Origin of the sequence: Helicobacter marmotae (genome assembly GCF_003364255.1) — a bacterium.
GTDB classification, from domain to species: Bacteria; Campylobacterota; Campylobacteria; order Campylobacterales; family Helicobacteraceae; genus Helicobacter_C; species Helicobacter_C marmotae.
Genome location: NZ_NXLR01000005.1, coordinates 57,672 through 104,469 on the forward strand (window position 1 = coordinate 57,672; position 46,798 = coordinate 104,469).

Consider the following 46,798-nt stretch of genomic DNA (forward strand, 5'->3'; position numbering starts at 1 on the left):
CCATCAAGGGCTTCTCCTAGTGTGTTAATCACTCGTCCTACAACCGCATCGCCAACAGGTACTTTCATCAATTTTTTAAGTCGTTTGACAGAAGTTCCCTCTTTAATGGTGCGTCCAGCTCCAAGCACCACGACACCCACGCTACTTTCTTCGAGGTTAAAGGCAATACCTGTATCACCTGTATCAAACTCTACCATTTCATAATACATGACATTATTAAGACCATATACTTTTGCCACGCCATCGGCATAAGAAATGACTTTACCTGTTTCGCTAATATCAATATTAATATCAAAGCTTTCAATTCGTTCTTTGATGATTGCGCTAATCTCTTCTGACTTGATTTTTGTTGTCACTTTTTCTCTCCTTGTATTAAAATTAAAGTGCTTTAAGAATGTGATGTTTTAAATCACTGCTAAAACGTTCTTTGGAAAAAGATATTTCAATACCCAAATCCTCAACGCTTAGCTTGATACCCTCTATTCCGCTTAGATTTTGTTTGATACTGAGATTTACACCAAGCTTTTTGGCGAGAGCAGATTGAATCTTCTCTAATGTTTTGCTATCAAGCTCTTCTTTTGTAACAAGTGTAGCGGCATATTCCCTTTTTTGTGCGAGTAAGCGTTTTTCAAGTTCGTTACTGATGTATGGTATTAGCAAGATTCTATCAGCCTCTGCTAAAAGGCGGAAGAAATTTTCAAGCTTTGTATCAACTTTTCCTATGCTAGTTAGGAGGAGTTGCTCTTTTTGGGCTTTAGTGATAAAGGGTGAAGCAAGAATATCAGCATTTTTCTTTTCCTTTAACGTAATGGAAAAGCCTTTGAGAATTTCAAGTGCTTTGTGCAAATCACTTCCAGAATCTATAAGGGCTTGTGTATATTTTTTCGCAATGATAGAGAGCATTAGGAAATCCTTTTTGTGATAATATTGACATATTCTTCTTTGTTGAGACGAATATCATCAGCCTTGATGAGTTCATTAAGAAATTTATCTACACTTTCTTGTATAGCTTTTCTCCGCTCAAATTCAATATTTGTCTCCAAAGCGTATTTTAAAACTTCTATATCCTTTTTAATCTGCTCACTATATCTTTGCTCGACTAAATACGCCTCTTGTTTAGCGGCATTAATAATTTCTTTGGCTCGCTCTTTGCTTTCTTCTAAACGTTTTTGGGCATTTTCTTTCTCTTGCTTGGCTTTATGGAGATTGTCTTGGGCTTCCTTAAGTCGGGCAGCAATTGCATTTTTTCTATTGGTGAAAATACCTTTAATGGCATCAAAAGCGAAATACCATAAAATTGCCACAAAAATCACAAAGTTAATTGCACGTTGTATGAAATCACTTTCTTCAATGCTTGCAGAGGCAAGAAGAAGTGAGGGAAGTGCTGTTAAAAGTGCTAGAGATAGAATCTTTTTCATCAAATACCCCTTAGATTTGCTTAAGTTTAGTATTTAAGGCTGTTTTAAATACCGGGAGTTGCCCAACTAGCTCTGTGTAAAGCTGTGATTTTTGTTCTTCAAGCTCATTTTTACATTGGGCAAGTTTATTTTCATTTTCAGCTTTTTTTGCATTAATTTTATCTTCATACATTGTTTTTGCTTCTTTTGTAGCTTGCTCTAAGATTTGAGCACCTTCCTTGCGTGCTAAAGAGAGGGTTTGCTCGATTTCTTGTTCGATTTTTTCAATTTCACCTTTGTAGTTTTGCGTATTTGTCATCTCGCGTTCAATGAAGCTTTCTCTATTGCTCATAAAGGCAAGTACAGGCTTAAAAAGCCATTGATTAAGCAAATAGATTAGAACCATAAAGGTGATAAAAACAAGTAGCATAAGATAGGGATTGAGGGTAATGCTCATCTATTCTCCTTTGTGAAAAATACAAAATTAGCCGAAAAACCTTAAAAGATTGTAACAAGTTAAAATATATTAAACCTTAAAATGACATATTATTTGGACACTTTTTTTATCAAGGTGGTAATTTCCGCATCATTTTGAAAGGTAAGAGTGATTTTTGTAGCATTAATATAAGCTTGTATCCCCATAGCTCGGAGTTCTTTTTGAAGCGCATAGAGGAGCTCATTATCAATCTTTTCTGCATTATTTTTGAGGGATTTTTTACTTTTATGCTCATCATTTTCGGTTCTATTTTTCATTTGCTTGATGAGCGATTCAGTATCGCGCACATTGAGCTTTTGCCCGATGATAGAATCTGCTACTAATTTTTGCTCTCTCTCTTGGAGTGTAACGAGCATTTTGGCGTGCCCTTGGGAGATTTTATCATCGATTAACATTTGTTTTATTTCATCGCTGAGTTGTAAAAGGCGCAGGGTGTTGGTGATTTGTGTGCGTGATTTGCTAATACGTTTAGAGAGCTCCTCATGGGTGATATTATGTTCTTGGAGCAACTCTTGATATGATAGAGCCAATTCTATGGCATTAAGTTCTTCACGTTGGATATTTTCAATAAGGGCAAGCTCTCGCATATGCTTAAAGTCAATTTCAGCCACAATGGCTTTAATATTGCTTAAGCCCGCAAGTTTTGAAGCCCGCAATCTCCGTTCTCCAGCGATCAAAATATAATCCCCATCGCCATTGTCATAAACTACAATAGGTTGCAATAAACCATGCTCTAGGATAGATTCAGAGAGTTCTTCTAATTTTTGAGAATCAAAGGTCTTTCTTGGTTGGTAAGGGTTTGGTTTGATAACATCAACATCAAGCTCCAAAACGAGCGATGAGTTATCGCTCATACTTTGCTCATAAGCTTCTGCTGTTTCCGCAAGTATTGCTCCTAGTCCCCTACCCATTGCCAACTTTTTTTTACCCATTTATGCTCCTTGCAAAATCGCTTGCGCAAGATTCCTGTATGCGATACTTCCATTTGAGCGGCTATCATAGAGCATTATAGGCTTCCCAAAGCTTGGAGATTCTGCGAGTTTGACACTGCGCGGGACTATGATAAATTCATCTTCGTATTTGAAAAGCTCCCCGCTAAAATGCTCTTTAAGCTCATCAAATACTTGTCTTGAGAGGTTATGCTGCCCAGAATACATAGTGGGCAAAAATCCTTTGATATTCAATCGCGGGTTAATAGTATCCTTAAGAAGTCTAATCGTATTAAGGAGTTGGGCTAGCCCCTCAAGCGCAAAGAATTCACATTGTATAGGCACGATTACAAAGTCCGCTGCTGCGAGTGCATTGACCGTGAGCGCGCCAAGGGCAGGGGGAGAATCAATAACGATAAAATCATATTGCTGCTTTACTTCCTCAATTTTCTTGCTTAAAAGCAATTCCCGCCCTCTAATGTTGTTTTTGGCATAAAATTCTTTTTCAATACCAGCTAAGCCAATGTTTGATGGCGCAATATCAAGGTTGGGAATATCGGTTTTAAGGATAATTTGAGAAAGCTTTTTTGAGCCTGTGAGAACATGATAAATATCAGATTCTATAGTATTGCGGCGGATACCAAAATTTGTAGTGGCATTTGCCTGTGGGTCATAGTCAATCACAAGCACTTGCTTATTGGCAGACGCTAATGAGGCTGCAAGATTCACAGCAGTTGTTGTCTTCCCCACTCCTCCTTTTTGATTTGCTATAGTTATGACTTCACACATAATATCTCCTTATCGTAAGCTGTAAATTTTGTGTCCATTAATATTGAGAGACCCGTCTTCATTCAAGGTAGTATTTTCTAAAGCAATTTGCTTTCCATCGAGGTGGAAAAAAAATGTGTTATTTTTGTTAAATTCTAACTTATAAATACTAAAAATCTGCTTCCATGAAACAAAATTGTTAAAGCTTTCAAAAAAATCTTCTAAAAACGCTCTAGCCTCTATTTTATGGCTTATGGGCTCTTCTAGCGTGGGGTATTTAGAGTGTTGTGGCGAGTGGAGATTAATACCTATGCCGCATATAAGGGTGTTATGTATTTTTTGAGTGAGAATACCCCCGATTTTACCCTCTCCTATATAAAGGTCATTTGGGTATTTGAGCCAAGTTTGAGAGCCAAGTGAGCGTAAAAACTCGCACATAATAACGCCAAAAAAGATTGAAGCTGATTGGATTTTGAGATCTTTAGGGAGTGAAGCAAGCGTTAGGGCAAAGGAAAAGGTCATAGCATTTGGTACTTCTTCCCAGCGGTTGCCTCTACTGCCTATGGCGTCGCTTTGGTGCCTCGCCCAAATGCAAAATGGAGGCATAAGGGTGTTTGATTTTATCATCTCTAGGGCATAAAGCTGTGTAGAGGGCAGCGAGCTAAACTCATATATATGGCTTTGAAGCAAGGATATATGTTCAAGCCATGTATGTTGTGCTAGCATAATATATCTCCCATTTTGAGATGTTTGCCGCGCAAATATGTGGCTGCTTCAAGCTTGTTTTTACCCTCTTGTTGGAGTGCGCCAATACGCAAGCTGCCTTGAGTGCAACCTACAATGATATATGGAGATTCTATTTGGAGTATTTCCCCCGCCTTATGCGATGAGCTGGATTCTATAAGGCTTACATCAAAGAGTTTGAGTGTGTAGCCATGAGTGCTTTTAATAAAAATATGAGGCCAAGTGCAATATGCCAAATATGCGCTATATATTTTAGAAGCGCAATCAAACTCTATGTAGCCATCAGATTTTTTAATCTTTGTGCAATAGCTCGCATCTGCGTCAATTTGCTTTATAGGCTCTATGGATTGAAAATGTGCTATAACATATAGGGCAAGTTTAGCCCCCAGAGAAGCTAGCTCTAGTGAGAGTTTGTTTATATCTTGCTGTGTATTTTCTATGTATGAAAGCCCTAGAATCTCCCCACTATCGAGCCTTTCATTCATAAGCATAGCACTTATGCCAAAGTAGGGTTCTTTGCTCATTATCATTTGTTGTAATGGGCTAGCCCCGCGCCATTTAGGCAAAATGGAGGCGTGAATATTAATGCAAGGAGCGATTTTAAGAAATGCCGTAGGGAGGATTTGACCATAGGCAACTACAATAATCATATCAGGCTTTAATGCCCGAATATGTGCGATAAAAGGCTCATCAATGTGTGATGGTTGCAAAATAGGTATACCGATATGTCCTAAAGATTCTTTAGTATGAGGGGGCTTTAACTCGCCTTTGCGCCCAAATGGCTTATCTGGTTGGCATATAAGGGCAAGTATCTCATGCTCCTTGCTTAAATGACTAAAAATATGCGTAGCAAATGCAGGTGTCCCAGCACAAATAAGTCTCATATAGATATTCCTAAAGTTTCAGCTAGCCCTTGAGATTGCTTAGGGCAAAAAAGTGTGCCAGAAGTATGTTTGCGATGTAAGAGTAAATCTCGCAGTACATTAAGCTTGCGCCCATGGCTTAAAAACATCATACATTGACGTTGAAGTAAGAAGTCTGCGGCTAAAAGTTTAGTAACAATCCCCCCTGTAGCAAAGCCATCATTAGGTGAATGCCCCTCTTCTAGGGCGTCTTGGGGTATGCTATGTACTATGGGGAGGATTTTTGCGTCAGTGTATTGATGTGGATTTTTATCAAAATATCCATCAATATCACTGAGTATCACAAGCAGTTTCGCCCCAAAGTAATATGCCACATACGCCCCTAGCCTGTCATTATCGCCAAAGACTAGCTCATCTGTGGCAATCGTGTCATTTTCATTAATGATAGGAAGTACATTATGTTTCAAGAGTGTATCTATGGTGTTTTGAGCATAGCTTGTGTGCTTGCGGGAGTCAAAATCGCGCCATATAAAGAGAAGCTGGGCTATGCAGATATTATATTCCTTAAAGGCTTGGCGATAAGATTCCATAAGTAAGGGTTGTCCTATGCTTGCTAGGGCTTGCTTATTTTGCAAAATATTTTTATCAAGCTGCAATGCCGTATAACCACTTGCTACCGCGCCAGAGCTTACTAAAATCACATCATAGTTTTGCTTGATTTCAGCAATAAGCTGTGCTAGGGCTTGTATTTGTATGGTATCAATGACTTTGCCATTGCATAAGTTAGAAGTTCCAACCTTTAAGACAACTCGCGGTTTGTGCATATACTCCCTTTCATTTAAGACATTTTTGTCTCTATGTAATGCTTATAAACAAATTCTATACCTTTTTTGAGTGAGATTTTTGGTTTCCAGCCTAAAGCGTTGATTTTACGTGAATCCATGAGCTTTTGATATGTCCCATCTGGCTTAGAAGTATCAAAGATAAGCTCCCCACTAAAGCCTACAATATCCTTTATAAGCAAGGCAAGTTCAGCGATACTTATATCACTTCCATAGCCGACATTAAGGTGCGTATTACGAATGGGGGTAAGATTTGAAGCAAGCTGTGCAAAAGAGATATTTTGCATAGCAAATACACAAGCCTCCGCCATATCATCTACATGCAAAAATTCTCTACGAGGTTTCCCACTCCCCCAAATGCCCACGCTCTCTGCACTTATGCCATAGCTTTGAAGATAAGATTGTAATGCCTCTCCTTTTAAGCCTATATCGCGCTCTATATGCTCTATTTGCCCAAGTGATAAAAGCTTTGCTAAGTGAATCTTGCGTAATAATGCCGGGAGTACATGGGAAGTTTGCAGGTCGAAATTATCATTATTGCCATATAAATTCGTAGGCATAATGGAGATAAAATCTTTGCCATATTGTAAAGCAAAGCTTTCACACATCTTCAGTCCAGCGATTTTAGCAATAGCATATGGTTCATTTGTGTATTCTAGCTCACTGCCAAGAAGTGCGCTCTCTTGTATGGGTTGGGGTGCGTTTTTTGGATAGATACAAGAGCTCCCAAGGAAAAGGAGCTTTTTTACCCCATATTTATAGGCATTAAAGATAATGTGATTTTGAATACTGAGATTCTCATAAATAAAATCTGCCCTATAGGTATTATTTGCCCCAATGCCCCCCACTTTCGCCGCAGCGAGAAAGACATATTCCGGGCGATAAGACCTAAAAAATGCCTCTACATCATCACTTTTGAGTAAATCAAGCTCTTTGCGTGTTTTGGTGATAAGCCCTGTGTAGCCTTGAGATTGTAATAATGCGAGTATGCTTGAGCCTACAAGCCCATTATGCCCTGCAATGTAGATTTTAGAATCTTTGTGCATTTTTGCTCCTTTAAGCGTACAAAAGCCCTGATTCAAGGCTTTGTATGTGCTATCTATGAAGTTGTGATTCGCTTACAATATCCATTTTTTATAAATATTCTAAGGATGGAAAATCTGCTATGAATCGCTGATGGACATAAAAATATTATTTATTAAAAATTTTGATGTTTTAAATATCATAGAATTAATATTTATATGAAAATATTGTGTTATCATTGAATGGTAATATTAAAATTTCATTTGGTGGAGAGTAAAATGCCCATAGTGCTAGTGCTGTGTTTATTATGTGGCGTGGTATATGCGAAACATACGCTTATTATGGCTGTATCAGAAAATATTGGGGTTATGAATCCTCAAGGCTATCAAGGGAATGCGATGTTTGCCCAAAATAGCATTTATGAGGGGCTAGTAAGCGTAGATAAGCAGGGCAAGATTATCCCCTGCCTTGCCTTATCTTGGGAGATAAGTAAAGATGGCTTGGAGTATATCTTTACTTTGCGTGAGGGTGTGAAGTTTGCTAATGGAGAGGATTTTAATGCCGATGCGGTGGTGCTTAATTTCCAATCTGTGCTAAAAAACAAGGCAAGGCATTCTTGGAGTGGGTTAGTTATGGCTCTCTCATCGATTGAAAAAATCAATCCCTACAAGGTTTCACTCAAGCTTAAAAAACCTTATAGCCCGACTTTAAATGAGCTCTCAACTCCTCGCCCTTTTAGATTCTTAGCCCCAAGTGCTATGCCAGAAGATTTAGATTTAATCAAGCATAATCCTAAGCCCATTGGCACAGGTGCGTATATGCTTACTCAAAGCGTGCAAGGCGTGAGTGATACATTAGTTAAGAATCCGCTTTATTGGAATAAGGATACATATAAGGGCATATATTATGATGAAGTGATTTTAAAGGTTATTTTTGACCCAAGTAGCAAACTTGCTGCCTTGCGAAGTGGGCAAATTGATTTAATTTATGGATACGACCAGATTCCTTTAGAGATTTTTAAAAGTATGCAAAAAAGCACACAATTTAATACCTATCTTAGCCCGCCAATACGCACTCTAAACCTTGTGATTAATTCTTCTTCTCCGCTTTTTAGGCTTGAAGATGCAAAATCAAGCCAGACTTTACGCAAGGCTTTGGGATATGCTATTAATAAAGATAAGCTTAATCAAGCCGTTTATGGGGAGATTCAGGGGGCTGCAGATTGTATTTTTGGGCACACTCAAAGTTGTAAAAGCCTAGATTCGAGCCAAAAGCAAGAAGCTCTCACATTTTTATCTTCTTTATCTGCAAGTAATCATTCTCCCTTAAGTGGAAAAAGTATCGAGATTCTCTTTCGTGGGGATAATCCAGCGTATAAAATGATGGCTGAAATTATTCAAAGTGATTTAAAAAAGCAGGGTATAAAAGCGCATTTAAGCGCAAGCGAGCCTACGATATATGCTAATCGCCTGCTTAATGGGCATTTTGATATGGCTTTCCATGAGACTTGGGGTGCGCCATATGAGCCTTTAAGCGTGCTTTATTCTATGCTTATTCCTAGCCATATTGACTTTGCCGCTCAATCTGGCTTAGAGACAAAGCCCCTTATTGATGAGAATATTAGAAAACTTATTGCCCTCTCTCCATCTTCGCAAGCTTTTGAGGCATTGCTTACTCACATCATCTCTACTTTAGAGCAAAGCGGTGTATATGTGCCCCTTAGCTATCAGAGAAACAAAGCCATAGCCCATAAAAAGCTTAAGGGCATTACTATGGGTGTGCTTGGCTATGAAGTGCCTTTTTGGGAATTTTATGAGGAATGAATGAGGGCAAGGAATTATGAAGCGCTTTATTTTGTATAGAATCTTGTCTATTATCCCCATTATCTTGCTTACATCATTTGGGGTGTTTTGTTTATTACGTTTGGGCGGGAGCGATCCGGTTATGGCATATATCATACACTCCCAGCTTCCAGCTACTCCAGAGCTTATAGCTGAGATAAGAGCAAGCTTTGGGCTAGATAAGCCTATTTTGAGTCAATACTTCTTGTGGCTTTATAATGCTTTGAGTCTTGATTTTGGTGTATCGTATATGAGTGGGAGGAGTGTAAGTGAAGATTTTGCACAATTTTTGCCAAACACACTTTTACTTGTGCTATGTGGGTTTGTGCTCACACTTTTATGCGCTTTGCCTCTAGGGGTTTTAAGCATGCATTATCATAATAGATTCCCTGATTTTATCATTCGCCTTTTTTGCTTTGTGGGCGTGAGTATGCCTAATTTTTGGTTTGCATTTTTGCTTATGCTGCTTTTTAGTATTTATCTTGGGTGGCTTCCTGCCGTGGGGATTGATGGCGTGCGAAGCTTTATTTTGCCAAGTCTTAGCATAGCCCTTATGTCTATTTGTATCTTAGCGCGGCTTATTGCTACCAATATGCTTCAAGTCCAAAGCCAAAGGCATGTCATTTATGCCAAAATGCGCGGTGTAAGCGGTGCTAGGCTGTATTTCTACCATATTTTTTATAATGCCTTTTTGCCTATTCTTACGGCAATGGGTATGCACATAGGCGAGCTTATCGGCGGGGCTTTGATTATTGAGAGTGTATTTAGTATGCCCGGCATCGGGCTTTATAGCATTCAAGGCATTGCTAATCACGACTACCCCGTGATTGAATGCTTTATCCTTAGCCTAAGCGTTGGCTTTGTGCTTTGTAATGTCATCGTAGATATACTTTATGCACTCTTTGACCCACGTATGCGTAAATCTATGGATACGCGTAGTAAGGATTATGTATGAGGCAAATGAGTTGGTGGGGTAAATGTGCCCTTGTTGGTATGGCTTGTATTGCCATTTTGGCACTTTTTGCCCCCTTGATTGCTCCTTTTGAGCCAGATATGCAGGATTTGGATCATATTTTAGCCCCTATGAGTGCTACACATTGGTGTGGGAGTGATTATTTAGGGCGAGATATATTCTCAAGACTGCTTTATGGGGCAAGGCTTTCACTTGGCTGTGCGGTAGTAATCTTAGCGTGTATTGTGGCTTTAGGCATAGGTATAGGGGGGTTATGTGGATTTATTGGCGGGCGGCTTGATGCGCTGTGTATGCGCCTTTGTGATATATTTATGAGTGTGCCTACAATTGCCTTGTCTTTATTTTTAGTGGGCGTTTTGGGCGCAGGGCTAGAAAATGTGATGATTGCCATTATATGCACGCATTGGGCGTGGTATGCAAGAATTGTGCGCAGTATTGTTTTTAGTTTAAAAAACAAAGAATATGTTTTGCTCTCTTTTACTTTTGGTTTGAGTGCGACTCAGAGGTTTAAAAGGCATCTTCTTAAGCCTATTTTAGCCCAATGTGCGGTGCTTACAAGTATGGATATGGGGCATATTATGCTTCATATTGCAGGATTATCATTCTTAGGGCTTGGTGTGCAGCCTCCTACACCGGAGTGGGGCATTATGTTAAGCGAGGCAAAGGAATATATCTGGGATTATCCTATGCTGATTATTTACCCCGGGTTGGCTTTGTTTGTGAGTGTGGCATTATGCAATATCATAGGAGAAAGTCTAAGAGATAGCTTTGATGTCCGCTATAGCTTTAATGATATGGCTATAAATCTTAAAAGCCCCTCTATGGCTTATAAAACTCATAGTGCCCAAAAGCTAGAAATGAAGCATTTGCGCATTCACTCTCCACAAAAGCAGCAAAAGCATAGAGTAGAGATTGAATCTTTAGCCATACAAAGAGGGGAGTGCAGTGCATTATTGGGTAAAAGTGGCAGTGGCAAGTCTCTCACCGCACTTGCCTTGCAAGGCTTTGTCCCATCTAATCTCAAGCAAAGCAGCATAGAGCTTACACTTGATGATATGCCCTTTAACCCCATTAAGGCTAGAGGGGTGGTTTTTGCTTGTATTATGCAATCCCCGCGCACTTGCTTTAACCCGCTTCTTAGCATAGCATTTCATTTTAAAGAAACGCTTTATGCACTACATCTCCCATATGATAAAGCCTTTATCAAGCAATGTTTGCAAAAAGCAGGCTTAGGGGAGGAAGTGCTAGATATGTATTGCTTTGAGCTTAGCGGAGGTATGTTGCAAAGGGTAATGATAGCCCTAGCTTTACTTACGCAAGCTCCTTTTATTATTGCTGATGAGCCAACAAGTGATTTAGATAAACCCATTGCACGTGAGATTCTCCAAACGCTTCAAACACTAAGAGAGGAAAATCAATTAGGCATTTTGCTAATTAGCCATGATTTAAGCCTTGTAGCCAAGTATGCGAGGCGTATTTTCATTATGGAGGAGGGTAAGATTATAGAATCTGCCCTTTTATCTCATGGAGTAGTGCAAGTTAGCTCAAATCAAGCCCAAAGTGCTACCTTGAAGCATTTAGAGCAAATTTATACCCATTTATACAAAGAGAAATGATGTTAGAGCTTAGAGATGTTTCATATACTTATACTTCCTATCGTGTGTTCGCTCGCCATACAAGGCATATCTTAAGGGATATTTCTCTTAAACTTGACTTTAATGATACTCTAGCGATTATGGGGCGGAGTGGCTGTGGTAAAAGCACTTTAGCAAAGATTGCCTGCGGGCTTTTAACTCCAAATGTGAGAAAAGATAGCACTCAAGTGCTCTTTTGCTCTAAGCCACTTTTGCTGCGCTCTTTGGCTCAAAGGAGGGCATTTTATGCGCAAGTGCAGATTCTCTTCCAAGATTGTATAGGCTCGCTTAATCCTACTTTGAGTTGTGTTGAAAATTGCCTTGAGCCTCTTATGTATCTTAAAGGCATACATAAAGAGCAGGGCATAGAGCAGCTTAGGGTATTGGCTAAAGATTTAGGTTTAAGTGATGATATACTCTTTAGGCAAGTGGGGGGCATTTCTGGAGGGGAAGCACAGAGAATCTGCCTTTTACGTGCTTTAAGCATTGAGCCAAAGCTTTTGATACTTGATGAGAGTACTTCTGGGCTTGATTATGAATTAGCAATGATGATTATTGCATACCTCAAGCAATGGCGTCTTGCAACGGGGGCTAGTATTTTGCTCATTACTCATGATGATGAGGTGGCATATAGGCTTTGTGATCGCGTGCGTATCATCAATAGTCAAGGTATGCTTGAGCCATAATTAAGGCACTTCAAAAATATAATCTCTAAGGGGCAATTTTAAGGGGTTTGCATTCCCTCGCGTGGCGTCTTGTAGCGTTTGAGATTTGGCAAAGCATATTTTTAGCAGCGGTTTAAGTGCAATATAGGGCAAACTTAGCTCTTTACTTATATATATAAGCTTGTAGCGCTCGCTTAATGCTTTATACGCTTCTCTTGGTTCTATAGCCGTGCTATTATGCAAGATAATTATATCTTTACTTTGAGGTTGGGTGATTTTATCACTATTAAATATGCTTAAGCGAGCATTAGCATTATACCCCCATAATCGCTCCTTTTCCCACAGAGTAGGGGAGTTGGGGGATTGTGTGCGGACATCAAAATTATGCACATTATAGAGCTGCTCTAAATATCTTGCAAAATATATGTAATACCAAGCATTATATATCTCCCCCCTGCCATTCCCATAAAAATACAGCACGAGCTTTTCTTCTTTACGTGCAAGATTAGCGATGAAGTTTAGGGCGTTGTGGAATTTCACTCCCTCCACCTTTAGCCATACAAATTGATAGATTCCACTAGGTAAGCTATTAAGGCAAATAAGCACGCCACAGAGCATACAGAGGGATTTAAAGATACATTTTTGTATGTATTGCAACGTGCATAAAAAGTAGAGCATAGCCCCTAAGCTTACAAAATACACAGGGATAAGATAATAACTCTCAAAGAGATTAAGCTTAATAAATGCACATACATATAAAAACCCTCCTAAAAGCAAGCTATCCCAAAAGATATGTTCCACTTCTTTGCAGAAGAGGATTCTGTAAGCTCTATAAACAAGCAAGATAGGGAGCAAAAGGAGCAAGGGACTATCATTTAAGATGAAATTAAAAATACCTTTAAGTGTATAGAGCAGGGATTCATAAGGGCTAAGAAAAATCTCACGTGCATAAGTGCGCTCTACATTTGGCATAATAAGCCATATATAAAGCCCTAAAAAGAGCACCGCACTTAAAGCACAAGCCACATAATACCATATAACTTTATAGCCCCTTTTGTATTGAAAAATAGCCATAATAAGCCCAAAAGTGCCTATGATTAAAAATGTAGGCTCTTTGTAATAAAGTGCGATATTTGCGCTCACAAGCCCAAGGATAGCACTTAGGAGGCTTGTATGTTTATAAAAATAAAGGCTTGATAGCATAAAAATAAGCAAAAAAAGCACTTGTAGCCGTTCAGGGTAGCAAATCCCTAGCATAATCGTTACAAATCCGGGGTGAAGCATAAGGCAGAATATAATGCCTATACGCCAAGGGCGTTTAAGGGGAATAATAACACTAAAGCATATCCATAGCAAAATCGCTATACTAAAGCAAATAAGGGCATTAAAGGTGAAAAATATATATGGACTTTGGCTAAAGTGAGCAATGATATTTAAATCCATTGAAGCAAGAGGGAAAAACCTCCCACTACTAGGGTTGTAACCATTGAAAATAGGGTGTTGGTGATAAATCTCAAGCCACATCCAAATATCATCAAGATTGAAAGTATAGCGCGAGAAGCAAATCACGCTCGCACAATAAGCAAGTAATAATACAAGAAAGAGACCAAAGCCTCTTTTATCTATCCCCCCCCCCCGTTAGCTTATAGTCTTTATACATAAGAGCCTCCTTGATATTTGAAAGTAGCCGGGATTGTAGCGTTTTGTGCCTTTATGGGTGCTTATGGGGGTTATCCCGGGAGCTCCGCTTATTTTATACATTTGCAACGCTCCTAAAAGCTATTAATATGGCAATGTGGCTTACGCAAAAAAGGAGTGAGTTTGTTATATCCTAACTAAGCACACGCAAAGCTAAAGAATTTAATCTAGACTTGCTAAGATTCTTTAAATTACTTTACTTAGCGCTTCCCTTAAGCATTAAACTCACAATCTCTATAAGTTATCGTGCGAAGCTTACAGCCCGCATCTCGCGTATTACACTCACTTTAATTTCACCCGGATATTGCAAGCGAGATTCTATTTCTTTGGCAATATCATGGGATAAAACTATACTTTGCTCATCGCTTACTAACTCTGCACGCACAAGCACGCGCACCTCACGCCCAGCATTAATAGCATAAGCTTGCTTCACGCCAAATTTATCCATAGCGATACGTTCAATATCTTGTACTCTTTTTAAGAAATTCTCCAATGCCTCTCGCCTAGCTCCCGGACGAGCAGCAGAGAGTGCATCTGCAGCACATACCGCAGCACATTCAATGCTCTGTATCTCTTCATAGCCATGATGAGCCTTAATGGCATTAATCACCACGGGGTGTTCTTTATGACGTGTGCAAATTTCCACGCCTAAATCCACATGGCTACCACCTAGCTCTTGAGTTAAGGCTTTGCCAATATCATGCAAAATCCCCGCCCTTCGTGCGAGCTTCTCATCTCCACCAAGCTCCCCTGCAATGGTCGCTGCGAGCTTTGCTACTTCTATAGAATGCCCGAGCGCATTCTGCCCAAATGACGCACGATAGCGCATTTTACCAAGGAGATATGTAAGCTCTGGGTGCATATAGCCAAGCTCCAAATCAAGGGCGATATTTTCACCATCTTGGCGCATTTGCTCATCCATTTCATTCTGTACACGTTCATACATCTCTTCAATACGTGCAGGCTGAATGCGCCCATCTTCTACAAGATTCTCAATCGTTTTGGTGGCAATCGCACGGCGATAGAGATTAAAGCTACTTAGAATAATGCTACCGGGTGTGTCATCAATAATCACATCAACCCCACTTATAGACTCTAATGTCTTAATATTGCGCCCTTCCTTGCCTATAATCCTCCCCTTTAGCTCATCACTAGGCAAATGCACGACATTGACTAAGCGCTCTGTGGCAAACTCTCCTGCATAGCGCGTAGTGGCTTGTGCAAGAATGTAGTTTGCTCTCCTTTTTGCTTCAAGCTGAGCTTCTCTCTCATAACGTCGGATAAGCAAAGCCTTCTTTTCGCCAAGTTCTTCTTCAAGGTGAGAGAGGAGGATATTGCTCGCTTCCTCTTTACTCATCTGCATATATTTTGAGAGGACATTGAGCATTTCTTTTTTGGTTTTGAGATTCTCATTTTTAAGCTTATCAAGCTCTGATTGGGAACGTAAAACCCTCCCTTTAAGCTCTGCTACCTCTTGCCTTTCTTTATCAATCTGTGCTTTTTGGTGATTTATCTGCTGGAGCTTTGCATGCTCATCTTTTTCAAGTTTGGTTACTTTGGCTTCAAATGCTTTTGCTAGCTTAAGTTGCTCTTCTTCATAAGATTGCTTGAGGGCAAGCTCATCTTCTTTGAGTTTAAGCTGCTGCTCTTTTAAAAACTTTTTTGCCTCATACTCAATGGCTTTAGCCTTGGCTTTTGCTTGCTCGATAATCACATGAGAGTGAGAGTAGAATATTCTCTTACTGATAAGATATACACTCACCCCGACCAATAACCCAAAGATTATACTTCCTATCACATACCATATTTCCATTGTGCTTCCTTATACATAAAGCCGATGGAGTAAAAAATACATCCCCTCTCACATCATAATCTTGCGTGATTCCTACTGGTGTAAAATTTGGACTTTGTGCCACAAAAATAATGTGGGCTTTATGCTTAAGAGTAGGCATAAACCTATCATACATACCCCTCCCAAAACCTATACGCCTAAAATGCTTATCAATGCCCAAAACGGGGACAATTACCACATCAACTTTTATTAATTTAAATTGAGAATTATTTGCTTCATAAATGCCATATGTATTTTTACACAATGGCAGACGTAATGGTATCATTTTAAAGCTACTCTCTTGTATAAAAGGTATAAAAATATTGCACTTTTTTTTACGAAGTGTAGCAATGAGTGGTCGAATATCCACCTCATTGCCAAAGGGCATATACATAAGCACATTTTTATACTTCTTCTCTAGGAGATATTTTAATAAAGCCTGATTTAGCACCTTTGCTCCATAGCGCCTGTATTTAAAGCAATATTCTAAACGTCCCTTAGCATGGGCTCTAAAATGTTGTTTGGTAATTGTTTATCCTTTTTTTAGATATAATCTTAGCATAAAGCACATATTGCATAGAGGAGAGATGGCATGGCGGGGTTTCAAAAAATATGGCAGGGAATCTGTGGGGGAGTTATTATATGTGTAGCATGTATGGTTTTGTTTGCATGCAGTGATGAGACTGATAGGGATAAAGATGTCTTTGACTTTAAAGGAGGCAGCACAGATAAGATTCTCAACATTGAGGTGATAAATACGCAAAATGAATCGCTTAGCTTTAAAACAAACCAAGCCCAAAGTATTTTCCAAAATGACGCACAACGTCCTACCTTGCTCTTTTTTATCTCTCAAAATTGCCAAGAATGCCAAGATGAGCTCTTGCATATCCTTGATTTGTATAATAAATACCAAGAGTTTATCTCCATTATTGCCATTAGCCCTAAAGAGGAGCTTGCTGCTTTACAGGGAGAAATTGATGTTATTAATCCCAGATTCAAACTCTATGCCCCAACCGATGGGAAAAGTCTTTTGAACTTTCTTAATAAAGATGATAAGCAAAGCTATATCGCCCTTTATGACAAGCAAGGAGAGAAGGTTATCGACTATGTAGGGCTTGTGCCTGAAGAAATGGTCGAGCTTGATATTCGCTATCAAATCCAAGACCAGCTTGATGCAAAAGCACAATATGAGCTCCAAACGCTCTCCCCAGAAGAGCAAGAGCTCCTTGAAAATCCACCTTCACAAGAGGCACAATGATTTCTAGCATTAAAAAAAGCTTACAAAAAACTACCCAAAATCTCGCCTCACTTATCGGCTCTAAAAAAGACAAATGCACAAAAGATGAGTTAGAGGAGATTCTCATAGAATGCGATGTGAGCTATGATTTTATAGAATTGCTCCTTGAAGAACTCCCTCCTTATATTTCCTATCAGATTCTGCACAAAAAGCTTTTAGAAAAGCTTGATTTGCATTCACTTAAATATGTAGATTTTACTCATATTAAGCCCCTTGTAACGCTCATTGTAGGCGTTAATGGCGCGGGGAAAACAACAACCATTGCCAAATTAGCCAAAAGGGCACAACAAGAGGGTAAAAAGGTTATGCTCGGAGCGGGCGATACCTTTCGTGCAGCGGCGATTGAGCAGCTTAAACTCTGGGGGGAGAAGCTCCAAATCCCTGTTATTAGCACACAACATGGGCATGACCCAAGTGCGGTAGCCTTTGATAGCATTAATGCGGCTAAAGCAAGAGGGATAGATGAGCTCTATATAGATACAGCAGGCAGACTTCATAATCACACAAACCTTAACAACGAGCTTTTAAAAATTGTGCGAGTAAGCCAAAAGGCGTTAGGGGACTTGCCTTTGCGCACTTACCTTGTGCTTGATGGCACTCAAGGTAGCCAAGCGCTCAATCAAGCACGTACTTTTTGTCAGCATATAGACTTTAGCGGGATTATCATTACCAAACTTGATGGCACCAGCAAAGGTGGGGCGATATTTAGCATTATTAATGAGCTTAAAATCCCCATTTGCTTTATAGGCTCAGGAGAGGGCGCAGATGATCTCAATGTATTTGATATACAATCTTACATACAAACCATCCTTGATTGTATCTTTACAACACACTCATAACCGAAAGGACTCCCTTGGCAAAAAAGCACACTCTCTTTGAATGTCAAGCTTGCGGTACTCAAAGCACAAAATGGCTTGGGAAATGCCCAAATTGCGGTGGTTGGGATACTCTCATAGAATTAAAAGAAGACCAAATCAAACACTTAAAGCAAGAATCAACTCAAAATGTCTCCCCTATTGCTATCACAGAAGTAGTATTTGAAGATTTAGAGCATTTTAGCTCCCTTGAAGAAGAGTTTGATATTGTCTTAGGGGGAGGCATTGTGCCCGGAGGGCTTTATCTAATAGGCGGAAGCCCCGGAGTAGGGAAATCTACACTTTTATTAAAAATCGCAGGCAATCTTGCAAGGCTTAGCAAAAGGCAGATTCTCTATGTCAGCGGAGAAGAGAGTGCGGGGCAGATTAAAATGCGTGCCTCTAGGCTAAATGCCATTAGCGAACATCTCTTTTTATTAAATGAAATTGATTTAGACATCATTACTAGTGCGCTTAAAAGCTCTCCCTATAGTTTATGTGTGATAGATTCTATACAAACCATTTACTCCCCTAGCCTTAGCTCTGCTCCCGGCTCTGTCTCACAAGTGCGTGAAGTAACCTTTGCACTTATGCGCTTAGCAAAGGAATATCACATTTCTATTTTTATCATCGGGCATATCACTAAAGATGGTGCGATTGCTGGACCGAGAGTTTTGGAACATATGGTAGATTGCGTGCTGTATTTTGAGGGCGATGCGAGTAAAGAGCTAAGAATGCTAAGAGGATTCAAAAACCGCTTTGGCAGTACAAGTGAAATTGGTATTTTTGAGATGAAAGGTGATGGACTAGTGAGTGCAAAAAACGCTTCAAGGCTCTTTTTTACACAAAAGGAAGCCCAAGCGGGCAGTGCTATTTCTGTAATCCTTGAGGGCTCTCGCGCTTTAGTGATAGAAATCCAAGCTTTAGTGAGTGAGAGTAGCTACCCTAAACGTTCTTCTACAGGCTTTGAAGCAAATCGCCTAAATATGCTCCTAGCGCTTTTAGAGCGGAAATTAGAGCTACCCTTAGGGAGATATGATGTGTTTATTAATGTTACAGGCGGGATTAAGATTAATGAAACAAGCGCAGATTTAGCTGTGATTGCTGCGATTATCTCAAGCTTCCGTAACCGCGCCCTTAATGCCAAAACTGCTTTTATCGGTGAAGTTTCACTTGTAGGTGATATACGCGAGGTGAGTAATATTGAAGTACGCTTAAAAGAGCTTGAGAGTTATGGATTTAAAAATGTCATTCTCTCCAAAAAGCCAGCAAAATGCCCGATTAAGTGCTTTGAAGCAAGCGAGGTAAGCAAAATTTTAGAATGGATGTAGGGCGTTATGATGTAGGGTATGTGAAGCAATGCGCTTTGAGTGATGAAGGGTAGATTTAGCCTTTTGCTTTACATTTATAGCTTGTGATATAAATAAGCCTTGTAAGCAAAGCCCCTTATAAGGGCTATTTCTCACCGCATTCAAAGATTGCAGCATGAACCTTATATGAACGAATCACAAACTTTGCTACCCACAAGGGAAAAACCAAAACCCAGCATTGATAGATAAGCCAAAGGCGCAAGCTTTACTCAAACCACCCAAAAGGGCAAAAAAGTGAGTATAGAGCGCCCCCCGCTAGGCGCTTTAGGCGGTATGCAAAATTTATTTTTGCATACCAAGACATCAAATCAAAAATAGTGCCCCCCTCCCGCAAGGCGCTTTGGCATTTCATAATCAAGCCCTTAAAAAACGACTTGATAAACGCACAAAGTGCGCTTACTAGTCAAGCTTTGAGGGTGTGTGCAAGAATTTACTTTATGTGAAGCAAGACATACCTTAGAAAAAGACTTGATAGATAAGCGTAGCTTAGCTATAAGTCAAGCTTTAGGCGGTTTGTGTGAATTGATTTCACACATACCAAGATATTAAATTAATAGAATCACCACTGAAGCCAAAAGTGATTATTCTTGTATTCAGTGCTAGAGGCTATAATCTCTGCATATACACTTAAAAGAGGAGGTGCAATGTTTGACTTTATCACCACATCAAGCTTTGAACATATCGCGCTTTATTGGTATCTCATTCTTTTTGTCGCTTCAATCTTTGGCGGGGTTGTGGGCTCACTCTCTGGTGGTGCAGGAATGATTACCATGCCACTTTTGCTTTTAAGTGGCTTAAATCCTCTAGCCGCACTTGCTACCAACAAGCTCCAAGCGTGCGTGGGCTCATTTACAGGTGCGGCGCATTATTATGCACAAGGTATGGTGGATATGCGCTCAAATGCCTTGTGTATTACTATCGCAGTGGTGTTTGCAAGCATGGGGGCTTTAAGCGTGCAGGTGGTGGAGAGTGCGATACTCTCTAAAATCCTGCCTTTTGTGATGATTGCTATTGGGGCATACTTTTTATTCTCAAGCAAGATTAGTGATGATGATAGGGCAAAGTCCCCGCACAAACTTCTGCTTTATGGCACTTGTGCGCTAGCGAGCTTCTATGGGGGATTTTTGGGTGTGGGGATAGGCACACTTGTGCTTGCAATGCTTGTGGGCATTGGAGGTTATGGGCTAAGTAAGGCTCTTGCTTCATCACGTTGGATTGTTTTTAGTATCAATATTGCTTCTACATTATTTTTTGTCTTAAGTGGGCATGTTTTATGGCTTTTGGGAATCCTTATGTGCATTGGGCAAGCCATTGGCGCTAGAAGCGGGGCAAAGCTTGCTATCAAACATGGTGCAAAGATTATTAAACCCGTTGTAATTTGTATGTGTTTTGCTATTTCACTACAACTCATCATTAGGGAATTTTTCTAAAAGTCTTGTAAGGATTTTTGTAAGCGCTCTTAGCCTCCCCTCTACACAAGAGAGGCTAATTGAGGTACTTTATCTAGGAGGCTGCTATGAGCAAATATTATGAAGAACACATATTTATTCACAGCTTTACTATGAAGTTGCTTTCGCAACGAGGGCATTGTATAAATGAAATGTAAATACTTTTTTAACTTCAGGTTTGAGTAGTGATTCCATTAGAGAGTCTCTAGTAGATGAAAGCAATTCTTCGGTCGCTCTCACGCCCGCCCGCAAGACATGACAAACTAATTTTCCCCTCATACAAGCCACATTATCGTCTTGAGAGAATTTCCCTTGCAGGTAGCTAAGTCTATTCCCTATAAGGATACAAAGTTTGTCATCACGAACCCCTGATAAGGGGTGAAGAATCTCTGTGGGCTTTCTGTGAATCATTGCTTTTTGGAATGCTAGTAAATGTTGTTACTTTGTCATGTCTAAAGCTTGAGAATCAAGCGAAGAATCTCTCTTGGTGACTAGTGATTCATTTAGAGATTCTTCGCTTCGCTCAGAATGACAAACTAACCGCCTTTCTGGTGATTCTGTTGAGGAGTCTTTAGCGGATAAGAGAGATTCTTCGCCCCTTATTGGGGGCTCTAGACATGACAAACGAACTACCTTTTGTAGGAGAAACCCAAACCACCCAAAAGGGTAAAAAAGTAAAAGTTAGTGCCCCCCTCCCACTAGACGCTTTTAGGTGACAATTTAAAGCCCTTAGAAAAAGACTTGATAGATAAGCGTAGCTTAGCTATAAGTCAAACTTTAGGCGGTACGCAAAAATTTATTTTTTGCGTACCAAGATATTAAATTAATAGAATCACCCATTAATCCTACAAACTTTTCTCCCATTCGTAGGCACTTTTGACAATAAGCCTTAAATCATTAAATCGTGGTTTCCACTGCGTAAGGGAGAGAATCTTCTCATTTTTCGCACTCAAGGCTATCGGGTCGCCTTCTCTACGAGCAGATTCTATGATTTTAAAATCCACGCCACTTATTTCTTTCACAACATTAATCACTTCTCTCACACTATATCCTTGAGAATAGCCGACATTAAAGATATTTGATACCCTTTTAGTCTTAAGATACTCTAAAGCCTCAACATGCGCGCTAGCTAGGTCATCAATATGAATATAATCGCGAATGCAAGTGCCATCTTGTGTGGGGTAATCCACTCCAAAAATACTCATACCCTCCCGCTTGCCACAAGCACATTCACAAGCAACTTTAATGAGATGTGTGGCGTTTTTGCTCCTTTGCCCTAAGCCTTTATGGGCTTTGAGGAGTTCTTGTGTATTATCCATACTCGCCCCAGCCACATTAAAATAACGCAATGCCACATAAGAAAAACCCTCATAGGCTAAAGCACTATCTGCAAGCACACGCTCGCTCATCATTTTTGACGCCCCATAAGGGTTAATAGGCAGTAGCGGGGCGTTCTCATCAATGGGTATAAGTGATATATCAGGCTCCCCATACACTGCCGCTGTGGAGCTAAAGATAAAATGGGGCACGCCTGCTTCTTTGACTAGGGCGATAAGTTGGGTGGTATTGAGTGTGTTGTTTATATAATACTCAAGTGGCTTAAGGACAGATTCCCCCACGATAAGCGAAGCAGCAAAATGGATTATGGCTTCAAAGCTATAAGAGCTTAGAAGAGTGCGCATTGTGGCTATGTCATTAATATTGCTTTGCACAAAGCTCACTCTCTCCCCAAAGCAAGATTGCAAATATGTGATATTCTCCATAAAGCCCGTGCTTAAGTCATCTACAATCACTATATGATAATTTGTGTTTTTTAAAAAGCAGTATGCGGTATGCGAGCCGATATATCCCCCCGCACCTGTCAGTAAAAGATAAGCCATACATATCCCCTAAAAGTGTAAAGTATCAGTGATTTTATAAGGTTTGTTTAAATATTTTGTTTAAGTGCTTGCTTTTATGGCTTTATGGGGTTTATTGCTTAGTTATGCTAAAGTCAAACTTTAAGGAGTGCAAGAATAAGGGGTGTAAAATGAAGCTTTTTCACATTGTGCTTGTTGAGCCACAAATCCCACAAAATACGGGCAATATAGGGAGATTATGCGTAGCGAGTGATAGTATCTTGCATTTAATCCACCCTTTGGGCTTTAAAATAGGGCAAAAGGAGCTAAAACGTGCGGGGCTTGATTATTGGCAGCATTTAGAAGTGTATCAATGGCAGCATTTGCAGGCATTTTGGAAAGCATTTCCTTTAGATAAGCAGCATTTTTTCTTTAGCACAAAAGCAAGGGCTTTGCATTATGATGCACCATTAGAGCAAGGAGGGTTTTTGTATTTTGGCAGAGAAGATGCGGGATTGGATAAAGCACTCCTAGAGGAGTTTCCTACGCAAGTATATAAACTCCCCATGAAAGCAGGCGTAAGGAGCATTAATCTTGCCACAAGTGTTGGCGGGGTACTTTATGAGGGTGTGCGACAATCCCAACTCTATAAACAATGGTAGTAGATAAAAAGCATCGTGTTATTTTTGTTTCTTTTGCTTCCCACGTCTTTTTTGCTTACTCTGTGAGTAAAGATTCACACGCTATGTAAGCTGTATTGCTATGTCTTTGAGATGGCGTGAGCGGAGGCGAAGAATCCCTACCCGAGCTACTAGCGATTTAAGCAGAGATGTTTCGCATTTTGCAAAGCTTCAATATGACAAACTTAGCGACCCGCTCAAGATGGCTAATTATCATCACAAAGACGTAGATTCTAAAGAGTCCCTAATGCCCCCTTAAGCTCTGTTTGCAAAAGATTCTATATCCCAAATGTTGAAAAATTCTTCCGTGAGTTTTTGTGTTCTCTTTTTTATGCTGTCTTCATTCCATATTTCTTCGTCAAATAATTCTTTAGTAATAAGTAAATCCCCACATTTTTTAATACAATGTACCCTAGTGTCATCGCCCTTAAGCTTAATCTCCCAAGCAGCATTTTTAATTGCCTTATTCAAAGAGCCATTGAGAAGGGTCATATTGCCTATTTGGTAGATTAAGCTCTCTGCATGCTCTTCATCTTTTGCTATTTCTCCCCAATGTTGTTTATAAGATTGTGGCATAAGGTGCTCTAGCGTCCATTTGTAGGCTAAATCTTTAGAGTCTTGCTTATTGTTATCCCGTCTATAAAGCTCTATCCAAAATAAAATCAACCCCGCCTTTTTATTGCTAAGTTGGGTATCTTGTGAGCGTAAAGCGTTTTGAATGTCATCTTTTGTGGGAAAGTGGTTTTTTAATTCATCTCTTAAACTCTGCAAAGGTTGAGCCTTATCAAAGTTTCGCGTAATATGCGCAAAGAGTTTATTATAACTTTTAGCGTTTTTATCACACAGCCAAGCAGTTAAAATAAAAATTTCTAATAGCTTTAGGCAACTTTTAAGCATAACTTCATCTTTGATTTTTAATTTCAAAGCTAAGATTAAAGGCATTATGGTGCTTGTATCTGTGATATGTAAAATATGAAATAGCCTTTGTTCATTATTTGCAAAACATAGCGAAGTGTCTTTGTCATAAAAGTGTGGGAAGCTTTGATAGATTTCAGCAGTTTCTTTGATTTTTGACAACAATGATTCTAACTCTTCTTTGTTGTTTTCATTATATTGTTCAATTTGTTTTTTATAAAGATAACTGAGTTGTTCTAAAGTGTCTTTGTCGCTATCAAAAAAGCCATAAATAATTGCAAAAGCGTGTAAGAAAATTTCACTTTGCACTCTCTTTATCCTCCCTGTAGCGACTTCTTCTTGCCAAAATTCTCTTTTTTCTAATTCAAAAATACATTCCCAACACTTGTGATAAAGCATTTCATAATCAAGCTTTAATTCCATAGCTTTATCAAAAATAGCATTTTTAATAATATCTGTTGCTGTAAGTCTCGCACCTGAAGTGTTAATGGAGTCAAAGATTTTTTGCTCATCTTCATTTGAGCCTAAATCAATGCTTACCCATAATTTACAATTAATAATATGATTTAAAAACGGCTCATAGCCTTTCTCATCATCTTTTATTTCTTCTATCGCTTTTGTAAAATATTCATAGCAAGCAATTAATCTATCTTTTATTTTTCCTTTATGTTTGCCTTTTGTGTATCTTTCACTCTCTTTGAGGGCATCAAAATTTTGTGCTTGCATAATTTTACTAAATGATTCTCTATCAAACTTAGAATGCTGAATTTTTGGCTTTTTTTCTTTGGTTGGTCTTTTGAATAAAAATTGAGCATTATCTTGCTTATCATCTTCATCTAATTTATCATAAAGAACTTTTAGCAGAATAGAAAATGTAGTTAATCTCTGCTGCCCATCAATTAAACTTCTTTCTGAACCTTCTCCTGTGCCAGTACCGAGTTGTTTGAGGATAATTGAACCTAAAAAATGCTCCTTTTTCTGCTTATAACCCCCTTTCAAATCTTCAAAAAGCTGCTTCCACTGCTCTTCTCCCCATACATATGCTCTTTGATAAAAAGGGATTTTTATCTCACTTTCATTTTGCATGAATTGAAAATTTTGTGCCTTTGCTTCCATTTCCATTCTCCTTGACACCTTCGATAGCTTCCCAATTTATCAAAAAAAAAAAAAAACAAAATTTAAATATTAAATTTATACTTTAATCATAGGCAAAACTTTGGGGCAAAGCTTTGAGAAAAGCCCTCTTTGTTTGAAGTATTGCAAAGGGTTTGATATTACTAGAGACCTCACCCTTTTGTTGATTCTTTGGGGGTACGAAGTAGAGGCAAAGAATCTCTAAAAGAATCACTAGAAAGCCCACAGAGATTCTTCACCCCTTGCAGGGGTTTGAGAAATGTAGCTTACGCTACAAAGGAAATGAGTTTGTCGCCTCTTATAGGAGTGCGTGTGTAGCAAAATCTCTCCCTGTTTTACTCACAGAATCTATTTCGCCAAACAAAGCGGGGCTACCAGCATTGTGTGTTGGTAATACCTGCATCTTTAGCCTTAAATACAGGGTTTTTGCCCGCCTTTCTTTGCTTCTCATAGTCTTTAAGCACTTTTATAGCGATATTGCCTAGGAGTAAAATCGCTATGATATTCACACAAGCCATAATGCCCATAATTACATCAGCCAAATCCCAAGCTAAGCCAAGGCTAAGCTGTGCTCCAATAAATACCATAGCTACCGCACTTAAGCGAAATATCACCAAAGCAAGTTTGTTGGTTGTGATAAATTTAAAATTCATCTCCGCATAAAAGTAATTCCCAATAAGTGAAGTAAAAGCAAAAAGCACAATAGCAATACTCACAAAGTATAAGCCCATATCCCCCAAATGCCCTTGCATAACCTTTTGCATAAGTGGCATACCGGAGATTCCATAAACATTTTCATTGCTACAAAGCACAATAAAGGCACTCGCAGAGCAGATAATAAGGGTATCAATAAATACAGAGAGAGTTTGTACCATACCTTGTTTAGCTGGGTGGCTTGTATGGGCAGTTGCTGCTGCATTAGGAGCTGAGCCCATACCTGCTTCATTAGAATACAAACCTCGCTTAATGCCTATCACTATAGCACTCCCTGCAAATCCTCCAAAAATCGCTTCAAAATCAAAGGCTTTTGCAAATACTTCGCCAAAAATCCTAGGAATCTCACTTATATTTGCCCCCACTATGACTAAGGCGATGAGTAAATAAAAAAGAGCCATAATCGGCACAAGAATAGAGCTAATGGTGGCTGAAGTTTTATTGCTCCCAAAGAAAAATACAGCACATAAAAGCGCAAGTAAAATCCCTATAAAGGTAGTAACACCTCCATTATGATAGGCTTCACTTCCTACAAAGATCTCAAAACTCGAAGTTAAAGTATAAGCCTGCAAGCCATTAAAACCATACGTAAAGCATAGAATCAAAGAGATGGCAAAAACGATCCCAAAAGCCCTTGAACCCAGCGCACTCTGTATATAATATGCAGGACCGCCCTTAAAGCCATTGTTGCTGTCTTTTTGCTTATAGACTTGTGCTAATGTGCTCTCCACAAACGCACTCGCCCCGCCAAGAATGGCAGTAATCCACATCCAAAAGAGCGCACCCGCACCACCGCTACTAATAGCTACCGCCACACCTACGATATTCCCTATACCCACGCGAGAGGCAGTTGAGATCATCAAAGCCCCAAAGGGAGAAATATGCTCTTTATGGCTTTTTTCTAATAAAACAGATAGGGCATGAGGCAAAAAGCGAAGTTGGATAAATCCTGTGCGAATAGTGAAATAAAGCCCACAAAACAATAATGCAAAAACGAGAAAATATGTATAAAGAAAAGTGCTTGCTGCATTGATAAAATCTATGAATGTTTCCATGATTCCCCTTAAAATGAAACTCCATAATGTAAAAACAATAGGGCTATCACATTATCTAAGCAGGGTAATTATATAACTAATATTTTTTTTACCCTCGCGTTGTCTTTGAAGCAATTTTAGGAAAGCTTTGAGAGTTTTGAGATTTCATTGTGCAGAAACTCTATTTGATTTACCAGCGATTCTCCAAGTTTGTCATTCCAAGCATTGCGAAGAAACTTCGCCCGAATCACTAACAACTCCGTTAGTTTGTCATTCTGAACCTGCGTAGGAGGCGAAGAATCTCTCTTATCCGCTAAAGACTCCTTAACAGAAACACTAGAAAGGTAGTTCGTTTGTCATTCTGAGCTTTCGCAAGAAAGCGAAGAATCTCTGTGGGAATCACTCGACGCACTTTTTGGTAATGCTAAGGGAGATTCTTCGCTTCGCTCTAGAGCTAACAAAGTAATTTCCCTTGAGGGTAGCAAAGTTTGTCATGTCTTGCGGGCTTTATGCCCGAAGAATTCACAAACGAATCACTAGTCGCCCACAGAGATTCTTCGGTCATTACCACTCTCTCAGAATGACAATAGTGGTAGAGTCTCTAGTAAATCGAGCAGCAATTCTTCGGCTTTTACAAAGACATGACAAAAAGTGAGCTTGCCTTATTCCTTGTGTGTGTGTAATTTGTGAGGAACTATCCCTATAGACTGCTATAGAATCTTTAGCATTACTCAAAGTAGCTTAATATCTCATAGCCGCCGTCTTTAAGGTATTTATCCTTTTGCATAAGCTTTAAATCACTTTGTACCATATCTTTTACCAAGCCTTTGAGGTCATATTCTGGCACCCAGCCTAGCTTTTGCCTTGCTTTGCTTGCATCGCCTATAAGGAGCTCTACTTCTGTAGGGCGAAAATAACGTGCATCTACATTTACAACTTCTTTTCCCACTTCAAGCTTGAAGTCTCCATGGCAGGCTTTCACATAGCCCTTTTCATTCACGCCCTCTCCTTTAAATTCCACTTCTATGCCTAGCTCATTAAATGCCATTTTGACAAAATCTCTTACCTCTGTGGTTATGCCTGTGGCAATCACCCAATCTTCGGGCTCTTTAGCTTGTAAAATAAGCCACATCATACGCACATAGTCTTTAGCATGCCCCCAATCGCGTTTAGCAGAGAGATTACCTAAGTAGAGTTTATCTTGCAAGCCAAGGGCGATTTTTGCCACTGCGCGAGTGATTTTACGCGTTACAAATGTTTCTCCGCGAATGGGGCTTTCATGATTAAATAAAATGCCATTACTTGCAAAGATATTATAGGCTTCGCGGTAATTTATGGTTATCCAATATGCATAGAGTTTGGCGCACGCATATGGTGAGCGCGGGTAGAAAGGCGTTTTTTCATTTTGGGGGATTTCTTGCACTAAGCCATAGAGCTCACTTGTAGAGGCTTGATAGATTTTACTCTTTTGGCTTAAGCCTAAAAGCCGCACAGCCTCTAAGATTCTTAAAGTGCCTATGCCATCGGCGTTTGCGGTATATTCTGGGGTTTCAAAGCTTACAGCCACATGGCTCATCGCGGCTAGATTGTAGATTTCATCAGGTTGCACTTGGGCGATAATGCGCGTGAGATTCATAGAATCTGTTAAATCCCCATAATGAAGGAAAAAGTTGCGATTACTCGTGTGTGGGTCTTGATAGAGATGATCGATTCTATCGGTATTAAAGAGCGAGCTGCGCCTTTTGATACCATGTACTTCATAGCCCTTTTTGAGGAGAAATTCTGCGAGATATGCGCCATCTTGTCCGGTGATACCTGTGATTAATGCCGTTTTCATTCCTATCCTTAGAGAAGTGAGATAAATGTGCTATTGTAGGGAAGTTTTGCTTAAGAAGTGGCTATTTCCCAAGTGAGGTGTGAAAAAACTCATAAATCTTATTTTGGAGTTCAAAAATAGCGCGCACGAGTGGATAAATACTTTTATCTTTAAATAAAAATCTCTTATCTTCATCAGTTTTAAAATAATAGGGCTTAGATTCAATCATGGCACTTAGCATATTAAAGCGTACATTGAGGGCTTTAATATCATTTTTTAAAAGGAGATTGTTTCTGTGATATGGGATTTTCTCACAGAGGATAAAAAGCATTTCTTTGAGTTGAGAGAAGTTATCTTGCAAATTTGCAAAACCTTGTAAAATATGTTGGCTATAGCCTCTCTTGTCTTTTTGGCTTTCTTTAATAAGTGAATTTAGCTCATCAAGCTGGGATATAAGCTTTGTTTGGGCTATGGCATTGCCTTTTTGCACAGAACATAGCGCGCTAAAAGATTGCAAGCATAGATTTGTTTGTGGGAGTAATGAATCAGCGCTATATCGGGGATAGATGACTTTAGAGATACATAATGCAAAGACAAATCCAAGCAAAATATCGCCAAAACGATAGGCTAAAAGCTCCATAAAATTACTATCCACAAAGGCAAATAGGAGCACTAATTCAAGCATAAGCACGAGCGAGTAGAGGATAAAGGGGTAGGTTTTAAAATACACCACTAAAAAGAGATTAATGATAAAAATACAAAGCAGAGCAGGGCTACCCCATAATGTGAAGCTTAGGATTATGCCAAGTATGAGTCCAGCAAGGCTACCAAGTATAGAATCTTTACCCGTTGATTTAATCATACTGATATTTTGGTGCATCATAGAGACGACACCAAGGGCAATCCAAGCCCCATGCGTGATTTGAAAAAATTGTGCAAAAAACATAGCAGAGCCAATAGCCAAGGCATAGCGAATCGCATAAAAAAACGGAGCAGGATTAGCTAAGAGCGATTGATATAAGTCTTTTATGCCCTTAGCGGCAGGGGTTTCTACAAAAGCTTGAGATTGCAATGAAGAGAGACGTTTGAAAGATTCTATCTTAGAGTAGAAAATTTTTAGGGCGTTAATCCACTCTGAATCTCCATTATGCAAGAGGGCATTTTTAAAGGCGTGTTTTTTAAAAATAGGCTTTTTGCCATAAAAGATATGTGAGAGGGCATGGAGATTATAAGTCATTTCTTTTTGAGCAGTTTTTAGGGCAGGGCAGGGGTTATGGAGGAAGTAGTAATTGAGCAAATCAAGCACAGAATAGATAGATTCTAATTTATAGAGATAAAAAAGGGCGCGTTTGTGGTTTTTGATTAAATGGGCGTCTTTAATTTTAGCAGAAGCGGAGGTAAGCTTTGATTTCAGCAATAAGATGTGATTTAGGGCTTGGGATTTAAGCGTTTCATAGTCTTTTGTGCCGAGATTTTCACTCATCATAGAGAGTTCAAAAAGCTGGGCTACAAATTGTGTTTGTATGAATCTCCCATATTGCCCAAATGATATAAAAAGCCTTAAAGCTATGCTGACACTCCCGCCAATAAGCGCTGCGGCTATACACTGCCATAAGGGGATTTCAGGGTGGGAGGCTGAAAAGATATTCGCCACAAGGGCATTAATGAGGGCAAGTGTTAGCACCTTTGGCAAATCGCTATCATATACTTCACTTATACCTATGCTAAAGGCAAGGAGCATGGAAGGAAGCGTTAGCCATACACTCTCCTCCCAAGTGCCAAATATCGGTATAAGCGCGCATACAAAGAGCACAAAAAGCACAAGATATTTCCAATCCATATCTTTATTGCTTTTAAAGCCATTGAGGAAGAATATATACATTGACATCATCACTGACCAAATCAGCACAGAAGTCCCAAGTAAAATATAGCAAAGCACGCCACTTATGCAGATAGCAATCATCGCTTTAAGTGCGTAAAATAAGCCAAAGAATCCCGCATCATAGACATAAATAAAACGTCTAAAGATGAGATTATACAAATAAGAGGGCATTATTTTTTATAATAATCTCCGCTTGCACTTACACATTGCTGTGTGCATTGGGTTTTATCACAAATGGTGCGGCATTCTACACTTTTGAAGTTGCCCACAGGCTGCTTTTTAGCACATGCACTATATGTAAATAAGCCTACCATCATACATATAAAAGCACAGAGTGATTTCATATTATCTCCTTTGAATATCGCTTGCAAAAAGGCTAAGAAAGGCTAAAATTGTAATGCGTTTTTGTTACATATTTGCAAATTTATGTAGAATTCATCATTGCATTATCATAGAGATTTTAGAGATAGAATCTTGCATTTTAGCATTAAGGATTTTCAATGGAAGCAAAAGCCCCAAGATTAAGTGCTGCATTATTAAAGCGTATTTTTATCGCTGCGAGTATTCGCCGCTGGAATGACCAAGCTACACCAGTAGAGTTTGTCGAGCTTGATAAGCAAGCCCATAAAATTGTCATAGCCTATATTTTGGCAAAGTATGAGGAAAATAATGGCGGGAAGATTGATTGGGAGAGGTTGATATTGCAATTTTGCTTTGAGTTTTTTGAGCGCATTGTTTTAACAGACATTAAGCCTCCAGTGTTTCATCAGCTCCGCGCTTCTCATAATAAGGAGCTTGTGGAGTTTGTATGCGAGCAGCTTGTGGGTGAATTAGGGGAGTATGAGTTTTTCCCTATGATGAGAGAGTATTTGATAAGCCAAAAAGCAAATCTTGAAAAACAGATTCTAAAAGCCTCACATTATTATGCCTCTAAATGGGAGTTTGATATTATTTATAACTTTAATAGTTCAATGTATGATGTGCAAAATATCCGTGATGAGATTAATAAGCAAGTTGAAGAGCATTATCATTTAGTGGGTATGCAGCAAATTATGCTTTATGAAAATGTGCGCGAGCTTGTGGCGATGTTTGGGCAGTTGCGATTCCAAAAGCGTTGGAGTCAAACGCCTAGAATCCCCGCTACTTCCGTGCTAGGGCATACCCTTGTAGTGGCTCTCAGTGCGTATTTAGCAAGCTTTGATATAGGCTGTTGTGAGAAAATGCGCATTAATCACTTTCTTTGCGGGCTTTTCCATGATTTGCCAGAAATTTTAACGCGCGATATTATCTCGCCCATTAAACGTAGCGTGCGGGGGCTTGATAGATTGATTAAAGAGATTGAAGAAGAGGCGGTGAGAAAGAAAATCTTAAGTATAGTGCCTGCGAATATCCAAGAAGATATAAAGTATTTCACACAAGATGAATTTGCTAATCGCTATATGATTGAGCATTTCCCGCATAATGCCTTAAATGGGGAGGAATTGATGAGTAAATTTAATGCCAATGAGTATAACCCCATTTATGGAGAGTTTTTGAAGATTTTTGATCATTTAAGTGCATATTTAGAGGCAAAAATCTCTATAAGTCATGGCATTTCAAGTGATGATTTGGTTTTTGGCGCACAGGGGATATATGAAAAATGTGCAAATAAAATCGTGCAAAATATCGATATAGGCAAGCTTTTTAGGGATTTTGCTTAAATTTCTCAATCGCTTTTGCATAGCCTTAAGGTGTGCTAATACTTGAGGTAATATCTTGCCAATTTTTAGCCTCATAGATATTTTCTTTGACACTAAAGGCTTTTTCAATACTTAGAATCTCCTCAAATGGTGAATTTGAATGATAGAGTATGCGAGATTCTCCCTTAGGGTAAGAATGAGCGCAAGTAATATTGGCAAAATAGCAAATCATAGAGGCAATATCTGCATTACTCATAAGCATTCCATCACGCTTTAAGGGGGCATTTTCAAAAAAGCCCTTGACTAATAAAAGTGCGTCAGATTGCTTACCTAGCTGTTCTCCATGATTATTTAGAATCTGCTTAAAGCTATCATAATGCCCATGGTCGCTTGCGATAATAATAGCACTATTATCATAGATATGCTCATTTTTAAGATAGGTAAGCCATTGTGTGATGGCTTGAATAGAGCAGAGTTCATTATTGTAGTGGTTGTGGTTATAGGCATTTTGATATTCTTTGACAATGATATTTTTATAGGCTTGTGGGAGCTGACTTTGGGCTGATATATTGGGCTTGCAATCATGGTCTAGATACCATGGGTAATGCGAGCTTAGGCTTTTTATGTATTTAAAAGTGGGCTTTTGGGCGTTGGTATTTGAAGTGAGGGGAAACATAGCGATGTCGGAGAAATATTTGATTTGTGTATGGAAGTCATCAAGTGCATTAACAGAGGCAAAGAGCCATCGTTCATCTTTGTAGATTCGCGCTCTTATGGTGTATGGAGCGGCTCGAAATAAGCCTATGGAGATGAGTGTGCCTAGTGCATTATGAGATTTTTTATAATCTGCTAGGCTTTGGGTGATATAGGATTGGAGATGGTATTGTTGTATATAAGCACCCATATACTCTCCCTTATTCTCAGCCAATGTAGCCTCATCCCCTAGCACTTTGGCTAAATCTTCTTTACGCAAGGGGTCTAGCCCATATAGAGCAATCTCATAGCCATTTTCTTGCAAAGTTTTGGGGATCTTGCTAAAGGCTTGTAGATATGAATCATAGGGGCGCTTTATGCCCTGCTTAAGCAGGGAGAGTGTGGTGTAGCTATGCCCTCCTAAAATGGCTGGGGTGTTAAATTGTGTGTTATTTGAAGTAGCAAGGGTGTTGTGATAATAAGTAAAGCCCTTAAAGTGCTCTTGCAATGTGGGATTATCTTCTAGCATTATCTCAAAATGCGAGCCACTAAAGGCATCTAAGATAAGCACGAGTATATTTTTATCCTTAGAGAATGCAAGGAGTTTGTCATTGTATGAGGGGAGCTCTGTGGAGCTAAGATGTGAAGTCTCACTTGAGTGAAAGATATGAAAGCCATAGATTCCACTTAAGCTTAGTAGCCATAAACTTATGATGGCAAAGATGTTTCTTAATATATGCGGGAAGTGATAAAGCACAAAGCATAACCCAAGTGTGCAAAGCCCATAGATGAGGTCAAAGTATTTATTAAATCTCCCATAGATAGGTGCTCCTCCTTGAAATACGAAATTCTCTAATACCCCATAGCTTTTAAAGCGATAATCCCCCACAAGCACAAACGTATATACCACCCCAATACATAAAATCACACTTAAACCATAACTCATAAGCTTAAGCATAGAAAACTTAAATATAAAAGCCTTATATAAAAAGCTAGAAAGATATATCAGCAAAGATGAAGAGAGAAGAAATATCCCAAAAAGCGCACAAAGGGTATGTAGAGTCTGGGTAGCATCAAATTGTGATACATCACTGCTATACACTGCAAAAGGTGTAAAAACACATATCATAAAGCATATATTGATAATAGCAAGCATAGAGATATGCTGGTAGATTTTGGAATCTTGTGCATTCTCTTTGTTTGTGGAGTTGTGTTTATGTGTGAGTTTTTTAAAGAGGGAGTAAAAAGGCTTTTTGTCAGTTTGAGTTTGTGAAACGACTGAAGAATCTCTGTAGGCGACTAGTGATTCTTTAAGCAATTCTTCGCCTAGAGGCTCAGAATGACAAGAGGATTGAATTGCTGGTGATTCTCTTAAAGATTCTTCGGGCATAAAGCCCAAAGAATGACAAGTGAGAGATTCACTTTTGACTTCACTCGTATTGCTTTGATGTTGATTTATAGAAGTGGGGGTTTGGGAGTGTTTTTGAGTATTGGAATGTTTTGTAGAATTCTTATGGGTAAGGGGAGATTCTAGCTTTGAGGTGCTACTATCCGGGCTATACTCTGCCCCCCCCCCCGTTGCTTAAGAGAGTTTTTAAGAGAACTTTGAATTGCAGAAACATAAAAAGCCTTTGTAAGAGTGATGGGTTTAATTCTAAATTGAGGCGACTTAAGAAACTATAAAGCATTAAGAAATCATAGAGAAAACTTAGGCTAGAATACGCCAAAAGGCACTCCTTAGAGAATTTGAGAATATAGAGGAGTGATATACCAAAAGGAGCAAATATGCTTTTACATACTTTCATTATGCCCCCCCCCCCGCAGCCTAAAAGCTAAACTTTTATTTTTTCACGTATTGTTTGTTTCCATTTTTACATTTTTTATATTTCATACATTCACCTTTTGTATTCAAGGCAGGTGAAAATGAGAGTGTGCATTGTGATTCCAGCCCATAATGAAGAGGCTGTACTTGAGATGACGTATAAAGAATTGCAAAAGGTGTTTATAGATTTGCTAGGCAAGGGGGAAATTGCTAAGGATAGCTTTTTATGCTTTGTAGATGATGGAAGCAAGGATAGCACTTGGGAGATTCTCACACATTTAGCAAGCAATACCCACATCCGCACTACTGCCTTGAAGCTTTCGCGCAATTTTGGACATCAAAACGCGCTTTTAGCAGGGCTAGAATATGTGGCTGATAAATGCGATTATGCGTTAAGCATAGATTGTGATTTGCAAGATGATATTTTGGCAATTTATGAGTTTATTGCTAAGGCTAAGGCTGGGGCGGAAGTGATTTTGGGGGTGCGAAAATCACGCAAAAAAGATAGCTTTTTTAAAAAATATAGCGCGTTAGGGTTTTATAAATTTATGGCATTTATGGGTGTGAAAATCACTTATAATCATGCTGATTATAGAGCGCTCTCATCGCGCGCGATAAAGGCATTGCTCCAATTCAAAGAGCGCAATCTTTTCTTACGTGCTTTGGTGCCCTTGCTTGGGTTTAAAACCGATAGGGTAGAGTATGATAGATTAGAGCGATATGCGGGGGAAAGCAAATACCCCCTTGCCAAAATGCTCTCTTTTGCAGGCAATGGTATTACAAGCTTTAGCATTATGCCCTTGCGTTTTGTAAGTATGTTGGGCATGGTGTTTTTTGCTATGTCTTTAGGTTTGGGCGTGTATGCACTTTGTGTGAAGTTTCTTAGCGATGGTGTGGTGTATGGCTGGACTTCTACGATTGTGCCTTTGTGCTTTTTTAGCGGGGTGCAGCTTTTGAGCTTGGGAGTGATTGGCGAGTATATAGGTAAGATTTATGCTGAGACTAAGGAGCGACCTCGCTACTTTATAGAAGATATTGCCAACCCGATAAAGGAAGCTTAAGTATAAGAAACTTCGCTACCCGCAAGAGAAACCCACACATAATAAACACCTACAAAGGAAATTACTTTGGCATCACGAGGGAGGGCGCAAGCCCGACCGAAGAATCTCTATAAGAATCACTAGTCGCCCACAGAGATTCTTCGGTCATTACCACTCCCGCTAGAGGCGACAATGAGTCCAATCCGCAAGACAAAATTACCTCACAAGGGAAGTTAGTTTGTCATGTCTTTGCTTTCGCAAGAAAGCGAAGAATTGCTCTTATCCGCTAAAGACTCTTTAATAGAATCGCTAAAGACTCCCGTCTCTTGTCATGTCTAGAGCCTGTGTAGTAGAGGAAATTGCTTTTAAGCTTCTAGTAATTCCTTTAGAGATTCTTGGGGGAGACAATCTCCCTGTGAGAGGCGACAAACTTTGCTACCGCTCGGGAGTTGGGCAGATTTCCCCCGCCTTCATTCAAGTATAAGCACTCAAACATACATAAAAAGCCCATAGTTGAGAGGGAATGAAATAAAATAAGCATCTAAGAAATATTTTGATAAACTCTTCTATACATTTTTACACAATTCCATTATAAGGAGTGCAAATGGCTAGGCAAATGACCCTGCGGGGGGGGGGCAGCTATTAGCTAAATCCCTGCCTTGGCAGATAGGATTTATAGGTTTTGTATGTTTGTATTGTCTGGGCGTGGCTTATGGTAGCGCTTTTAGCGTGATTGATGATCACACACTTTTAAAAACACTTTTTTCTCACAAAAATATCCCCTTTTTTATTCAGCCAGAAATTGGCAGATTCTATCCGCTTGATGGGCAGGAGCTTAATATCCTAAGTGCGCTATTTGGGCTAAGTGCAAATGTTTTTTATACTTTTAATGCCATTTGCGTGGCTGTGGTTGTCTTTGCGTTGCGCTATGGGTTTAATGTAATCCTTTTAGAGATAGTCCATACTTATGGCTTAAATAATGAGCGACCAAGCATTGCTGTGCGTAAAATCCCTTATGTCGTGGATATATTATTGATACTCTTATTGCTTTCCCCTGCATTTATTACTTCGCAACTTCGGCTTTTTGTGCCTGAACGTATGGAATTTGTGTTTTTAAGCCTTTTTTTGATGTGCTATGCCTATGTGTTAAGTAAGCCGCGGGGCTTTTGGAGCTATTTTGCGCTTGTGTGCGGGATAGTGTGTGCAAATATCAGTATGTATTATAAAGAGACTACCTTTGCATTTTTATGTGCTTTTGGCTTTGTGCATTTAGTTGGTGCGTATATCAGTAAAGCCCCTTGCAAATGGGAAATAAAGATTTTTGATTGTGCGCTTGTTTTAGGGGCTATAGCTTGGTTTGTGCTATATGTGTGCCTTATTTTGCTCCCTAAAACCTCTCAAGGATTCTACGGGGAGAGTTATTATGGAGCAGCCCTTGTGTTTGCAAAGGCAATTTTTACCAATATGTGTAGTGAGCCGTTTTTGTATGGAGCTACCTTTGGTGCGCTTGTATATAGAATCTACGCCCTGCTTTTTAAAAAGCAGCCCTTTAATGCCCTGCTTGATGCGAGCATAGTCGGATGTGGAGTATTGCTCCTAGAATATGCGATTTTAAAGATAGTCTCATATCATTATTTGCTTCCGGCATATATTTTTGGCTGCATTGTGCTAGGTGCATGTGTGCTACTCTATTGGGCTAATGGCTACATTAGGGTGGTGGTGCTATGTTGTGGGCTTATGTTTGTAGGGAATAGTATCTTTACTTCTGCGTATGTGTGGGCGCATTATAAGTTTGTGCCACAAAATTTCCAAGCTACACTTGCCTTTGTGAGTGCTTATACTCAAGCTAAGGCTGGGACACGTATTTATATTGAAGGTGTAGATAGGGTAGCGAATGTAGAGGTGTATCATAGTTTTTATGAGTGGCTTAAGGCTTATGGGGCTAGAGATTTTGACTTATTAAGTGATAGGGCAGTTGATAGCCGTGCCAAAGGGCGCGATAATAAGGAGGCTAAAATCAGTGTGTTTCAAAATGATGTTGCTATACCTAAACAAAGCGGGGATTTAGTGATACTCACCCCCTATAGTCAAGAACCCTTTAATTTAGAGGGCTATAAGCAAAAGTATGAGCTACTTTTTAGCGCGGAGTATGGCTATAATGTCGCACATCTTGGGCTAAAAACGTTCATTAAACTTGCCTTGCTTAAAGCAGGCTTAGCACAAGGAGATACAATCCTCTCGCATAATGCCTTTGGCTTACCCTTGCATTTTTATGTATTTAGGGTTAAGTAAGCTCCTTATGATACAAGCTTATAGGGCACTTATGGTAGCCTATATGCTATTTGTCTTTAGCTCATAGACAATAGGGAGCTCGATTTTTGTCGTTACATTGAGGATAGGGAAGTCATGCTGGGCTTTTTTGATAGCATTTATCGCAGCGATATTGAAAGGGTCATGTGGGCATGCTTTGACTAAGCGGATATTTGCCACCCTGCCGTCTTTATAAATAATAAACTCTACGACCACTTCGCCCTCTAAGCCTCGCTTTCTTGCCATTGTTGGGTATTTGTTTTTCCTATCAATGGCACGTTTAATTTTAGAGAAAAGCTCATCTTCGCTTCCATCCCTATATGAGAGCGTTTGGATAACATCTCCTTCTTCTATTTTTTCACTCGGTTTTGCTTTGGGAGTTTGGGCAGGGGGGGTGATTTCCTCTTCTTTTTTAGCAAGTTTGCCATGCTCTTTGACTATCTCTTTATGATGATGTTTTTTCTTCTGCACGACAGGCTGGGGCTTAGGCGTATCGACATTTTCTTCATTTGAGGGATTTTGGAAAGTCGCCAAAGCAATGGTGGTGATATTATCCCCATTTTGCTGCAAGTCTATATTGTGAAAGAAGTCAAATAGCATAAGCACAAGCCCCGCATGCACTGCAAAGCTAATTAAGAATCCTGCACGATTAGAAGTGAAAAAGTGACTATTTTGACTTAAGAGATTATATGTGTTATTTTGTTTTGGTTGAGATTCCAAAGTTTTCATGACCTTTCTCCTTTAAAACATCAACAATTTGAATGAAGCTTTCAAATTTAGAATCTTTATCGCTTTTAAGCTGGATAAGTGTTTTATTATCAATATTAGCAATCTCCTCTTTGAGAGAGGGTATATCAATAGGCTTATCATTGAAATAAATAATATTCTCACCATCAATAGTGATAACAATAGGCTTTTCATCTTTTGCTTGCTGGTTTTGACTTGCATATGGAAGCTCGACTTTTATTTGCCCTTGAGCGATGAAAGTTGATATGCTTAGCACAATGGCTAAAAGCACGAGCATAACATCAATGAGGGGAATTACATTCAAGCCGTCTCTTTTAGGGATTCTCATCATCTAAGCCTTATTTTCTTTATGTGCAAGTTTGTAGCGATTAAGCATAACATCCATTTTACGCACAAAGCAGTTATACACAATTAAAGTAGGGATAGCCACGACTAGCCCAAGAGCCGTTGCCTTAAGGGCGGTAGATAAGCCAACCATAATGCTCTGAGCGTCCATACCCCCACTCATACCCATATCATAAAAGGTAATCATAATCCCAAGAACCGTGCCTAAAAGCCCCACATAAGGGGCATTAGAGTAGATGATATAGAGTGTTGTGAGATTCTTACTTAATGCTTCTTCTAATGCCTCTTCATCTGTATAGTCATTGAGGTTTAAACGGATATAAAAGATTAATCTTTCACAGCTAAACCATAGGCTTAAAAAGCTCATCAAGCCTAAAATAGCGAAAATAATATGGTCAATATTGTCTTTTAGAATCTCCATAGGCGATACTCCAAATATGAATGAATAAATTTTGGGATATTATAAAAATCATTATTAAGATAACCTTATATTTGCTTTTAATTTCACTTAAACTTCATACTTCTATCAAGGTTTAGTATCTTGGTTTATTGGTTATGTTTTGGCGTCATTGATTTAATATCTTGGTTTGTGTGAAATCAATTCACACAAACCGCCTAAAGCTTGACTTATAGCTAAGCTACGCTTATCTATCAAGTCTTTTTCTAAGGTATGTCTTACTTCACATAAAGTAAATTCTTGCACACGCCCTCAAAGCTTGACTAGTAAGCGCACTTTGTGCGTTTATCAAGTCGTTTTCTAAGGGTTTTAAGTTCTCGCCTAAAAGCGCCTGTACGGGGGGCACTTCTATTAATTTGATGTCTTGGTATGTGTGAAATGAATTCACACATACCGCCTAAAGCCCTGCGGGGGGCACTAGTTTTGACCTTTTTACCTTTTTGGGTGGTTTGGGTTTCTCCTACAAAAGGTAGTTCGTTTGTCATGTCTAGAGCCCCCAATAAGGGGCGAAGAATCTCTATTTGATACACCAGAAATTCTCCAAGTTTGTCATTCTGAGGGAGGGCAACGCCTGACCGAAGAATCTCTTTTATCTACTAGAGACTCTCTAAAGGAATTGCCCCTATTGTCATTCTTTGGGAGCACAAGGTGGAGGTGAAGAATCTCTAAAGGAATCACTAGTCGCCCACAGAGATTCTTCGGTCATTACCACTCTCTAAGACATGACAATAGTGGTAGAGTCTCTAGTAAATCAAGCAGCAATTCTTCGGTAGCCATCACGCCTTCCCGCAAGAGGCGACAAATGAACTCTCTTTTTAGAATTCCCAAATTCACTCGCCATAAAAAATATTCTTCACCTCTTGCAAAGCAGGATTTAAGATACAAGGTTTAAAAATAAAGCCTTAAACCCAGCATTGATATATTTTGAGCTCTTATATCATTTTTTATACTTTGCATACGGGCAAAAAGTGCGAGATTCTGCCTTAAGTTATAGCTTAAAGTCATATCAGCAATATGGCTAAAATGCGTGGGGCTATAGGCTTTAAGCTTGTATTCTAAAGTGGCTTTAAGGCTTTTATTATCATAAATAACCAATCCTAGCACATTACTTAGAAGGAAATCAGCCTTTTTATTTGCATTGACAAAAAAGGTAGGCTCTAAGAGATAATACATATAGCCATAATCAAACAAATTCAGGCTTAGCCCCCCTCCAAATGCAATAAAATAATGCAAATATAAATCATTAAAAGTGCGATTAAGCCCCGTTTCTAAACGATAAGAAAAGGGCTTAAAAAACTTGCTTAGTGGGGCGATTGAAGCCACAGAGAGAATATTTAGCTCATGGAGGCTTAGAGCGCCATTTTTTAAAGCTTTGCTTGTATCATAATATGCCAAAGCACGCATAAATTCAATTTGTGCTCCCTTCAAATAGCCCTTATCATTATCTGTAATATCATGATAAGCGATTCTAAAATCAAGCCCTATATGCGCACCATCTTCATTAAAGAGCGCAAGGGGGGTAACTCTTAGGGCTTGATTCCCCTCTAAGGGGTTGGCGGGTGTGGGGATAAATGGGGGGTTAGAAGCCCCAAGCTTAGAGCGATTGAGCGCGAGATCATGGGCTATTTGCGTGTATTGGTCTTTTTTTAGTTTGCCTTTAAGGAAGTAGTATTCGCTTAAATCAAGGGCAGATTCTAAAATATATGCTGTGTTCTCATGTGTTGGGGCAGTGTTATTGAGTATATCAGTAGCTTTCATCTTGCCAAGTGAGAGCGCACGAGATAGTTTTATGTCCTTTTGGCTCATCACTTTTTCATAAGAGAGGAGTTTTGTTCTTTTACTTGGACGATAGGTAATATCTGTAAGCAACCCCGCCTTTTGCAGGACAAAAAGCGTCTCTGGGGGATTAACCTGATATATAAATTGAGCGCGCAAATTCAAGCTAGGGCGCGCAACTTCAAGGAGCCAGAGGATATTATAAGAGCAATTTTTATTAAAGAAATAATAATAGCTATAGGCGTCGCTTAACTCCCACACATGGTTATAGAGTTGGGTAATTTCCTCTTGTGTGAGATTAAGCCCATACTCCCATATATCGCGTGATTCTGTATTGGTGTATTCTTTGATTTTATCATAATAGGGCAGGATAGAATAGCTCCCTGTATAGAATCCAAATAGCCCCTTTAGTGCAAAGCTTATGGCATTTTCATCATTGGGATTAGCATCAGCTTGGTAATTTAGCGCAAAGGCAAGCAAGCGGGATTGAAAGTGGGAATCAAGCAGTAAAAAAGTATGCCCAAACATAGAGGCGGGTGAATTAATATGCGCCGTGGGGAAAATAATGCTTGCCTTTGTGGGCGAGATGTAATCACGCATTGCCTTAAACTCCGCACAATCAACTTCGGGGAGAGACTCAAAGTTGAGATATTGGGAGAGGAGGGCAAAACGTGCAGGGAAACGGCAGAGTGCGTGATAGTCATCGGGGTGTATTGAGCGTGTAGGTAAGGCGATATTATGCTCTTTAAAGTTTGTGATTTGCTTTAATCTGCGTTTTTTAATTGCCTCTGGTACTACTACTTGAGAGGGAGGTTGATAAAAGGCGCGAATAGTTGCTTCTAGCTCATCTTGGGCTAAATGCTTTGAGGGTAAGGGAGTGAGAAAAAAGTAAGGTGAGATAATTTCACTTTGTGTTTTGTCAATATGGAGGAGGTTTTTCCACTCTTTTTTCTCTGCGATTTTTTGAGTTTTGCTTTGAGTAATGAGAGATTCTATAAAAGTATTATCAAGCCCAAAAATACTTAGAGGAAAGATAAAAAGGAATATGAATCTAAAATGTATCAATACAAAACCTAGGGTAAAACGAAAGCATACACAAAGCGTGGCTTTGTGTATGGTATGGATTATAAACTTGCTGCTCCATCAAGCACATCTGCACTTTGTGCGTCTTTACTTGCATAAAGTTTGTTGTAATTTTCTTGAAGTGCTACTTTAAAGCCCTCTTTGTCACTCACATTAAGAAGCTCTACTAAAGTATCAAGGTGCTCGCCTCTCCCTTGTGCGATTTCAGAAGAAAGTGCGTCCATATTTGCAGCTACAAACTCTTGTGTGCGGCTATCCATAGCTACTTTACCGCTTTTGCACCCCAATGTCCCAGAAGTGATACCAAAGGTTTGGTTTAAAAATGTGGAGTTGGTTGTTGTTTGCAATACATTCCATAAAATACCTTGTTTATCAATAAGATATGACCCAAGCCCGCAACCTGTATTTGTATTTGCCGCAGCGAATGCACCACTTATGAGACCTGCACTCAAAGTTAAACTAACTAAGACTTTCTTCATGTGAATCCTTTGTGAAAAATTTGCTTCTTTTTAAAAGAAACGAGGGTATTTTAACTTACTTCAATAAATGGCTAGATTAACGTTAAGCTATATTTACGATCTTGCAAAAGCCCTTGTAGGCTATATTACAAAGCATACAAAAAAGAAAAAATTATTTTTTTATAAAGATTATGATTAGTGATTCTTGCAGAGATATTTTGCTGTTATTGATTTAATATCTTGGGACGCAAAAAATAAATTTTTGCGTCCCGCCTAAAGCCCTGCGGGTGGCACTCTATTGATTTAATATCTTGGTTTGTGTGAAATCAATTCACACAAACCGCCTAAAGCTTGACTTATAGCTAAGCTTACGCTTATCTATCAAGTCTTTTTCTAAGGTATGTCTTGCTTCACATAAAGTAAATTCTTGCACACGCCCTCAAAGATTGTCTTATAACCGCACTTTGTGCGTTTATCAAGTCGTTTTCTAAGGGCTTTAAATTGTCGCCTAAAGCGCCTTTCGGGGGGCACTAGTTTTGACCTTTTTACCTTTTTGGCTGGTTTGGGTTTCTCCTACAAAAGGTAGTTCGTTTGTCATTCTGAGGGAGCGTAGCGACCGAAGAATCTCTTTTATCTGCTAAAGACTCTTTAACAGAATCACTAGAAAGGTAGTTACTTTGTCATTCTGAACCCCCGCAGGGGGTGAAGAATCTCCACCCGAATCACTAGTCGCCCATAGAGATTCTTCGCTTGATTCTCAAGCTCAGAATGACAATGAATCCAGCATTTACTAGCAATCCAAAAAGCAATGCTTCACAGAAAGCCCACAGCAATTCTTCGCCTCCACTTTGTGCTCCCCAAGAGCTGACAAAATTATTTTCCCTTGTGAGGTAGGCTTACCCAATTATGAGGAAGTGAGTTTGTTATGTTCGAGCTTGAGAAAGAAGCGAAGAATTGCTTGTGTAGCGCTCCTTCAAGGATGGGGATTCTAATACCCCTCTTTTGGGCTTATCTTAAGCTAATTTAATAATTCCCTATATAATGCCTTTAAAGAAAATAAAAGAGACATATATGCTAGATATTGAATTTATGCGAGAATGCACACCACTTTTTTATAAAGCTATTTCACTCACTTTATATATTTCTTTTTTTGGGATTTGCTTTTCATTGCTTATAGGCTTTATATTCGCATGGATTTTGTTTTTAAAAGTGCGATTTTTGAGTTCGATTGTAAGCTTTTATGTAGAGCTAGCACGTAATACCCCCTTGCTTATTCAGCTCTTTTTTCTCTACTATGGTTTGCATAATATCACACATATTCAGCTTAGCCCTTATACATGCGCTATTGTGGGGCTAAGCTTTTTAGGAGGTGGGTATATGTGTGAGAGCTTTCGCTCCAGTTTATGTGCTATTGCTCCCTCTCAAATACAAGCCGCACAAAGCATAGGGCTAAAATCGTATCAAATTATGTATTATGTGCTTCTCCCACAAGGGCTTGCTATTGCTATGCCTTCCATTTGTGCCAATGTACTCTTTTTACTCAAAGAAACTTCCGTAGTTGGCGTGATTGCCTTAGCTGATATTATGTTTGTGGCTAAAGACATTATCACTACTTATCATAAGACAAATGAAGCCCTAGCTATGCTTGTGTGCTGCTATCTTGTTATCTTACTTCCACTCTCAATTCTTTTTTCTCTCTTAGAGCATTTCTATAAAAAGCGAGTTTTATAATGGAGATTTTCTTTGTAGGTTCAAATGCACTAAGGCTCGCTCAAGGTGTGCTGCTTACATTGCAAATTGCGTGTGTATCATTAGTGTTTTCTATATTTGGAGGGCTGCTTTTAGGCTATATGATGAGTTTAAAGCACTTTTTTGTTTGGACTTTGTGTAGATTCTATCTTGAATGTATGCGCATTATCCCCATTCTCGCATGGCTTTTTATTGTGTTTTTTGGCTTAGCGCAGGCTTTTGATATAAATTTAAGTGCCATTACTTCTGCTATTGTGGTTTTTAGCCTCTGGGGCGTGGCTGAAATGGGTGATTTAGTGCGCGGGGCGATAACTTCCCTGCCTGCACATCAAACCCAAAGTGCTAAGGCATTAGGGCTTAATGGTGTGCAAATTACCATTTATATTATCCTCCCTCAAGCCTTAAAGCAGCTTTTACCCCCTACTATTTCGCTTTTTACTCGTATGATTAAAACTACTTCCCTTGTCGCCTTGCTTGGCGTGGTAGATTTACTCAAAGTGGGGCAGCAAATTATTGAACTCAATAAATCAAATCCTCATGCAAGCTTTTGGGTGTATGGGGGGATTTTTTGCACGTATTTTCTGCTATGCTATCCGCTCTCTTATATCAGTAAAATTTTGGAGAAAAAGTATCAACAATGAATAAGGCATTCCTTCAAATCTCGCATTTAAGCAAAACCTATGATGGCAAGTCTTTTATTTTAAATGATATTTCTATGAATGTCCAAAAAGGCGAAGTGGTAGTGATATTAGGACCTAGTGGCTGTGGGAAAAGCACCTTTTTACGCTGTCTCAATGGGCTAGAGCGTATCCAAAGTGGGGAAATATATTTTAAAGGCGAGCTTATAAGCCACAAGAAGACGAATTGGAATGCCATTCGCCAGCGTATTGGTATGGTATTTCAAAGTTATGATTTATTCCCGCATATGAATGTGATAGAAAATATTCTTTTAGGTCCCCTAAAGGTGCAAAAGAGAGACAAACAAGCCGCACAAGAACAAGCAGAGAATCTCTTAAGCCGTGTAGGACTTTTAGAAAAAGCCCATGCCTATCCTCGCGCACTAAGCGGAGGGCAGAAGCAGAGAGTGGCGATTGTGCGGGCATTATGTATGAATCCTGAGATTATGCTATTTGATGAGGTAACCGCCTCGCTTGACCCAGAAATGGTAAAAGAAGTCTTAGAGGTGATTTTAGAGCTTGCAAGAGAAGGAATGACTATGTTAATAGTAACGCATGAAATGCGCTTTGCTCAAAAGGTAGCAGATAGAATCTGCTTTTTTGATGAGGGTAAATTAGTAGAGCAAAGTAGCCCGTATGAGTTTTTCACTCACCCAAAAAGCCAAAGGGCACAAAGATTTTTAGATATTTTTAATCTTTAAGGGATTTTATTATGCTCATTCACCTCAGCAGATGGTCAAGATTTGCTATAAAAGCACTAAAAAGTACGATTGGTGATTCGGACAGAGATTCTTCGGGCTTTACAAGCCCAAAGACATGACAAACTTGGCTACCCGCAAGGGAAACCCACACATAATAAACACCTGCAAAGGAAATTTACTTTGTCATTCCAAGCATTGCGAAGAAACTTCGCCCGAATCACTAACGACTCCGTTATTTTGTCATTCTGAGGGCGGGCGTAGCCCAACCGAAGAATCTCTACCCGAATTACTAGTTGCCCACAGAGATTCTTCGCTTCGCAGAGGCTACGCTCAGAATGACAATGAATCCCAAATGTCTCCCAGCAGTGAGATATATTCTCATCACAGGATAAAATTAAATCGCACGAAGTGCCACCTCTTAAAGCGTCGTCGGGGCGGGGGATATATAAGGGGGCAAGAATATTATTATGGGGTTGGAGCTTGCCTGCACGAGCGAAGCTCTTGCCCCCCCATTATTTTATAAAACTTTGCACATTCAAGCCCCTCCCCCTTATAGAAAAAGAAAAAAGAGAATC

Annotated in this window: 50 protein-coding genes (1 of these 50 running past the window's edge); 21 read left to right on the forward strand and 29 right to left on the reverse strand. The window is 39.4% G+C overall.

What is annotated here, in order from left to right; genetic code table 11:
• The 10 genes from atpA to CQA63_RS04175 form a co-directional block, all read right to left on the reverse strand.
• On the reverse strand, window positions 1-356 hold the 5' end (the start) of the coding sequence (atpA, locus tag CQA63_RS04130) for a F0F1 ATP synthase subunit alpha (RefSeq protein ID WP_104699869.1). 1,159 nt of this gene lie to the left of the window's left edge; 356 of the gene's 1,515 nt are visible here — the first part of the coding sequence; the start codon lies at window positions 354-356; its stop codon lies beyond the left edge, outside the window.
• Between the two features lie 22 nt (window positions 357-378).
• On the reverse strand, window positions 379-903 hold the full coding sequence (locus CQA63_RS04135; protein ID WP_104699868.1) for a F0F1 ATP synthase subunit delta: 525 nt from the start codon (window positions 901-903) through the stop codon (window positions 379-381).
• The gene (locus tag CQA63_RS04140) at window positions 903-1,418 is read right to left on the reverse strand and encodes a F0F1 ATP synthase subunit B (protein WP_104699867.1); all 516 of its coding nucleotides are present in this window, start codon (window positions 1,416-1,418) and stop codon (window positions 903-905) included. The genes CQA63_RS04135 and CQA63_RS04140 overlap by 1 nt, the downstream gene beginning before the upstream one ends.
• 10 nt (window positions 1,419-1,428) lie before the next feature.
• Window positions 1,429-1,854 (reverse strand): F0F1 ATP synthase subunit B family protein, encoded by a 426-nt coding sequence (locus CQA63_RS04145; RefSeq protein WP_104699866.1) that lies wholly within the window; start codon window positions 1,852-1,854, stop codon window positions 1,429-1,431.
• An 89-nt stretch (window positions 1,855-1,943) separates the two neighbouring features.
• Window positions 1,944-2,825: a ParB/RepB/Spo0J family partition protein gene (locus CQA63_RS04150; RefSeq protein WP_104699865.1), complete on the reverse strand. Its 882-nt coding sequence runs from the start codon at window positions 2,823-2,825 to the stop codon at window positions 1,944-1,946.
• Window positions 2,826-3,611: a ParA family protein gene (locus CQA63_RS04155; protein ID WP_104699864.1), complete on the reverse strand. Its 786-nt coding sequence runs from the start codon at window positions 3,609-3,611 to the stop codon at window positions 2,826-2,828. It abuts the gene before it with no gap.
• A 9-nt stretch (window positions 3,612-3,620) separates the two neighbouring features.
• Window positions 3,621-4,316, reverse strand: coding sequence for a biotin--[acetyl-CoA-carboxylase] ligase (locus CQA63_RS04160; RefSeq protein ID WP_104699863.1), 696 nt, complete (start codon window positions 4,314-4,316; stop codon window positions 3,621-3,623).
• Window positions 4,310-5,218 (reverse strand): methionyl-tRNA formyltransferase, encoded by a 909-nt coding sequence (locus tag CQA63_RS04165; RefSeq protein ID WP_104699862.1) that lies wholly within the window; start codon window positions 5,216-5,218, stop codon window positions 4,310-4,312. The genes CQA63_RS04160 and CQA63_RS04165 overlap by 7 nt, the downstream gene beginning before the upstream one ends.
• Window positions 5,215-6,021, reverse strand: a complete 807-nt coding sequence (proB, locus tag CQA63_RS04170; protein ID WP_104699861.1) for a glutamate 5-kinase — start codon at window positions 6,019-6,021, stop codon at window positions 5,215-5,217. The genes CQA63_RS04165 and proB overlap by 4 nt, the downstream gene beginning before the upstream one ends.
• Before the next feature lie 14 nt (window positions 6,022-6,035).
• Entirely contained in the window at window positions 6,036-7,085 is a 1,050-nt protein-coding gene (locus tag CQA63_RS04175) for a GDP-L-fucose synthase family protein (protein ID WP_104699860.1), read from the reverse strand.
• Between the two features lie 219 nt (window positions 7,086-7,304).
• On the opposite strand from CQA63_RS04175, the gene CQA63_RS04180 reads away from it, so the two are divergent.
• From CQA63_RS04180 to CQA63_RS04195, 4 genes are read left to right on the forward strand one after another with little or no spacing between them, the layout of a single operon-like run.
• On the forward strand, window positions 7,305-8,885 hold the full coding sequence (locus CQA63_RS04180) for a nickel ABC transporter substrate-binding protein (protein WP_244916272.1): 1,581 nt from the start codon (window positions 7,305-7,307) through the stop codon (window positions 8,883-8,885).
• A 16-nt stretch (window positions 8,886-8,901) separates the two neighbouring features.
• Window positions 8,902-9,858: an ABC transporter permease subunit gene (locus CQA63_RS04185; protein ID WP_170128363.1), complete on the forward strand. Its 957-nt coding sequence runs from the start codon at window positions 8,902-8,904 to the stop codon at window positions 9,856-9,858.
• Window positions 9,855-11,492, forward strand: a complete 1,638-nt coding sequence (nikC, locus tag CQA63_RS04190; RefSeq protein WP_104699858.1) for a nickel ABC transporter permease subunit NikC — start codon at window positions 9,855-9,857, stop codon at window positions 11,490-11,492. Before CQA63_RS04185 ends, nikC begins: the two co-directional genes overlap by 4 nt.
• The gene (locus tag CQA63_RS04195; RefSeq protein ID WP_233706602.1) at window positions 11,489-12,196 is read left to right on the forward strand and encodes an ABC transporter ATP-binding protein; all 708 of its coding nucleotides are present in this window, start codon (window positions 11,489-11,491) and stop codon (window positions 12,194-12,196) included. The genes nikC and CQA63_RS04195 overlap by 4 nt, the downstream gene beginning before the upstream one ends.
• Here CQA63_RS04195 and CQA63_RS04200 read toward each other — a convergent pair whose 3' ends face one another.
• The 3 genes from CQA63_RS04200 to CQA63_RS04210 all read right to left on the reverse strand — a co-directional run bounded on the left by CQA63_RS04200 (window position 12,197) and on the right by CQA63_RS04210 (window position 16,233).
• A complete protein-coding gene (locus CQA63_RS04200; RefSeq protein ID WP_147288719.1) occupies window positions 12,197-13,744 on the reverse strand; it encodes a hypothetical protein in 1,548 nt (515 codons plus the stop codon). It lies immediately after the preceding gene.
• 370 nt (window positions 13,745-14,114) lie between these two features.
• Window positions 14,115-15,671 carry a ribonuclease Y gene (gene rny / locus CQA63_RS04205; protein WP_411710157.1) on the reverse strand — a complete coding sequence of 519 codons (1,557 nt, stop codon included), beginning with the start codon at window positions 15,669-15,671 and terminating at the stop codon, window positions 14,115-14,117.
• The gene (locus CQA63_RS04210) at window positions 15,613-16,233 is read right to left on the reverse strand and encodes a 5-formyltetrahydrofolate cyclo-ligase (protein ID WP_104699854.1); all 621 of its coding nucleotides are present in this window, start codon (window positions 16,231-16,233) and stop codon (window positions 15,613-15,615) included. The genes rny and CQA63_RS04210 overlap by 59 nt, the downstream gene beginning before the upstream one ends.
• Window positions 16,234-16,296: 63 nt before the next feature.
• Between CQA63_RS04210 and CQA63_RS04215 the strand changes: the two genes are divergently transcribed.
• The 4 genes from CQA63_RS04215 (at window position 16,297) to CQA63_RS04230 (ending at window position 20,655) form a co-directional block, all read left to right on the forward strand.
• Complete coding sequence (locus tag CQA63_RS04215) at window positions 16,297-16,962, forward strand: TlpA family protein disulfide reductase (RefSeq protein WP_104699853.1); 666 nt, start codon at window positions 16,297-16,299, stop codon at window positions 16,960-16,962.
• On the forward strand, window positions 16,959-17,840 hold the full coding sequence (gene ftsY / locus CQA63_RS04220; RefSeq protein WP_104699852.1) for a signal recognition particle-docking protein FtsY: 882 nt from the start codon (window positions 16,959-16,961) through the stop codon (window positions 17,838-17,840). Before CQA63_RS04215 ends, ftsY begins: the two co-directional genes overlap by 4 nt.
• Window positions 17,841-17,854: 14 nt before the next feature.
• Window positions 17,855-19,186 carry a DNA repair protein RadA gene (radA, locus tag CQA63_RS04225; protein ID WP_104699851.1) on the forward strand — a complete coding sequence of 444 codons (1,332 nt, stop codon included), beginning with the start codon at window positions 17,855-17,857 and terminating at the stop codon, window positions 19,184-19,186.
• 683 nt (window positions 19,187-19,869) lie between these two features.
• A complete protein-coding gene (locus tag CQA63_RS04230) occupies window positions 19,870-20,655 on the forward strand; it encodes a TSUP family transporter (RefSeq protein ID WP_104699850.1) in 786 nt (261 codons plus the stop codon).
• A gap of 129 nt (window positions 20,656-20,784) precedes the next feature.
• Here CQA63_RS04230 and CQA63_RS09415 read toward each other — a convergent pair whose 3' ends face one another.
• From CQA63_RS09415 to galE, 3 genes are all read right to left on the reverse strand, one after another.
• Window positions 20,785-21,084: a hypothetical protein gene (locus tag CQA63_RS09415; RefSeq protein WP_147288720.1), complete on the reverse strand. Its 300-nt coding sequence runs from the start codon at window positions 21,082-21,084 to the stop codon at window positions 20,785-20,787.
• Window positions 21,085-21,111: 27 nt separating this feature from the next.
• Window positions 21,112-21,297, reverse strand: coding sequence for a hypothetical protein (locus CQA63_RS09420; RefSeq protein WP_147288721.1), 186 nt, complete (start codon window positions 21,295-21,297; stop codon window positions 21,112-21,114).
• A 221-nt stretch (window positions 21,298-21,518) separates the two neighbouring features.
• The gene (gene galE / locus CQA63_RS04235; RefSeq protein ID WP_104699849.1) at window positions 21,519-22,553 is read right to left on the reverse strand and encodes a UDP-glucose 4-epimerase GalE; all 1,035 of its coding nucleotides are present in this window, start codon (window positions 22,551-22,553) and stop codon (window positions 21,519-21,521) included.
• Between the two features lie 149 nt (window positions 22,554-22,702).
• Here galE and CQA63_RS04240 point away from each other — a divergent pair, with 149 nt between their 5' ends.
• Window positions 22,703-23,173 carry a tRNA (cytidine(34)-2'-O)-methyltransferase gene (locus CQA63_RS04240; protein ID WP_104699848.1) on the forward strand — a complete coding sequence of 157 codons (471 nt, stop codon included), beginning with the start codon at window positions 22,703-22,705 and terminating at the stop codon, window positions 23,171-23,173.
• A 273-nt stretch (window positions 23,174-23,446) separates the two neighbouring features.
• On the opposite strand, the gene CQA63_RS04245 is transcribed toward CQA63_RS04240, so the two are convergent.
• Entirely contained in the window at window positions 23,447-25,222 is a 1,776-nt protein-coding gene (locus tag CQA63_RS04245) for a DUF262 domain-containing protein (RefSeq protein WP_158655471.1), read from the reverse strand.
• 389 nt (window positions 25,223-25,611) lie between these two features.
• Window positions 25,612-27,009, reverse strand: coding sequence for an alanine/glycine:cation symporter family protein (locus CQA63_RS04250; RefSeq protein WP_104699830.1), 1,398 nt, complete (start codon window positions 27,007-27,009; stop codon window positions 25,612-25,614).
• Between the two features lie 127 nt (window positions 27,010-27,136).
• On the opposite strand from CQA63_RS04250, the gene CQA63_RS09735 reads away from it, so the two are divergent.
• Window positions 27,137-27,277, forward strand: a complete 141-nt coding sequence (locus CQA63_RS09735) for a hypothetical protein (protein WP_158655468.1) — start codon at window positions 27,137-27,139, stop codon at window positions 27,275-27,277.
• A 438-nt stretch (window positions 27,278-27,715) separates the two neighbouring features.
• On the opposite strand, the gene gmd is transcribed toward CQA63_RS09735, so the two are convergent.
• The 3 genes from gmd to CQA63_RS09740 form a co-directional block, all read right to left on the reverse strand.
• Window positions 27,716-28,825: a GDP-mannose 4,6-dehydratase gene (gmd, locus tag CQA63_RS04255; protein ID WP_104699831.1), complete on the reverse strand. Its 1,110-nt coding sequence runs from the start codon at window positions 28,823-28,825 to the stop codon at window positions 27,716-27,718.
• A gap of 61 nt (window positions 28,826-28,886) precedes the next feature.
• Complete coding sequence (locus tag CQA63_RS04260) at window positions 28,887-30,857, reverse strand: FUSC family protein (RefSeq protein ID WP_104699832.1); 1,971 nt, start codon at window positions 30,855-30,857, stop codon at window positions 28,887-28,889.
• Window positions 30,857-31,030, reverse strand: a complete 174-nt coding sequence (locus CQA63_RS09740; RefSeq protein WP_170128364.1) for a hypothetical protein — start codon at window positions 31,028-31,030, stop codon at window positions 30,857-30,859. Before CQA63_RS09740 ends, CQA63_RS04260 begins: the two co-directional genes overlap by 1 nt.
• A 156-nt stretch (window positions 31,031-31,186) precedes the next feature.
• Here CQA63_RS09740 and CQA63_RS04265 point away from each other — a divergent pair, with 156 nt between their 5' ends.
• On the forward strand, window positions 31,187-32,386 hold the full coding sequence (locus tag CQA63_RS04265) for an HD domain-containing protein (RefSeq protein WP_104699833.1): 1,200 nt from the start codon (window positions 31,187-31,189) through the stop codon (window positions 32,384-32,386).
• A gap of 25 nt (window positions 32,387-32,411) precedes the next feature.
• Here the strand turns inward: CQA63_RS04265 and CQA63_RS04270 are convergent, their stop codons facing one another.
• Window positions 32,412-34,448, reverse strand: a complete 2,037-nt coding sequence (locus tag CQA63_RS04270) for a sulfatase-like hydrolase/transferase (RefSeq protein ID WP_104699834.1) — start codon at window positions 34,446-34,448, stop codon at window positions 32,412-32,414.
• A gap of 12 nt (window positions 34,449-34,460) precedes the next feature.
• On the opposite strand from CQA63_RS04270, the gene CQA63_RS10370 reads away from it, so the two are divergent.
• The 4 genes from CQA63_RS10370 (at window position 34,461) to CQA63_RS04285 (ending at window position 38,212) form a co-directional block, all read left to right on the forward strand.
• On the forward strand, window positions 34,461-34,592 hold the full coding sequence (locus CQA63_RS10370; RefSeq protein ID WP_280524189.1) for a hypothetical protein: 132 nt from the start codon (window positions 34,461-34,463) through the stop codon (window positions 34,590-34,592).
• A 389-nt stretch (window positions 34,593-34,981) separates the two neighbouring features.
• Window positions 34,982-35,941 carry a glycosyltransferase family 2 protein gene (locus CQA63_RS04280; protein ID WP_104699836.1) on the forward strand — a complete coding sequence of 320 codons (960 nt, stop codon included), beginning with the start codon at window positions 34,982-34,984 and terminating at the stop codon, window positions 35,939-35,941.
• 310 nt (window positions 35,942-36,251) lie between these two features.
• Window positions 36,252-36,404 (forward strand): hypothetical protein, encoded by a 153-nt coding sequence (locus CQA63_RS09745; RefSeq protein ID WP_170128365.1) that lies wholly within the window; start codon window positions 36,252-36,254, stop codon window positions 36,402-36,404.
• Window positions 36,405-36,610: 206 nt separating this feature from the next.
• Window positions 36,611-38,212, forward strand: a complete 1,602-nt coding sequence (locus CQA63_RS04285; protein WP_233706601.1) for a hypothetical protein — start codon at window positions 36,611-36,613, stop codon at window positions 38,210-38,212.
• A gap of 39 nt (window positions 38,213-38,251) precedes the next feature.
• Here CQA63_RS04285 and CQA63_RS04290 read toward each other — a convergent pair whose 3' ends face one another.
• The 4 genes from CQA63_RS04290 to CQA63_RS09750 form a co-directional block, all read right to left on the reverse strand.
• The gene (locus tag CQA63_RS04290) at window positions 38,252-38,959 is read right to left on the reverse strand and encodes an energy transducer TonB (protein WP_104699838.1); all 708 of its coding nucleotides are present in this window, start codon (window positions 38,957-38,959) and stop codon (window positions 38,252-38,254) included.
• A complete protein-coding gene (gene exbD, locus CQA63_RS04295) occupies window positions 38,925-39,305 on the reverse strand; it encodes a TonB system transport protein ExbD (protein WP_104699846.1) in 381 nt (126 codons plus the stop codon). Before exbD ends, CQA63_RS04290 begins: the two co-directional genes overlap by 35 nt.
• A 3-nt stretch (window positions 39,306-39,308) precedes the next feature.
• Entirely contained in the window at window positions 39,309-39,743 is a 435-nt protein-coding gene (gene exbB, locus CQA63_RS04300; RefSeq protein WP_104699839.1) for a TonB-system energizer ExbB, read from the reverse strand.
• A gap of 259 nt (window positions 39,744-40,002) precedes the next feature.
• Entirely contained in the window at window positions 40,003-40,167 is a 165-nt protein-coding gene (locus CQA63_RS09750) for a hypothetical protein (RefSeq protein WP_158655469.1), read from the reverse strand.
• 90 nt (window positions 40,168-40,257) lie between these two features.
• On the opposite strand from CQA63_RS09750, the gene CQA63_RS09425 reads away from it, so the two are divergent.
• Window positions 40,258-40,437 (forward strand): hypothetical protein, encoded by a 180-nt coding sequence (locus tag CQA63_RS09425; protein WP_147288722.1) that lies wholly within the window; start codon window positions 40,258-40,260, stop codon window positions 40,435-40,437.
• Between the two features lie 230 nt (window positions 40,438-40,667).
• Here the strand turns inward: CQA63_RS09425 and CQA63_RS04310 are convergent, their stop codons facing one another.
• Both CQA63_RS04310 and CQA63_RS04315 read right to left on the reverse strand, forming a co-directional pair.
• A complete protein-coding gene (locus CQA63_RS04310) occupies window positions 40,668-42,620 on the reverse strand; it encodes an Lnb N-terminal periplasmic domain-containing protein (RefSeq protein WP_104699841.1) in 1,953 nt (650 codons plus the stop codon).
• 59 nt (window positions 42,621-42,679) lie between these two features.
• A complete protein-coding gene (locus CQA63_RS04315) occupies window positions 42,680-43,117 on the reverse strand; it encodes a DUF3015 family protein (protein ID WP_104699842.1) in 438 nt (145 codons plus the stop codon).
• 729 nt (window positions 43,118-43,846) lie between these two features.
• Between CQA63_RS04315 and CQA63_RS09755 the strand changes: the two genes are divergently transcribed.
• From CQA63_RS09755 to CQA63_RS04330, 4 genes are all read left to right on the forward strand, one after another.
• On the forward strand, window positions 43,847-43,990 hold the full coding sequence (locus CQA63_RS09755; RefSeq protein WP_170128366.1) for a hypothetical protein: 144 nt from the start codon (window positions 43,847-43,849) through the stop codon (window positions 43,988-43,990).
• Between the two features lie 177 nt (window positions 43,991-44,167).
• Window positions 44,168-44,827 (forward strand): amino acid ABC transporter permease, encoded by a 660-nt coding sequence (locus CQA63_RS04320; RefSeq protein ID WP_104699843.1) that lies wholly within the window; start codon window positions 44,168-44,170, stop codon window positions 44,825-44,827.
• On the forward strand, window positions 44,827-45,486 hold the full coding sequence (locus CQA63_RS04325) for an amino acid ABC transporter permease (protein WP_104699844.1): 660 nt from the start codon (window positions 44,827-44,829) through the stop codon (window positions 45,484-45,486). The genes CQA63_RS04320 and CQA63_RS04325 overlap by 1 nt, the downstream gene beginning before the upstream one ends.
• Window positions 45,483-46,223 carry an amino acid ABC transporter ATP-binding protein gene (locus tag CQA63_RS04330; RefSeq protein ID WP_104699845.1) on the forward strand — a complete coding sequence of 247 codons (741 nt, stop codon included), beginning with the start codon at window positions 45,483-45,485 and terminating at the stop codon, window positions 46,221-46,223. Before CQA63_RS04325 ends, CQA63_RS04330 begins: the two co-directional genes overlap by 4 nt.
• A gap of 19 nt (window positions 46,224-46,242) precedes the next feature.
• On the opposite strand, the gene CQA63_RS10375 is transcribed toward CQA63_RS04330, so the two are convergent.
• A complete protein-coding gene (locus CQA63_RS10375; RefSeq protein ID WP_280524190.1) occupies window positions 46,243-46,374 on the reverse strand; it encodes a hypothetical protein in 132 nt (43 codons plus the stop codon).
• Between CQA63_RS10375 and CQA63_RS09430 the strand changes: the two genes are divergently transcribed.
• Window positions 46,348-46,746, forward strand: a complete 399-nt coding sequence (locus tag CQA63_RS09430) for a hypothetical protein (RefSeq protein ID WP_170128367.1) — start codon at window positions 46,348-46,350, stop codon at window positions 46,744-46,746. The genes CQA63_RS10375 and CQA63_RS09430 overlap by 27 nt on opposite strands.
• The last annotated feature ends 52 nt before the right edge of the window (window positions 46,747-46,798 follow it).

Excerpts from the sequence above, each read along its gene's own strand:
- CQA63_RS04135 (WP_104699868.1), bottom strand. The coding sequence starts at position 903 with ATGCTCTCTATCATTGCGAAAAAATATACACAAGCCCTTATAGATTCT.
- CQA63_RS04140 (WP_104699867.1), bottom strand. The coding sequence starts at position 1,418 with ATGAAAAAGATTCTATCTCTAGCACTTTTAACAGCACTTCCCTCACTT.
- CQA63_RS04145 (WP_104699866.1), bottom strand. The coding sequence starts at position 1,854 with ATGAGCATTACCCTCAATCCCTATCTTATGCTACTTGTTTTTATCACC.
- CQA63_RS04150 (WP_104699865.1), bottom strand. The coding sequence starts at position 2,825 with ATGGGTAAAAAAAAGTTGGCAATGGGTAGGGGACTAGGAGCAATACTT.
- CQA63_RS04155 (WP_104699864.1), bottom strand. The coding sequence starts at position 3,611 with ATGTGTGAAGTCATAACTATAGCAAATCAAAAAGGAGGAGTGGGGAAG.
- CQA63_RS04160 (WP_104699863.1), bottom strand. The coding sequence starts at position 4,316 with ATGCTAGCACAACATACATGGCTTGAACATATATCCTTGCTTCAAAGC.
- CQA63_RS04165 (WP_104699862.1), bottom strand. The coding sequence starts at position 5,218 with ATGAGACTTATTTGTGCTGGGACACCTGCATTTGCTACGCATATTTTT.
- proB (WP_104699861.1), bottom strand. The coding sequence starts at position 6,021 with ATGCACAAACCGCGAGTTGTCTTAAAGGTTGGAACTTCTAACTTATGC.
- CQA63_RS04175 (WP_104699860.1), bottom strand. The coding sequence starts at position 7,085 with ATGCACAAAGATTCTAAAATCTACATTGCAGGGCATAATGGGCTTGTA.
- CQA63_RS04180 (WP_244916272.1), top strand. The coding sequence starts at position 7,305 with ATGGTAATATTAAAATTTCATTTGGTGGAGAGTAAAATGCCCATAGTG.
- CQA63_RS04185 (WP_170128363.1), top strand. The coding sequence starts at position 8,902 with ATGAAGCGCTTTATTTTGTATAGAATCTTGTCTATTATCCCCATTATC.
- nikC (WP_104699858.1), top strand. The coding sequence starts at position 9,855 with ATGAGGCAAATGAGTTGGTGGGGTAAATGTGCCCTTGTTGGTATGGCT.
- CQA63_RS04195 (WP_233706602.1), top strand. The coding sequence starts at position 11,489 with ATGATGTTAGAGCTTAGAGATGTTTCATATACTTATACTTCCTATCGT.
- CQA63_RS04215 (WP_104699853.1), top strand. The coding sequence starts at position 16,297 with ATGGCGGGGTTTCAAAAAATATGGCAGGGAATCTGTGGGGGAGTTATT.
- ftsY (WP_104699852.1), top strand. The coding sequence starts at position 16,959 with ATGATTTCTAGCATTAAAAAAAGCTTACAAAAAACTACCCAAAATCTC.
- CQA63_RS04230 (WP_104699850.1), top strand. The coding sequence starts at position 19,870 with ATGTTTGACTTTATCACCACATCAAGCTTTGAACATATCGCGCTTTAT.
- CQA63_RS09415 (WP_147288720.1), bottom strand. The coding sequence starts at position 21,084 with ATGATTCACAGAAAGCCCACAGAGATTCTTCACCCCTTATCAGGGGTT.
- galE (WP_104699849.1), bottom strand. The coding sequence starts at position 22,553 with ATGGCTTATCTTTTACTGACAGGTGCGGGGGGATATATCGGCTCGCAT.
- CQA63_RS04240 (WP_104699848.1), top strand. The coding sequence starts at position 22,703 with ATGAAGCTTTTTCACATTGTGCTTGTTGAGCCACAAATCCCACAAAAT.
- CQA63_RS04245 (WP_158655471.1), bottom strand. The coding sequence starts at position 25,222 with ATGGAAGCAAAGGCACAAAATTTTCAATTCATGCAAAATGAAAGTGAG.
- CQA63_RS04250 (WP_104699830.1), bottom strand. The coding sequence starts at position 27,009 with ATGGAAACATTCATAGATTTTATCAATGCAGCAAGCACTTTTCTTTAT.
- gmd (WP_104699831.1), bottom strand. The coding sequence starts at position 28,825 with ATGAAAACGGCATTAATCACAGGTATCACCGGACAAGATGGCGCATAT.
- CQA63_RS04260 (WP_104699832.1), bottom strand. The coding sequence starts at position 30,857 with ATGCCCTCTTATTTGTATAATCTCATCTTTAGACGTTTTATTTATGTC.
- CQA63_RS09740 (WP_170128364.1), bottom strand. The coding sequence starts at position 31,030 with ATGAAATCACTCTGTGCTTTTATATGTATGATGGTAGGCTTATTTACA.
- CQA63_RS04265 (WP_104699833.1), top strand. The coding sequence starts at position 31,187 with ATGGAAGCAAAAGCCCCAAGATTAAGTGCTGCATTATTAAAGCGTATT.
- CQA63_RS04270 (WP_104699834.1), bottom strand. The coding sequence starts at position 34,448 with ATGCCCGAAGAATCTTTAAGAGAATCACCAGCAATTCAATCCTCTTGT.
- CQA63_RS10370 (WP_280524189.1), top strand. The coding sequence starts at position 34,461 with ATGACAAGTGAGAGATTCACTTTTGACTTCACTCGTATTGCTTTGATG.
- CQA63_RS04280 (WP_104699836.1), top strand. The coding sequence starts at position 34,982 with ATGAGAGTGTGCATTGTGATTCCAGCCCATAATGAAGAGGCTGTACTT.
- CQA63_RS09745 (WP_170128365.1), top strand. The coding sequence starts at position 36,252 with ATGTCTAGAGCCTGTGTAGTAGAGGAAATTGCTTTTAAGCTTCTAGTA.
- CQA63_RS04290 (WP_104699838.1), bottom strand. The coding sequence starts at position 38,959 with ATGAAAACTTTGGAATCTCAACCAAAACAAAATAACACATATAATCTC.
- exbD (WP_104699846.1), bottom strand. The coding sequence starts at position 39,305 with ATGAGAATCCCTAAAAGAGACGGCTTGAATGTAATTCCCCTCATTGAT.
- exbB (WP_104699839.1), bottom strand. The coding sequence starts at position 39,743 with ATGGAGATTCTAAAAGACAATATTGACCATATTATTTTCGCTATTTTA.
- CQA63_RS04315 (WP_104699842.1), bottom strand. The coding sequence starts at position 43,117 with ATGAAGAAAGTCTTAGTTAGTTTAACTTTGAGTGCAGGTCTCATAAGT.
- CQA63_RS04320 (WP_104699843.1), top strand. The coding sequence starts at position 44,168 with ATGCTAGATATTGAATTTATGCGAGAATGCACACCACTTTTTTATAAA.
- CQA63_RS04325 (WP_104699844.1), top strand. The coding sequence starts at position 44,827 with ATGGAGATTTTCTTTGTAGGTTCAAATGCACTAAGGCTCGCTCAAGGT.
- CQA63_RS04330 (WP_104699845.1), top strand. The coding sequence starts at position 45,483 with ATGAATAAGGCATTCCTTCAAATCTCGCATTTAAGCAAAACCTATGAT.